The following is a 55728-nucleotide window of genomic DNA, read 5'->3' on the forward strand; positions in this document are numbered from 1 at the left end:
CGGCAGCGGTTCGGGGTCCGTCACGTCGAGGATCGCGCTGTCGAGGCGGCCGCTCGCGAGCGCCGCGAGCAGCGCCGCCGAATCCAGCTGCGGGCCGCGCCCGACCTGCACCAGCGATGCACCGGCCGGCAGCGCGTCGAACACGCGCGCGCCGAGCAGGCCGCGCGTGCTGTCGGTGAGCGGCAGCAGGCAGATCAGGATGTCGGTGCGGGCGAGGAACGCGTCGAGCGCCGCATCGCCCGCGTAGCAGTCGACGCCGTCGAGCGTGCGCGGCGTGCGGCTCCAGCCGGCGCACGGGAAACCGAAGCGCCGCAGCGTGTCGAGCACGGCCTGGCCGAGCGTGCCGAGCCCGAGCACGCCGACGCGCCGCGATGCGGCCGCGCGCACGGGATGCTCGCGCCACACCTGGTCGCGCTGCTGCGCCGCATAGTCGAACAGGTCGCGATGAATCGTCAGCACGGCCTGCGTCACGTATTCGACCATCCCTTCGACGATGCCCGGCTCGATCATCCGCACGACGGGGATGTGCGAAGGCACGCGCGACAGGTCGAACTGGTCGATGCCGGCGCCGACCGAGAACACGACCTCGAGATTCGGCAGCAGCGCGACCGGATCGTCCGGCGGCTGCCATGCGGCGAGATAGCGGACGGCTGCGGCGTCGCCGAGGTCCGGCCAGATCCGGAACGGCAGATCGGGCGCCTGTTGCGCGAAGCGCGCCGCCCACTGCGCGCCCCGCACCGGGTCGGCCTTGTAGAGAAAGCTCATCGTGCGCGCCCCCTCAACCGAGCGCCTGGTTCACGATCGCGAACGGGCGCAGCGCCGGGTCGCGGGCCGGCTGCGTGCCGCGCGCCATCGCGACGACGGTGTCGACGCGCGGCAGCCCGAGCCCCTGCAGCCAGTCGGACAGCCCGCTGTCGCCCGGCACGTCCAGCCGCACGAACATGCCCTCGTGCAGCGCGAGCCAGTGGCTGATCAGCGCCTGAGCGCGCAGCGCATCGGGCGCGACCACCGGGCCGATCACGTGGCCGCGGCCGAAGCGGCGGAACAGCGCGAAGCCGAGCAGCTCGCCGTCGCGATCGAGCGCGATGCCGTTCGCGACGTCGAGCAGCGCGTCGATCACCGCGCCGCGCTCGTAGCCGGCCGCGCGCGATGCGAGCGCGGCGAGGCGCGGCCCGTCGTTGGTGCCGAGCGGGCGCAGCCGCTCGCCGGGCGGCAGCGAGATCAGCGGCGGCTGGAACGCGGCGCCCTGGTGCTGATCGACCGTGCCGATCGCTGCGAAGCCGAACTTCGCGTAGAGCGGTTCGCCGGACGGCGTCGCATGCAAAAACACGGTCCGCTCACCGAGGCTGTCGACCACGCGGGTCATCAGCTCGCGGCCGATGCCGCAGCCCTGGCGCTCGGGCGACACGATCACCATGCCGAGGGACGCATGCGCGTCGTCGAAGCGCCAGCCGAGCGCGGTGCCGACGACGCCGGATTCATCCTCGGCGACGAAGCCGCCGCCGAGCTGGAACGCGAAGCGCCAGTCGTCGATGCGGTGCGGCCACTTGACGGCTTCCGACAGACGATGCGCAGCGGGCAGGTCCGTTTCGGTGAACGGGCGATAGGTAAGCGTGCGGGAAGGATTGAGGTCGGACACGCCGGACTCCGGATGGGTGGAAATGACAGGTCGACTCTGCCAGCGCGGGTGCGGCGCGGATAGGACGATTCGCCTGTTTTCGAGGTGCGGCGGCCGCTCGCGCACGATCGATGCAAACCCGCATGATCGGCGCGCACGAACGCGCGGATCGTGCCGGCGCGGCCGGCCAATCCGGCCACTCCTGCTGTGGGAATGCCTCTACGATGCATGCACGGCGGCGCTGCCGCCTGCCGAAGGGCCGCACCGGCAGGCGCGCCCGCCGCGGTGGCGCGGCGCTCATTGGCCGGCGCCGCGGCGCCACGCCCGATCGCACCGCAGATCGTGCTGCATGCGCCAGGCAACACGCGGCGATTCTGCGTTTTGAGCGGCGCCGAACGATGCGCGAACGACTTTTTGCCCTGATTCAATTTCGTTGAACCCAGCCCATCCCCGGCCCTGCCGGGGCTTCACACCGACAGGACCCGACCATGATCCAGTTTGAACCGAAGTACATCACCTTCGACTGCTACGGCACGCTGACCCATTTCCGGATGGCCGAGACGGCGCGCGAAATCTACGCGGACCGGCTGTCGCCGGCCACGATGGAGGCCTTCGTGCGCGCGTTCGCCGCCTATCGGCTCGACGAGGTGCTCGGCGCGTGGAAGCCGTACCGCGACGTCGTCGTCAACTCGGTCCGCCGCACCTGTGCGCGACTCGGCGTGACGTTCGACGAAGCCGAGGCCGAGCTTTTCTATCATGCGGTGCCGACCTGGGGCCCGCATCCGGACGTGCCGGCCGGGCTGTCGCGGCTGGCGTCGAAGTACAAGCTCGTGATCCTGTCGAACGCGATGGACGAGCAGATCATGAGCAACGTCGACAAGCTCGGCGCGCCGTTCCATGCGGTGTTCACCGCGCAGCAGGCGCAATCGTACAAGCCGCGGATGCAGGGCTTCGAATACATGTTCGACAAGCTCGGCTGCAAGCCCGAGGACGTGCTGCACGTATCGTCGAGCCTGCGCTACGACCTGATGACGGCCGAGGATCTGGGGATCAAGCACAAGGCGTTCGTGAACCGCGGCCACGAGCCGGGCACGCCGTTCTACAACTATTACGAAGTGTCGGACATCGGCCAGCTCGCGACGCAGCTGGGGCTGTAAGCCGGTTCGTCGATCGCCATGACGTGACGGGACGCGGCCGCGAGGCCGCCGGGGCCCGTCGCGTCGCGTCCCGGCGCGCGTTCGATCAGCGCACGGAGCGAGGGTAATTACCGATATTGAATCGTTCAAGGCCGGGCTGCCCAGGCCGATATATGTACCGAACGGTTAATATTGCGAGGCCCCCGCATGAAGTTGTCCACCAAACTGCTGATGCTCGTCGTCGCGGCGCTGCTCGGTATCGTCCTGCTCGCCGCGTTGTCGCTGCACACGCTGCGCGACGCGCTGATCGACAGCCGCCGCGAAGAGATCGTCATTCTGCTGACCAAGGCCGAGCACCTGGTCGATTCGTATCGCGCGATGCAGACGAGCGGCACGCTCACGCAGGAGCAGGCGCAGCAGCAGGCCAAGGCCGCGCTGGCGGCGCTCAACGCGAATTCGAAGAGCTACTTCTGGGTCACGACGTCCGACGGCGTCAACCTCGTCCATCCGAACGCGAAGTTCATCGGCACGCGCGCGAAGGGCAACCGCACGACCAGCGGCATGACCGACAGCGAGGCGTACCGCGCGGGCATGGCGCAGGCGCATTTCGCGCTCGTCGACGTGCTGATCAAGCGCAGCCCCGACGCGGACCTCGAGCCGAAGCTGCAGGGCGTGGTCGCGATTCCGGACTGGGACTGGTGGATCGGCACGGGATTCTTCTACGATGACATCAATGCGGCGTTTACCCGGCTCGCGACGGTGCTGGGCGTCGTCACGCTCGTCATTGCCGCGGCGCTCGCGGCGATTGCATGGGGTGTGCTGCGCAGCGTCAGGCGCACGCTGGGCGGCGAGCCCGCGCAGGCGGCGCAGATCGCGGCCCGCATCGCCGCCGGCGAACTGGACGTGCAGTTCGATACGGCGCATGCCGCGCCCGGCAGCCTGCTCGTCGCGCTGGGCGACATGAAGGCGCGGCTGACCGACACCATCGCCGAAATCCAGACCACGACCCACTCGATCGCCACCGGCACCGGCGAGATCGCGCAAGGCAACCTGGATCTGTCGCAGCGCACGGAGCAGCAGGCCGCGTCGCTGCAGGAGACGGCCGCCAGCATGGAGCAGATGACGTCCACGGTCAAACAGAACGCCGACAACGCACGCCAGGCGAATGCGCTCGTGACCCAGGCGAAGGATGCGACCGAACTGGGCGGCGCCGCCGTGCAGGCGGTCGTCGAAACGATGCGGCAGATCTCGGATGGATCGGTGCGGATCGCCGACATTACCGTCGTCATCGAAAGCATCGCATTCCAGACCAACATCCTGGCGCTCAACGCCGCGGTGGAAGCCGCGCGGGCCGGCGAGGAGGGGCGCGGGTTCGCCGTCGTCGCATCGGAAGTCCGCTCGCTCGCGCAACGCAGCGCCGCGGCCGCGAAGGACATCAAGGGATTGATCGACGCGTCGGTCGAGCGGGCCGGCAGCGGCAGCCGGCTCGTCGAGACGGCCGGTGAGCGCATGACGGAGATCGTCCGGTCGATCGACCGGGTGGCCGACATCATGGGCGAGATTTCGGCGGCATCGGTCGAGCAAAGCACCGGTATCGAACAGATCGGGCTGGCGGTCGCGCAAATGGACGAAGTCACCCAGCAGAACGCCGCGCTCGTCGAGCAGGCGGCCGCCGCCGCATCGTCGCTGGACGAGCAGGCGGCGCGCCTGCGGGCCGCCGTGTCGGTATTCCGGCTCGCTGCGTGACGGCTTCGTGCCGCTCGCTGGCAGCCGGCGCATCATTCAACCTCCTTCACGCCGAGCCGGCGCACGCCCGGCGTGCGCGCCGGGATGCCGGTGACGGACGCGTCGCCGCACGGGGTCACCACGGTTCCTGACGGCTGCACGGCTCGCGTGCGCCCGCTCCCCGGGCAGTCCCGTCCTCTTCCCGCCTTATCGCCAAGCCGCTCCTATCGAGCGGCATTCTTCTGAACTTTCATCCGCGGCGTGCCGTCGCCGACGCCCGTGCATGCGGCGATCTGCCGCAGCGCGCCGCGCGTTTCAGCCGTCGTCGGCATGCAAGCCCCCATTCGATACAAACGTGCGGTTTGCGCGAGCCAAACGCGCGCCGGATGCCGAACGGGCAATTTTGTCGACGCAATCTGCGGCGGCTGCGGCCTTACGATTTCCTGCATCGACACGGGTTCGGCAGCCGCCGCGACACACCGCCGGGCACACGGCGACACGGATGCGCATGCAGCAATTCATGCTGCGCGGGCGGCTCAAAACGGTCGATTCGTATCGTGCGGGCCGCCCGAATCGCGACAAACCGCATTTTGGCGATGCTTAAATGAATTGCATGTGTACGACGTCGCGTCCGCCACCAGCAAGCGGACGCAGCGGGATTGAACAACCACGCTGGACCCTTGGACCCACTTTCCACAGTCAGGAGCAGTTCGGATGAGCGACGATATCGACAACGGCGGCAAGGGCGGCTTCACGCGCCGCGACATGATGAAGGTCATGGCGGCGGGCGGCATGATGGCCGCCGGCGCCGGCGGACTGCTGATGACCCCCGACTCCGCCTTCGCCGCGCCCGCGCCGAAGCGCGGCGGCAAGATCAGGGTCGCGAACGAAGCCGGCTCGACGGCCGATACGCTCGACCCGGCCAAGGGTTCGACGGGCGCGGACTATACCCGCTTCTTCATGTTCTACAGCGGCCTCACGCAGCTCGATGCGAGCCTGACGCCGCAGATGAACCTCGCCGAGTCGCTGCAGACGACCGATGCGAAGACCTGGATCATCAAGCTGCGCAAGGGCGTCACGTTCCACGACGGCAAGCCGGTCGGCCCGGCCGACGTGGTGTATTCGCTGATGCGCCACAAGAACCCGGCCACCGCATCGAAGGTCAAGCCGCTCGCCGAACAGTTCGCGGAGGCGAAGGCGACCGGCCCCGACGAAGTCACGTTGACGCTCGCCAGCGCGAACGCGGACCTGCCGGTGATCCTCGCGACGCCGCAGCTCGTGATCGTCAAGGACGGCACGACCGACTTCAGCACCGGCATCGGCTGCGGCCCGTACAAGCTCAAGTCGTTCAAGCCGGGCGTGTCGACCGTCGGCGTGCGCAACGACAGCTACTTCAAGCCGGGCAAGCCGTATCTCGACGAGATCGAGCTGATCGGCATCAGCGACAGCGCCGCGCGCCTGAACGCGCTGCTGTCGGGCGACGTGCACCTGATCAACGCGATCGATCCGCGCTCGACGCAGCGGGTCTCGTCGACGCCCGGCTACGCGCTGAAGGAAACCAAGTCGGGCCTCTACACCGACCTGATCATGCGCAGCGACAACCCGATCGTCGCGAACCCCGATTTCGTCGAAGGGATGAAGTACCTGTTCGATCGCGAACAGCTTCGCACGGCGGTGTTCCGCGGCTACTCGGTGATCGGCAACGACCAGCCGATTCCGCCGGGGCATCGTTACTTCAACGCGTCGCTGCCGCAGCGTGCGCACGATCCGGACAAGGCGAAGTTCCTGCTCCAGAAGGCCGGGGCGCTCGGCGCCACGCTGCCGCCGATCTATGCGACGTCCGACGCGAACGGGTCGATCGAAATGGCCGTGCTGCTGCAGCAGGCCGGCCAGAAGATCGGGCTGAACCTGCAGGTCAACCGCGCGTCGCCCGACGGCTACTGGTCGAACCACTGGATGAAGCACCCGCTCACGTTCGGCAACATCAACCCGCGCTCGAGCGCCGACGTGCTGTTCACGCAGTTCTTCAAGTCGGATGCACCGTGGAACGAATCGGGCTGGAAGAACGCGAAGTTCGACCAGCTGCTGCTCGCCGCGCGCTCGGAAACCGATGACGCGAAGCGCAAGCAGATGTACGGCGACATGCAGGTGATCGTGTCGCAGCAGGGCCGGGTCGGCATTCCGGCGTTCATCAGCTTCCTCGACGGGTACGACAAGCGGCTCGCGGGCCTCGGTTCGATCCCGACCGGCGGGATGATGGGCTTCATGTTCGCCGAGAACGTGTGGTGGAACGCATGACGTTGTGGTTGGCCGCCGCCGCGCGGCCGGTGCGGACCCCCGCGCCGGCCACGCGCGGTTTTTTCGGGAGTGTCGCTCCATGAACCGAATTCTCATCGGGCTGATCGGCCGGCGCATCGCGGTCACCGCGCTGACGCTGCTGATCGTGTCCGCGATCATCTTCACGATCACGAACCTGCTGCCGGGCGACGCCGCGCAGGCCGCGCTCGGCCAGTCCGCGACGCCGGAGACGGTCGCCGCGCTGCGCCAGCAGTTCGGTCTCGACATGCCGGCGCACGTGCGCTACCTGCACTGGCTCGCCGGGCTGCTGCACGGCGACTTCGGCCGGTCGTTTTCCGGCGACATGCCGGTGTCGGAGCTGATCGGCGGGCGCCTGCCGAAGTCGCTCGCGCTGGCGGCGATCACGACCGCCGTGTCGGTGCCGATCGCGCTGCTGCTCGGCATCCTCGCGGCGGTCAAGCGCGAGTCGGTGGTCGACCGCGTGATCAGCCTCGGCACGCTGTCGCTCGTCGCGACGCCGGAATTCCTGATCGCGACGGTCGCCGTGCTCGTGTTCGCGGTGAAGCTGCACTGGCTGTCCGCGCTGTCGTACAGCGGCCCGATCGAAAGCCTGCACGATTTCCTGCGTGCGTATGCGATGCCGGTGCTGACGCTGTGCGCGGTCGTGATCGCGCAGATGGCGCGGATGACGCGCGCCGCGGTGATCGAGCAATTGAGCGCGTCGTACGTCGAGATGGCCACGTTGAAGGGCGCGAGCCCCGCGCGCGTCGTGCTACGCCATGCGTTGCCCAACGCGATCGGCCCGATCGCCAACGCGATCGCGCTGAGCCTGTCGTATCTGCTCGGCGGCGTGATCGTCGTCGAGACGATCTTCAACTATCCGGGCCTCGCGAGCCTGATGGTCGATGCCGTCAGCAATCGCGATTTCCCGTTGGTCCAGGCGTGCACGCTGATCTTCTGCGTCGCTTACCTGACGCTCGTGCTGTTCGCCGACCTGTGCTCGATCGTGTCGAACCCGCGACTGCGCACCTGAGTGTTTCGTCTTTCTTCCGAGATGCCGCCCATGCAACCGATCGAACCCGTACAACGCAGCAGCGCGCTGCCGCCCTCCGGCGACCCGCCCCTGGGGCGGGGCAGCATGCCGCCTGCCGCCCCGGCCCCCGACCAGCCGCGCAAGCGCCGCGGCGCGCGCATCGCGTTGACGACCGGCGGCCGCGTCGGCCTGTCGATGGTCGGCCTGATGCTGTTCGTCGCGGTGTTCGCACCGCTGATCGCGCCGCATGACGTCGGCGCGATCGTCACGCCGGACGTGTTCGCGCCGTTCAGCGCGAAGCTGCCGTTCGGCTCCGACTTCCTGGGCCGCGACATGCTGAGCCGAATCCTGTACGGCGCGCGGCTGACCGTGCTGCTCGCGCTGGCCGCGGTGCTGCTCGCCGCGGTGACCGGCACGACGCTCGGGCTGCTCGCGACCGTGTCGGGCCGCGCGGTCGACGAGACGATGAGCCGGCTGCTCGATGCGCTCACGTCGATTCCGTCGAAGATGTTCGCGCTGATGCTCGTCGCCGCGTTCGGCTCGTCGCTGCCGCTGCTGGTGCTCACCGCCGCGATCAGCTACATGCCCGGCTCGTACCGGATCGCGCGCGCGCTGGCGGTCAACATCAGCACGCTCGAATTCGTGCAGGTGGCCAGGGCGCGCGGCGAAAGCGCGCTGTACATCGCGTGCGTCGAGATGCTGCCGAACATGATCCACCCAATGCTGGCGGATACCGGGCTGCGCTTCACGTTCGTCGTGCTGCTGCTGAGCGGCCTGAGCTTTCTCGGGCTCGGCGTGCAGCCGCCGTATGCGGACCTCGGTTCGCTCGTGCGCGAGAACATCGCGAGCCTCGGCGACGGCTCGGCCGTCGCGATCATTCCCGCGGTCGCGATCGCGATCCTGACGGTGGGCGTCAACCTGATGATCGACGGCCTGCCGCATCGCGGCCGCCGCAAGGGCGCGGCCGGCGCCGCCGGAGGACACTGATGCGACACGAATCGAACCCGCTCGTCGAGGTGCGCGGGCTGCGCGTGGTCGGCGGCCGGCCGGGCGGCGAGGAAACGACGATCGTCCACGGCGTCGACTTCGACATCGGGCGCGGCGAGGTGCTCGCGCTGATCGGCGAATCGGGCTCCGGCAAGACGACGATCGCGTTGTCGCTGATGGGCCATGCGCGTACCGGATGCCGGATCGCCGGCGGCTCGGTGAAGCTCGACGGCACCGACGTGTGCACGCTTTCGGCTGCGGCGCTGACCGCGCTGCGCGGCCGCAAGGTCGCGTATATCGCGCAGAGCGCCGCCGCCGCGTTCAACCCGTCGCGCACGATTCTCGACCAGGTGATCGAGGCCGCGCTGATCCACAAGACGATGACGAAGCGCGACGCGCAGGCGAAGGCGATCGAGCTGTTTCGCGCGCTCGCGCTGCCGGAGCCGGAGACGATCGGCAAGCGCTATCCGCACCAGGTATCGGGCGGTCAACTGCAGCGGCTGATGGCCGCGATGGCGCTGATCACCGATCCGGAGCTGGTGATTCTCGACGAGCCGACCACCGCGCTCGACGTGACCACGCAGATCGACGTGCTGCAGGCGTTCAAGAGCGTGATCCAGCGCTACGGGATGAGTGCGGTGTACGTGTCGCACGACCTGGCCGTGGTCGCGCAGATGGCCGACCGGATCGTCGTGCTGAGCGACGGCGTGATCCGCGAGGCGGGCGCGACCGAACAGATCCTGCATGCGCCGGCGCACCCGTACACGCAGAGCCTGATCGCGGCGGTCACGCCGAACGATGCCGAACGCGACACGCAAGCGCAGGCACGCGAGCCGGCCGCGCCGGCGCCGCTGCTCGACGTGCGCGGCGCGATCGCCGGCTACGGCGGCCGCGCCGCGAACGGCTGGCCCGCGAAAGTGATCCTGCATGAAGTCGACCTGCGCATCGGGCGCGGGCAGACGGTCGGCGTGATCGGCGAATCGGGCTCCGGCAAGACGACGCTCGCGAAGGTGATCGCGGGCCTCGTGCCGGCGACCGGCGGCGCGATCCTGCTCGACGGCGAGCCGCTCGCGCGCGATATCGGCAAACGGACGAAGGAGCAGCATCGCCGCGTGCAGATCGTGTTCCAGAACGCCGATACCGCGCTCAACCCGGTGCATACCGTCGAGCGCACGCTCGCGCGGCCGCTGGCGTTCTATCACGGGATCAAGGGCGCGCGTGCACGCCAGCGCGTCGCGGAACTGCTCGAGCTCGTGCGGCTGCCGCCGGCGGTGGCGTCGCGGCGTACCGGCGAACTGTCGGGCGGGCAGAAGCAGCGCGTGAACCTCGCGCGCGCGCTCGCGGCCGAGCCCGACCTGATCCTGTGCGACGAGGTCACGTCGGCGCTCGACACCGTCGTCGGCGCCGCGATCATCGAGCTGCTGCGCGACCTGCAGGCGAAGCTCGGCGTGTCGTACGTGTTCATCACGCACGACATCGCGAAGGTGCGCGCGATCAGCGACGACATCGTCGTGCTGTATGCGGGCCGCCGCGTGGAGACGGGCAGTCGCGACGCGCTGTGCGCGCCGCCTTATCACCCGTATTCGCACTTGCTGGTGTCGTCCGCGCCGGAACTGCGCGCGGGCTGGCTCGACGATGCGGCCGAGCGTTGCCACCGGCCGCTGGTGCCGATCGGCGAGCGCGAGCACGAGGACGAGCTGTGTCCGTTCCTGTCGCGCTGCGCGATGCGGGTGGACGGCGTGTGCAACCGGACGGCCCCGTCGCTGCGCACGCTCGGCAACGGCGCGCAGGTGCTGTGCCATCGCAGCGAGGAGGATCTCGCGAGTTTCCAGGCGGAGCCGGTGCCGGCCGGCGTCACGCCGGTGCAACCGTAGTGCGTGGCGCGCGAACCGTTCATCGCGCGGTGCGGTGAACGGGCCGCCGCATAGTCTGCTGCGGCGGTCGCGCAAAACGGCGATTTGTACGCGTGCCGCGCGCGAATACGCGGCAACTGCGGTTTTTGACGGTGATTAAATGATTCTCATTGAACGGTCGCCGATCGTCGTTGCAGGCATGCAAAAGAAGGATCCGATGAAACTGGAATCGTACTGGCTGGATACCCGCCCCGCGTTTCGCGACGGCAGCGTTGGGCCCGTCGAGGGGCGGGCCGATGTGGTCGTGATCGGTGGCGGTTTCACCGGCTTGTCGGCGGCGCTCGCGCTCGCGCAGCGCGGCGTCTCGGTGGTCGTGCTCGAAGCCGCGCAAGTCGCCGGCGAAGCGTCCGGCCGCAACGGCGGCCAGTGCAATACGGGCGTCGCGCAGGACTACGCGTCGCTGGCCGCGCGCATCGGCGCCGAGCCCGCGAAGCAGTTCTATCGCGCCTACGAAAGCGCGGTGAAGAGCGTCGAGACGATCGTGACCGAACAGGCGATCGATTGCGATTTCCGGCGGGCGGGCAAGCTGAAGCTCGCCGCGAAACCGCAGCATTTCGCGGGGCTCGAAAAGACCTTCGACGCGTTGCGGCGCGACGTCGATCCCGATATCGAACTGATCGAGCCGTCGCGAATCCGCGATGAAATCGCGTCCGACGGTTTCTACGGCGGGCTCCTGCAGCGCAACGGCGCGCAGATGCACATGGGCAAGTTCGGCGTCGGCCTCGCGCAAGCGGCCGTGCGGGCCGGCGCACGTGTGTACGAGCACGCGGCCGTCACGCAGCTCGACCGGCTCGACGGCGAGCGCCACCGAATTACCTGCGCCCGCGGCACGATCGTCGCCGACCGCGTGCTGGTCGCGACCGGTGCGTCGCAGCACGGGCCGTTCGCGTGGTTCCGGCGACGCATCGCGCCGGTCGGCAGCTTCATCGTCGTGACCGAGCCGCTGCCCGACGCGCAGTTGAACCGGCTGTTTCCGCATCGCCGTGCGTACGTGACGTCGCGCCAGATCGGCAACTACTTCCGCGTGACGCCCGACAACCGGCTGCTGTTCGGCGGACGCGCGCGTTTCGCGATGTCGAGCCCGCGCTCCGATGCGAAGAGCGGCGACATCCTGCGCGCCGGCATGGCCGGCTATTTCCCCGAGCTGGCCAACGTGCGCCTCGACTACTGCTGGGGCGGGCTGGTCGACATCACCGCCGACCGGCTGCCGCGCGCGGGCCAGCACGACGGACTCTATTACTCGATGGGCTACAGCGGCCACGGCGTGCAGATGTCGGTGCACATGGGCCGCGTGATGGCCGACGTGCTGTATGGCGCGGCCGCGTCGAACCCGTGGCGCGAGCTCGAATGGCCGGCGATACCGGGCCATTTCGGACACGCGTGGTTCCTGCCGCTCGTCGGCGCGTATTACCGGATGCAGGATTTCCTGCATTGAAGCGAGCGCGGGGAGAACTCGATATGACAGTGCAATTCGTTGGTTCGCCGCGTGTCGCGCGGCCCGTCTCGCCGGCGATCGGCGACGTGCTGCGCACGATCGACGCGTCGTTCGCGCAGCCGCTGAACCTCGACACGCTCGCGGCGGTGGCCGGCTTGAGCGTGTCGCGTTTCACCGCGCGCTTTCGCAGCGAAACCGGGCTGTCGCCGCACCGGTATCTGTGTCTCGTGCGGATACGGCGGGCGCAGGACCTGTTGCGCGCCGGTCTCGCGCCGTCGGTCGTCGCGACCGACGTCGGCTTCTTCGATCAGAGCCATCTGTGCCGGCATTTCCGGCGCGTGCTCGGCATCACGCCGCGCGATTACGTGGTTGCCCGAACCGGCGGCGCACCGGTACGAACACCGTCGACGCGCCTGCGCACCGAACGCCGCGAAGCGTCGTGCCACGCGGCGTAAGCGCACGCATGGACGACATGCCCCGCTGACGATTTTCCGGCCGGAGAGCCGGCGAACGACGATTTCCGATATCGCGTGACGGCGTTGAACCAGGCCGCCACGCACTGCACAGGAGCAGAAATGACCGCAGTTTTCGTGTTGCACCGGGCCGACGGCGCACCTTCTTCCACCGCATTCCGCAAGCAGGCGTTCGGCGCGAGCGATCCGTTCGCGTCGCATCGCGAGATCGCGTGGGAAGGCCCCGACGCGATGGCCGCGGGGCGTATCCGCTTCGCCGGCGAGCTGGACGTGTCGAGCTTTCCGCACATCGAAACTCTCGTCGTCGTCGAAGGCGAGCTGACGCTCGAAGCGGCCGGGGCCGCACCGCTGGTGGTCGGCCCGGGGCAAGGCGCCGTGATCGGTTGCGGCACCGCGCTGCGCATCGCGGCGCCATCGCCCGTGCTGCTGACGTTCTGCTCGGCAGCGTGCGCGACCCCGACGAAACAAGGCGTCTTTGCGCTGTACGCCGACGCGGATTTCAAGCCGTCCGCCACGCTGCCGGCCGAGGTGCTGCTCGGCCCCGCGCCGCAATGCCGCAGCGACAACGTGTTCACCGACGACGCAGCCGGATACTGCGCGGGCACGTGGGATTCGACGCCGTATCACCGGATCGTCCGGCCGCATCGCGCCAACGAGTTCATGTTCCTGCTGGACGGCGGCGTCCGCTTCGCGGCGCCCGACGGCAGCGTGCAGTCGGTCGGTGCCGGCGATGCGCTGTTCGTGCCGCGCGGCGCGTCGATCGGGTGGGAAAGCAGCGAACGCGTGGCGAAGTTCTACGTGATGCAGAACGTCAAACCTTCCACCGAACGAGACTGAGCATGTCCCCTCCGCTGCGTCATATCGAAACCTTGTCCACGCCGCCGGCCGCGGCCGACGTCGTCGTGATCGGCGGCGGCATCATCGGCGTCTTCACCGCCTACTATCTGGCCCGGCGCGGGCTGTCGGTCGCGCTCGTCGAGAAGGGGCGCATCGGCGCCGAACAGTCGAGCCGCAACTGGGGCTGGTGCCGGCAGCAGAACCGCGATGCGCGCGAGTTGCCGATGGCGAGCAAGAGCATTGATCTGTGGGAACGATTCGCCGCCGAATCCGGAGAAGACACGGGCTTTCATCGCTGCGGGCTGCTGTATCTCAGCAATGACGAAGCCGAGCTGTCCCGCTGGGCCAGCTGGGGCGAATTCGCGAAGACCGCGGGCGTGACCACGTACATGCTCGACAGCAAGCAGGCCGCCGAGCGCGGACGGGCGACCGGGCGGCAGTGGAAGGGCGGCGTCTTTTCGCCGACCGACGGTACGGCCGACCCCGGCAAGGCCGCGCCGGCCGTGGCCGCCGCGCTGATCAAGCTGGGCGGCAGCGTCCACCAGCACTGCGCGGCGCGCGGTATCGAGCTCGAAGGCGGCCGTGTCGCTGGCGTCGTCACGGAGGCCGGCGTCATCAAGACCCGGACGGCCGTGATGGCCGGCGGCGCATGGGCGTCGTCGTTCTGCCGCCAGCTCGGCATCCGCTTTCCGCAGGCGTCGATCCGTCAGTCGATCCTGAGCGTATCGCCCGTCGACACGCCGCTGCCGGGTGCGATGTACACGTCCGGCGTGTCCATCACGCGCCGCTGCGACGGACGCTATGCATTGGCGATCAGCGGCCGCGCGCGCGTGGACCCGACGCCGCAGTTCCTGCGCTTCGCGCCGCAATTCGTGCCGATGTTCGCGAAGCGCTGGCGCAACCTGCTGCCGGGCGGCCTCGAAGGCGTACGCGGCGGTCATGAAACGTTGAAGCGCTGGCGCCTCGATGCGCCGACGCCGATGGAAGCGGTGCGCATTCTCGATCCGAAGCCCGACATGTCGACGGTCGCCGAAACGTACCGCCGCGCGTCCGAACTGTTGCCTGAGCTGCGCGAGGCGACGATCACGCACGCATGGGCCGGCTTCGTCGACAGCACGCCGGACGGCGTGCCGGGCATTGGCGAAGTGCCGGGCGTGCCGGGGCTGATCCTCGCGGCGGGCTTCTCGGGGCACGGCTTCGGGATCGGCCCGGGCGCCGGGCACCTGATCGCCGATCTCGCGTCCGGTGCGGAGCCGTTCGTGGACCCGACGCCGTACCGGCCCGGCCGGTTCAGCGAGTCCGCCTGGGGCAAGGTCGCGGATTTCTAGCCGGGCGGCTGCGACGCGCTCCGGCCGCTGCCTCGGCCCATCGTGGCTTTCGCCGTGCGTCGGCGCACGGTATCGACTCAAGGACCCCTTGCAATGAATTCCCCTGTTGTTCACCTGATGCAAGCCGGAAGGCTCGATCGCTTCTTCATCGACGGCGAGTGGGTGCTGCCCGAAGGCGGCGAGCGGTTTGCCGTCATCAGCCCGTCCACCGAGGACACGCTGTGCGAGATCCCGCTCGGCAGCGCGCGCGACGCCGACCGCGCGGTGCAGGCCGCGCGCAATGCGTTCGACCGCTGGTCCGCGACGTCGCCGCAGGAACGCGCGGCGCTGCTCGACCGCATCCATGCGTTGATCCTGGAACGTGCCGAGCTGTTCGCCACGGCGCTCGCGCTGGAGATGGGCGCGCCGATCGGCTATGCACGCGGCGCGCACGTGCCGCTCGCGGCCGAACACATTCGCGTTGCACGCGACAACCTCGCGAGCTACCCGTTCGTCGAGCGGCGCGGGACGACCGCGATCGCCCGCGAGCCGATCGGCGTATGCGCGCTGATCACGCCGTGGAATTGGCCGATCTATCAGATCACCGCGAAGGTCGGGCCGGCGCTCGCGGCAGGCTGCACGGTGGTGCTGAAGCCGAGCGAGCTGTCGCCGCTCAGCGCGTTGCTGTTCGCGGAAGTAGTCGCCGACGCGGGCGTGCCCGGCGGCGTATTCAACCTCGTGAGCGGCAGCGGCGAAACGGTGGGGGCCGCGCTGTCGTCGCATCCGGAAGTCGACATGGTGTCGATCACCGGCTCGACGCGCGCCGGCGTGCTCGTCGCGCAGGCGGCGGCGACGACCGTCAAGCGCGTCGCGCAGGAGCTGGGCGGCAAGTCGCCTAACGTCGTGTTGCCGGATGCGGACCTGTCGCGGGCGATCCCGCCGGGCGTGGCCGCCGCGTTCCGCAACATGGGGCAATCGTGCAGCGCGCCGACCCGCATGATCGTGCCGCGCGCCGTGCTCGGTGCGGTCGAGGAACTGGCCGTCGCGGCGATGCAAACGCTCGTCGTCGGCGATCCGTTCGGCGAGGCCACCACGCACGGGCCGCTCGCCAATCGCGCGCAGTTCGGGCGGGTCGCGCAGATGATCGACGTGGGCATCGACGAACGCGCGAAGCTGATCGCCGGCGGCCCCGGCCGGCCGGCGGGCCTCGACAAAGGCTTCTATGCGCGGCCGACGATCTTCTCCGACGTGCGCACCGACATGGCGATCGCGCAGCAGGAGATCTTCGGCCCGGTGCTCGCGATCCTGCCTTACGACACCGTGGAAGAAGCGATCGCGATCGCGAACGACACGGTATACGGGCTCGGCGCGCACGTGCAGGGCACCGACATGGCGCGCGTGCGGGCGGTGGCCGCGCGTATCCAGGCCGGGCAGGTGCATCTGAACTACCCGGCATGGGACCCTCAGGCGCCGTTCGGTGGATACAAGCAGTCGGGCAACGGCCGCGAGTACGGGATCGAAGGAATGGCGGAGTATATGGAGGTCAAGTCTGTCCTGGGCTTTTATGATTGAGGCGGCTGCCGCGCGCGATGCGGCAGTCGTGATTTGAACCGGTTGGCTTTGCAAGGGTGCCGAGATTGGAAAACGCCATCATCCCCGACACGTCGTTGAACGCGCACCGTGCGCACTGGGCGAAGCTGCGCCGCGACCTGCATGCGCATCCCGAGTTGCGATTCGAGGAACACCGGACGGCCGACGTCGTCGCCCGCGAGCTCGAAGCGCTCGGTTACGCGGTGTCGCGCGGGCTGGGTGGCACGGGCGTGGTCGCGAGCCTGCCCGGCGCCGATCCGGGCCGCGGCATCGTGTTGCGCGCCGACCTGGACGCGTTGCCGATCCACGAAGCCAACGACTTCGCGCATGCGTCGTGCTCGCACGGGATCATGCATGCGTGCGGCCACGACGGCCATACCGTGATGTTGCTCGGCGCCGCGCGCGTGCTGAAGGAATTGCCGCAGTTGCCCGGCACCGTCCATTTCGTGTTTCAGCCGGGCGAAGAGGGCGGCGCGGGCGCGCGCAGGATGATCGACGACGGGCTGTTCGAGCAATTCCCGACGGAAGCGGTATTCGGCATGCACAACTGGCCCGGGTTGCCGGCCGGGCATTTCGGGTTGCGCACCGGCGCGATCATGGCCGCGGGCTCGCGCTTCAGGATCACGGTGACGGGCAAGGGTGCGCACGCGGCGCAGCCACATCTGGGCATCGATCCGGTGCCGCTCGCGTGCTCGATGGTGCTGCAGTGTCAGACCATCGCCGCGCGGCACAAGGACCCCGTCGACCCCGCGGTCATTTCCGTGTGCATGTTTCATGCGGGCACGACGGACAACGTGATTCCCGACACCGCCGAGCTGCGCGGCACGATCCGCACGCTGTCGTCGGCCTTGCAGCAGAAGCTGCAGCGCGACGTTCGGCTCGCGTGCGAAGGGCTCGCGGGGGCCTATGGGGCGCAGGTCGACGTGGAGTTTTTCCAGTACTACCCGGCGACGGTCAACACGCCGGCCGAGACGGCGCTGTGCGAAGCGGTGATTCGCGATACGTTCGGCGACGAGCGCCTGTCTCCCGACGTGCCGCCGAACATGACGTCCGAGGACTTCGGCTTCATGCTGGAGGAGCGGCCGGGCGCGTACGTGCTGATCGGCAATGCGCAGGATGGCGCGGCCTCACCGGCGCTGCATCACCCGAAATACGACTTCAACGACGACATCATTCCGGCCGGCGTCCGGTATTGGGTCGCGTTGGCGCAGCATTACTTCACGCGATCGGCGTGATGCTTCGGAGCGGCGTGGAAACCGGCTGATGTCTGGTTGATCGGGCGTCAGGTCCGGGAACGGCGTGCTTCCTGATCGTCGGGCATTCATGCCAGCCGGGGAGCGCCGTGCAATTTTTAGCCGCTTCGATGTGGTCACTGCGCATTTTTCTGACGTGCCGTGTCGCACGAAAACACCATTTAGACGGACTGCTTGATGACCCAGGAACATGAAGTGAAGGAGCGCGGCGCGACGTCCGCGCTTCACTACCGCAGATTCACCGCAGAGGACGTCCCCGCTGCCCATGCGCTTTCCATGGCGCTGCGCTGGCCGTTCCGGGCGGAAGACTGGCAGTTTTCCGCCGACACGTCGATCGCGTTCGCGGCCGAGGAAAACGGCGTGGTCATCGGCACGGCGATGTGCTGGAAGTACGGTGCGGATCGCGCGGCGATCGGGCACGTGATCGTCTCCGACGCGCATCAGGGGCGGGGAATCGGCCGCAAACTGATGGAGACGCTCCTCGATGAGCTGGGGCCGCGCATCACGTTTCTGCATGCGACGCCGGCCGGTCGGCCGCTCTACGAGAAACTGGGATTCAACGTGTGCGGATCGTTGAGCCAGTATCAGGGGAACGTGGATCGGCCCGCCGCGGTAGCCGTGCCCGATGGCGAGCGGCTGCGCGCCGGATCGCCGGCCGACTGGCCGCGTCTCGTCGAACTCGACGCGCGTGCGTCCGGCCTTGAGCGCGAAGCGCTGTTGTCCGCGTTGCAGGCGCGGGGAGAAAGCGTCGTGCTCGAACGCGACGGCGAGGTCGTCGGGTTTTCGGTGCTGCGGCGCTTCGGCCGCGGTTACGTGGTCGGCCCGGTGGTTGCGCCGCGTTCGGGCGACGATGCGCATGCGAAGGCGCTGATCGGCTATTGGCTGACGAAACGGGACGGCGAATTCGTGCGGATCGATGTGCCTGACGGGAGCAGTTTGCCGGCGTGGCTGAGCGAACAGGGACTGAAGCAGGTGGATACCTGTTCGAAGATGGTTCGCAATGCGCCGGCCGCGGCACACGAGGGCGCGGCCGACCCGGTAGTCGGGCTGTACGGGCTGGTCAGTCAGGCGATGTTGTAGCGGGCCCGACCTGGTGTCCGGCTCCCGCCCGATCCGGACGCCAGGGGCGCGGCCGCGTGACCGCTGTCGCCGGCAACAGTATGGCGGTCGCGGCGAACCGGCCGCGCACGCCGCCGGTTCAACCGCTCGGCGACTCCCTGCACTGCCGCGCGGCGCATGAGTGCGTCGCATCCCGCTCAACGCACGAGCGTCGCCACGAAGTCACGATACGTCCGCAGCGGGCGGCCGAGGATCGCGGTCAGCCGCTCGACGTCGCCGGCCTCCGGCACCATCCCGTCGCTGACGAAGCGTTCGGCCATCAGCCGCATTTCGTACGCCATCCATTTCGGCATGAATGTCGCGAAATTGTCTTCGAACGGCGTCGGATCGTCGCCGCCATAGGCAACCGGGCGGCCGAGCGTGTCCGACCAGATCGACGCCAGTTGCGGGCCGGTCAGCGTGTCGGGCCCGACGAGATTGAGGGTCTCGACCGGCAGCTTGCCGGGCGCATCGTGGCGGCGGATCAACTCGAGCGCCGCGACTTCCGCGATGTCGCGCGCGTCGATCATCGCGATGCCCTTGCCGCCGATCGGCATCGGGTACACGCCGTGCCCGACGATCACGTCCTTGACCGTCGCATCGTTGTCCATGAAATACGCGGGCCGCAGGATCGTCGCGCTGAAGCCCATCTGCTCGATCATCCGCTCCGCGCCGAATTTCACCGCGAAGTGCGGCACGTTCACGAAGCGGTCGGCGTGCAGGACCGACAGATAGACGACGCGCTCGATACCCGCTTCGCGGGCCAGGTTCAGCACGATCAGCGCCTGCGTGAATTCGTCGCCCGCCACGCCGTTGAGCAGGAACAGCGTGCGCACGCCGGAGAAGGCCGCCCGCAGCGCGTCGACGTCGAGCATGTCGCCCTGCGCGACGGTCACGGCCGCCGGAAAATCGGCCTTGGCCGGATCGCGCACCAGCACGCGCACGTCGGCGCCGCGATCGACGAGTTGACGGACGAGCTGGCGGCCGATACGGCCGGTGGCGCCGGTAACGAGAATGGTCATGATGTTCACTCCTGAGGTAATGGTCGGGTTGACTGCCTACCTAAGTTAAGTGATCCACACACGATCCGGAAGATGTGATAAATAGACATGTCGTCTCACTGGTGGAACGCATGGACCTGCTCGCTCTCGCCGATTTCAATCTCGTCGCCCGCCATGGCAGCTTCGGGGAAGCCGCGCGGGTCGCGGCTCGCCCGAAGGCGACGCTGTCGCGCCGCGTCGCGGAACTGGAGAACAGTCTGTCGCTGCGCCTGTTCGAGCGCGGATCGCGCGGCGTGAAGCTCACGCAGGAAGGGCGCGCGCTCTACGAGCGCACGGGCGCGCTGCTCGCGGAACTGGCCGACAGCGCGTCGGCGATTGCAGCGGGGAGCGAGCGGCCGCGCGGCCGGCTGCGTATCAGCGCGCCGATGCTGTTTTCCCAGTTCGCGATGGGGAGGCTGGTGGCGACGTTCGCGCTGAGATACCCGGACGTCCGGCTGGAGGTGACGACGGAAGACCGGCCGGTCGACATGATCGAGGAAGGGTACGACCTCGTGATCCGCGTGAACCCGGACCCCGACGAGAGCCTGATCGGGCGCGTGATCCTGCGCGACCGGCTGGTCGTCGTCGCGAAGCCGGGGCTGGCGCGGCCCGGCGGCGACGTGCCCACGCCGGCACCGGCCGTGGTGCGCGGCGCGAACGATACGCGCACTGCATGGGAAGTCACCGGCCCGGCCGGCACGGCGCGCATCCCGGTCGAACCGGTGGCGCGGCTGTCGTCGCTGAGCATGGTGCGCGATACGGTCCGCCTCGGCCTGGGCGCCGCGTGCCTCCCGATCTCGCTCGTGAGCCGCGATCTGGCTGCCGGCACGCTCGTCAGTTGGGGCGACGTACCGGGGTCCGATATCGCCCTGTGGGCGCTGTATCCGTCCAGGCGATTATTGAGCGCACGCGTGTCCGCGTTTCTCGATCACCTGAAGGACGCGTTTCCGTCAGGCGAGCCGGAAGAACTGGCCGCGTATATCGAACCCGGGCAGTGAAACGGCCACGGCGGCGCGCATCGCGATGTCCCGAGCGGGCGGCCGTCGCGATCGGCAAGGGCGCATGCCACGCCACCCGTCCCGATCGAACCGCGGCTTTCACACCGCGTCCGGCTGCGCGCAACACACGCGGTTCCTGCCTTCGCGCTTCGCGCGGTAGAGCGCCATGTCCGCCTGGTGCGACAGCGCGAGCATGGACGCGTGCCGCGCGCGCCGACCGGTCGCACAGCCGATGCTGACGGTGAAAGGCGGCACGGTTTCCGCAAACCCGACGAGCCGGTTGCCTTCGACTTCCCGGCGAATCGCTTCGGCGACCTGCGCGGCGCCGTTTTCGTCCGTATCCGGCAACACCGCGACGAATTCCTCGCCGCCGTAGCGCGCAGCGAGGTCGCCGCGCCGCCGCGTATGCGCGCGGATGCATTCGGCGAGAAAACGCAGCGCGGTGTCGCCCTGCGCGTGCCCGTGCTGGTCGTTGTACTGCTTGAAGTGATCGGCGTCGATGAACAGCACCGACAGGCTGCCGCCGCTGCCGCGCTGCAGCCGCTCCCATTCGTCGGCCAGTGCGGTATCGAGCGCGCGACGATTGCGCAATCCGGTCAACGGATCGGTACGCGTGAGATCGGTGAGCAGCGTCTGCTTGCGGAAGTTGTCGCGCAACGCGAAGGCCAGCAGCCAGACCACCGCGCAGAACGACGCGCCGATCACGGACGCCGACACGCCGACCGTCCACGACAGGCGCCGAATGCCGGCCAGCACGTCGTTTTCGGCCGGCGCGACGACCGCGATCAGCGGGGTGCCCGGTATCCGCTGGTAGGTGTACAGCCGCACGATGCCGTCGATGCTCGAACGCGCGGGATAGAAGCCCGATTCGCTGTTCACCATCCGCTGGAAGGATTTCGAGCGGCGCAGGAGGTTCATCTGGCCGTCGTTCAACGACGGGTTTCTCGCGAGGATCGTGCCGTCCGCGCGCACGATCGCGCTGACGCCGTTCGGCCCGACATCGAGGCGGGACAGCAACTGCTCGAAGTAAGCGAGATCGACGGCGACGACCGCGATCCCGTCGAACGTATGATCCGGCCGCTCGATGCGCCGCGACAGCGCGATGGATTCCTTGCCGCCGCGCGAGCGCGCGCGATAGGGCTGGGAGACGTAGAGCCCGACGTTGTCCGCATCGCGATGGACCTTGAAGTAGTCGCGATCGGCGAAGTCCCAGCGATGGGTCGTGCTGCAGCACCCGTCAATGAGGCGGCCGCGCCGGTCGGTCACGCCCATGCCGGTCATGTATTGCGCCGCGGTGCGCTCGAACAGCAGGTCGTGCCGCAACCCGACGTCCATCCGCTGTACCGCCGGCTTGCCGAGATCGGCGGCCAACGCGACCAGCGCGTTGTTCGACGTTTCGACCGTCCTCGCGATCTGACTCGCCAGGACGGCCGCGACGTTGCGCGACGTCTCATGCGCGTGCTCGATGACTTCGCTGCGCGCGACCCACAGCGTCACCGCGCTGATCCCGAGTGCCGCCAGCGACATCAGCGTGCCCAACGCGCCGACGACGAACGGGTGGCGTCCGGCCCAGTCGGCGATTTTCTCGATCGAAGTGAATGCGGGCATGCTCGCGCTCGTTTTGAGATGCCGGCTGCATTTGCGCCGGCGCGGGTCCAGTCAGGGTTAACGGCACGGTTAACAAAAAATCGAGGCCGACATGACCGCTCATCGACCGCCCGTCGACGGCATCGGCCCGGCGCGGCGACGCAAACGTGTGCGGCCATGCCGCGATACGGCCCGCTCACCGTCCGGACCCGCGCGGGTCGCTTTCGATTGATAACCAGCCTGCATCAATCGTTCCGAAAATCGCACTTATCGTTTGATCGATACCGCGCCAACATGCCGGAAAACGACAATCGATCAGCCCCTCCCGCGTATTCCAGGATTTTCAGGAGACACCCAGATGCACCCCTCGTCCAGCCTTCCGGCCGAACGCTCGAAGGCCGCCGCGATCTTTCGCGTCACGGCCGGCAACTTTCTCGAGCAGTTCGACTTCTTCCTGTTCGGCTTCTACGCCACGCAGATCGCCAACGTCTTCTTCCCCGCGCAAAGCGAATTCGCATCGTTGATGATGACCTTCGCCGTGTTCGGCGCCGGCTTCCTGATGCGGCCGCTCGGCGCGATCGTGCTGGGCGCGTACATCGACGAGGTCGGCCGCCGCAAGGGCCTGATCGTCACGCTGTCCATCATGGCGAGCGGCACCATCCTGATCGCGTTCGTGCCGGGCTACGCGACGATCGGGCTGCTGGCGCCCGTGCTCGTGCTGATCGGCCGGCTGCTGCAGGGCTTCTCCGCGGGCGCCGAGCTGGGCGGCGTGTCGGTCTATCTCGCCGAGCTGGCAACGCCGGGCCGCAAGGGCTTCTTCACGAGCTGGCAATCGGCGAGCCAGCAGGTGGCGATCGTCATCGCGGCGGCCCTCGGCTTCGCGCTCAATCAGTGGCTGAGCGCCTCGCAGATCGCGGCGTGGGGATGGCGCGTGCCGTTCTTCGTCGGCTGCATGATCGTGCCGTTCATCTTCATGCTGCGCCGCAATCTGGAGGAAACCCAGGAGTTCAAGGCGCGCAAGCATCGTCCGGGCATGAAGGAGGTGTTCGGCACGCTGGTCCAGAACTGGGGCGTCGTGGTCGCCGGCATGATGCTGGTCGCGATGACCACCACGAGCTTCTACCTGATCACCGTCTACGCGCCGACCTTCGGCAAGACGGTGCTGCATCTGAGCACCGCCGACAGCCTGCTCGTCACGCTCTGCGTCGGCGTGTCGAACTTCGTGTGGTTGCCGATCGGCGGGGCGCTGTCCGACCGGATCGGCCGCCGGCCGCTGCTGGTCGGCATGACGATGCTCACCGTCGTGACCGCTTACCCGGCGCTGTCGTTCCTCGCGCATGCGCCGTCGTTCGTCAACATGCTGCTCGTGCTGCTCTGGCTGTCGTTCATGTACGGCATGTACAACGGCGCGATGGTCGTCGCGCTCACCGAAGTGATGCCGGTGCAGGTGCGCGTCGCGGGCTTCTCGCTCGCCTACAGCCTCGCGACGGCCGTGTTCGGCGGCTTCACGCCGGCCATCTCGACCGGGCTCATTCACATGACGGGCGACAAGGCCGCACCGGGCTACTGGATGAGCTTCGCCGCGGTGTGCGCGCTGCTCGCGACGTTCGCGCTCTATCGTCGCCGCGCCGCGACGTTGACGCCGGCGCATTGAGGCCCGGCCCGGCCGGAACGTTCATCCCCACCCACGTATTCGCACGACCACGACCATGAGAAATCTGTTCCTGAAATGCTGCGCGACCGCGCTCGTCGCCACCGCGGCGGTGGCGGCCAACGTACAGGCCGCCGAGCTGCACGTGATGAGCTCGGGCGGTTTCACCGCCGCCTACAAGGTGCTCGGCCCGCGGTTCGCGTCCACGACGGGCAATACGCTCGCGACCGCGCTCGGCCCGTCGATGGGCAAGTCGCCCGAAGCGATTCCGAACCGGCTCGCGCGCGGCGAGCCCGCCGACGCCGTGATCATGGTCGGCTACGCGCTGGACGATCTGATCAAGCAGGGCAAGGTCATCCCCGATTCCCGCGTCGATCTGGCCGACTCGCGCATCGGCATGGTCGTGCGCGACGGCGCGGCGAAACCCGACATCAGCACCGCGGAAGGGCTCAAGCAGGTGCTGCTGCACGCGAAATCGATCGCCTACTCGGACAGCGCGAGCGGCGTGTACATCGAACGTGAGCTGTTCAAGAAGCTCGGCGTCGAGGAGCAGGTGAAGTCGAAGGCGAAGATGATTCCGCGGATTCCGGTGGCGTCGGTCGTCGCGAACGGCGACTACGAAATCGGCTTCCAGCAGGTCAGCGAGCTGCTGCCCGTCAAGGGGGCGACTTTCGTCGGCAAGATTCCCGAATCGCTGCAGTCCGTCACGCGCTTCGCCGCCGGCATCCCGGTCGGCGCCCAGCATCCGAAGGAAGCGAAGGCGCTGCTCGACTATCTCGCGTCGCCCGACGTGCAGGCCGACGTGAAATCGACCGGCCTGGATTCCGTTTCCGCGCATTGAGCCCGAGCGACGGGCGGGCGCGTATCAGACCGTCTTCCCGTCGCTGTCACCGCCGCCGTCTGCCGCGGCACCGTTTTCATCGGCCCCGTTCGTCAACGCCGGCCCGGCCGCCGCGAGCCGCTGCGCGAGACGCGCACGATCGCACGCACCTTCCCACGACGACACGAAGATCACCGCGCACGCATTGCTGATCACGCTGGTCAGCGCGCGCGCCTCCGACATGAAGCGATCGATGCCGACCAGCAGCGCGACCCCGGCGACGGGCAGGTCGGGCGTCACGGCGAGCGTCGCGACCAGCGCGACGAGTCCGCTGCCGGACACGCCGGCCGCCCCTTTGGACGTGACCAGCATGATCGCGAGCATCGTCGCGACCTGCGGCGCGGAAAGCGGGACGTCGCAGGCCTGCGCGATGAACAGCGCCGCGAGCGTCAGGTAGATCGCGGTCCCGTCCAGATTGAACGAATAGCCGGCCGGCAGCACGAGCCCGACGACGCCTTTGTCGCAGCCGAGCGCTTCCAGCTTGACGATCAGGCGCGGCAGGACCGGCTCCGTGGACGAGGTCGCGAGCACGATCAGCAACTCTTCGCGCAGGTAGCGCAACAGCCGCCACAGCGCGAAGCCGTGCAGTCGCGCGAGCGGGGCGAGCACCAGCGCGACGAACAGCGCGCAGGCCACGTAGAAGGACACCATCAGCTTCGCCAGCGAGCCGACCGAACCGATGCCGAAGCGGCCCACCGTAAACGCCATCGCGCCGAATGCGCCGAGCGGCGCGAGCCGCATGATCATCGCGAGCACGCGAAAGACGACCTGGGCGATGCCGTCGATTAGCGCGAGCACGGGCCGCGCGGCGCGCGGGTGCGCATTCAGCGAGAAGCCGAACAGCAGCGACAGCAGCAGCACCGGCAGCACTTCGCCCGAGGCGAATGCGCCGAGCATCGTGTCCGGAATCATGCCGAGCGCGAACGTGACCAGGCTGCGCGGCTCTGCATGCTTCGCATACGGTGCGAGGATGCTCGCATCCAGATGATGGACGTCGATGTGCATGCCGGCGCCCGGTCGCAGCACGTAGGCGACGACGAGCCCGAACGCGAGCGCGGCGGCCGTCAACAGATAGAACAGCGCGAGCGAACGCACGATCGTGCGGCCGATCGCCTGCCCGTTCGACAACGACGTGATGCCCGACACGATCGTGCAAAAGACGATCGGTGCGATGGTCATCTTCACGAGCGCGACGAACGCGTCGCTGAGCGGCTTGAGCATCGCGCCCGCCGCCGGCCACACGTGACCGATGCCGATGCCGACGATCATCGCGAGCAGGACCTGCACGTAAAGCGATTTGAACAGCCGGGCCGCCCTCACGATGCGGTGTTCCTTCGTTTCCGTTCCGTCGTCGTCATGCCGATGTGCCGTTGCCGGCGGCGTCGCCGCGCTTCGCGTCGACGATCATCCGGTGAAACGCCTCGGCGGCCGGCGTCAGCGAGCGCCCGCGCCGCTTGACGATGCCCACCCGCCGTTTCACGGCCGGCTCGACGAGCGGCACGCTCGTGAGGACAGGGTGGTCATGGCCCGGCATCGCCATCGACGGCACCGCGGCGACGCCGAGCCCCGCCTCGATCAGCCCGAGCAGTGTCGTGACGTGGCGCGCCTCGCACACGCTCGGCGTGCGCGGCGCGACGGCCGCCAAGGCCTGGTCGAGCAGCAGGCGGTTACCGGACGTCTTGTCCACGGACACGTAGTCGTGCTCGTAAAGCTCGTTCCAGGTGACGCGCTTCTTGCGCGCGAGCGGGTGGTCGCAGCGGCAGGCGGCGACGAACCGCTCCTGGAGCAGCACCTTGAACTCGACCTCCGCCTCCTGGCTGCCGATGAAGCTCACGCCGAAATCCGCTTCGCCGCTGATGACGGCGCCCAGCACCTCGTTGGCGCCGGCGTCGAGCAGCTTCACCCGGATGCGCGGAAAGCGCTGATGATAGCGGGCGATGATGGGCGGCAGGAAGTAGTAGGCGACCGACGGCACGCAGGCGATCGTCACATGGCCCAGGCGGCTCGACGACACGTCCCGGATGCCGAGCAGCGCGGCGTCGAGATCGTCGAGCAGTTGTTCGGCGCTCTGCGCGAACACGCGGCCGACGGTGGTGAGCGCGACGCGGCGCGTGGTGCGCTCGAAGAGCCGCACGCCGAGCGCGTCCTCGAGCTTGTCGATCCGGCGGCTCAACGCAGGCTGCGAGAGGCTGACCGCTTCGGCGGCCTTGCGGAAACTGCCCGTTTCCACGACCGCGCGAAACGCCTGCAAGTCCGTCAAATCGAAATTGATGCCCACCGGTCACTCTCCGCCACTCAGATGCGCAGCATTTTGCATGATTCCGCCGGCGTCATGCGTGTCGCGTCGCCCGTGCGGCGGCGTCGGCGTGGCTCGGCGTGCCTCCGGGCCGCCGGGATAGCGCGGGCCGCGCCGCGAATCGATCGTCCCGGTGCCGCTTCCTGATGTACCGTATCGCTTTTGGGCGGGCAGGGCTCCGGCGCTGCCGCGCTGCCGCCAGTGCCGGCCAGCCGCGCGAGCCCGCTCTCTTCAACGGATTCCAGCATGCGCATTCCGCCGCTCAAGGCCATCATCGCGTTCGAAAGCGTCGCCCGGACCAAAAGCGTCAACCGCGCGGCGGAAGAGCTCGGCCTGACCGCGTCCGCCGTCAGTCACCAGCTCAGCAACCTCGAAGCGCAGATCGGTCAACCGCTGTTTCAGCGCTCGGGGCGCGGCCTCGTCCTCACGCCGACCGGCGAACGCTACCTGGCCGACGTCACCGGCTCGCTGGCCGACCTCAGCCGCGCGACCGAGCGCGCGTCGAGCCGCACCGAAGTCGATATCCTGCGCGTGCATTCGAGCCCGAGCTTCGGGCTGATGTGGCTGCTGCCGCGGCTGTCGTCGTTTCAGGAGGCGAACGGCGATATCCAGCTGAACCTCGCGTGCTCGTACGAAAACGTGTCGTTCTCGAACGGCTTCTACGATATCGACGTCCGGCACGGCTACGGCAACTGGGACAACCTCGAGGTGAAGACGGTGCGCGGCGAGTTCATCGCGCCGCTCGCGTCGCCGCAGTACCTCGAGCGGCATCCGGTGCGCGCGCCGGAAGACCTGCTCGCCCATCGTCTGATCTATTCCGAAACGCCGCTGGTCCAGTGGAAGCAGTGGTTCGGCCGCACCGGCGTGCCGCTGGCGGCGCAGAAAACCTTCGACTTCTCGTTCGACCGCTCGTACATGTCGCTCGAAACCGCCGCGCTCGGCCTCGGCATCGCGCTCGAAAGCCTGATGCTCGCGTCGGTGAAGATCCGTCAAGGGCTGCTGGTGCCGGTGTTCGGCGAGCGCCATGCGGTCGAAGTCGGTGCTCATCATCTCGTTTACCCGCGGCAGAACGCGGAATTGCCGCGCGTGAAGCGCTTCCTGGCGTGGATCGAGCGGGAAGTCGCCGCTCATCAGCAAGCGGGTTGACCGCACCATCCGGCGGCACGCCCCGCGATATTGCGCTGCAGCACCGGCTACTTGCCGTCATCTGAAATTTTCTCAACTATGGCTGAGCGTTTCCGCGTTGATGCGGGTGCCCGGTGAGCCGACACTCCGGACAACACATCAACACAGGAGACAAGCGATGTTGCTCGACAACCGGACCATCATCGTGACCGGCGCCGCGTCGCCGCGCGGGATCGGCAAGGCCACGGCCCGCGCGCTGGCCGCGCACGGCGCACGCGTGGCGATCCTCGACCTGCGCCGCGACGACGCGGAAGCGGCCGCCGCCGAACTCGGCGCCGGCCATCTCGGCCTCGCCTGCGACGTGACCGATCGCGACGCATGCGCGGCGGCCGCCCGCGCGACGCTTGAGCACTTCGGCCGCATCGACGGCCTCGTGAACAACGCCGGCATCACGCAGCCGGTGCGCACGCTGGAGATCTCGGCGCGCGACTTCGATGCGATCGTCGACGTGAACCTGCGCGGCACGCTGTACATGTCGCAAGCGGTGCTGCCCGCGATGCAGGCGCAGCGCGGCGGCAGCATCGTCTGCATGTCGTCGGTCTCCGCGCAACGCGGCGGCGGCATTTTCGGCGGCCCCCACTACAGCGCCGCCAAGGCCGGCGTGCTCGGCCTCGCGAAGGCGATGGCGCGCGAATTCGGCGCCGACCGGGTCCGCGTCAATTCGATCACGCCGGGCCTGATCCAGACCGACATCACCGGCGACAAGCTGACGCCCGACATGCGCGAGGACATCATCAAGGGCATTCCGCTCGGCCGGCTCGGCGAGGCTGCCGACGTCGCGCATGCGTGCCTGTTCCTGCTGAGCGACCTGTCGAGCTACCTGACGGGCATCACGCTCGACGTCAACGGCGGGATGCTGATTCACTGAGAACGGCGCCGCCCGATGCGCGGCGCCGACCATCATGCACCCGGGACAACCCGGGGCCATGGCAGGAGACAAGGATGAGAGCAAAGTACCCCGCACCGCCCGTCGAGGGCGAGATGCTGCAACGGGACGACGCGCGGACGTTCGAAGCGGCCACCTACGCGAAGGTCGCGCGACGGCTGATCCCGTTCCTGATGTTGTGCTACCTCGGCGCGTATCTCGACCGCGTCAACGTCGGCTTCGCGAAACTGCAGATGCTCAACGACCTGCGTTTCAGCGAGACGGTCTACGGGATGGGCGCCGGCATCTTCTTCCTCGGTTATTTCCTGTTCGAGGTGCCGAGCAACCTGATCCTGCATCGCGTCGGCGCGCGTCGCTGGCTCGCGCGCATCATGCTGACCTGGGCGGTGATCTCGGCGAGCTTCGTGTTCGTCAAGTCGCCCACCGCGTTCTACGTGCTGCGATTTCTGCTCGGCGTCGCCGAAGCCGGCTTCGCGCCGGGCGTGATCCTGTACCTCACGTACTGGTTCCCGTCGGCGCGGCGCGCGAAGGCGCTGTCGCTGTTCTTCATGGCGATTCCGCTCGCCGGGATCATCGGCGGGCCGCTGTCGGGCGCGATCATGCATTCGCTGCACGGCGCGATGTCGATGGCCGGCTGGAAGTGGCTGTTCCTGCTCGAGGCGCTGCCGTCGTTCGTGCTGGGTTTCGCGATCCTGCTGTATCTCGACGACGGCATCGCCGGCGCGAAATGGCTGACCGACGCCGAAAAAGCCTTGCTCGCGCGCAACGTGTCGGCCGACGCCGCGCACACCACCGCCCACCTGTCGATTCGGACCTTCGTCGCGGACCGCCGGCTGTGGCTGATGGCCGCGATCTACTTCTGCGTGGTGCTCGGGCAGTACGGCCTCACGTTCTGGCTGCCGACGATCATTCGCAAGGCGGGCGTGGCCGATCCGCTGTGGGTCGGTCTGTTCACCGCGATCCCGTATGCGTGCGCGATCGTTGCGCTGCCGCTGATCGGCATCAGCGCGGATCGTCGCCGCGAGCGACGCTTCCATCTCGCGGTGCCGATGCTGGTCGCGGCGGCGGGCTTCGCCACGTTGCCGATGCTCGGCAGCGTCGGCGCATCGATCGTGTGCCTGAGCATCGCGTCCGCCGGCATCCTCGCGTCGTCGTCGCAGTTCTGGTCGCTGCCGACCGCGTTGCTGGGCGGGATGTCGGCGGCGGCGGGCATCGCCGCGGTCAACTGCTTCGCGAACCTGGCGGGCTTCTTCTCGCCGGCGATCGTCGGCTGGCTGAACGACCTGACCGGCAAGTCCACCGCGGGGCTCGTGTTCATCTCCGTCGCGATCACGGCCGGCGCGCTGCTGGTGTTCCTCGTGCCCCGATCCGTGAACCGCTGATCACCGCCGATTCATTTGCATTCCTTCCGACCCGATACTGGAGTGATCGATGGAAACCGAAACCATCCATGAAGCGGTCACGCTCGCCGAGCGCGCGTACCGCATCCGAAGAAACGCCGTGCTGATGGGCGAAGTGCAGGGGCAGGGCTATGTCGGCCAGGCGCTCGACATCGCCGACGTGCTGGCCGTCGCCTATTTCGGCGCGATGCGCTATCGCGCCGACGATCCCGACTGGGAAGGGCGCGACCGCTTCCTGCTGTCGAACGGGCACTATGCGATCGCGCTGTACGCGGCGCTGTTCGAAGCCGGCATCCTGCCGGCCGCGGAACTCGAAACCTATGGCAGCGACGACAGCCGCTTGCCGATGTCCGGCATGGCGAGCTACACGCCCGGAATGGAAATGTCCGGCGGCTCGCTCGGGCAGGGGCTGACGATCGCGGTCGGCCGGTGTCTCGGCCTGAAGCGCAAGGGCTCCGATGCGTTCGTCTACACGCTGTTCTCGGATGGCGAGCTGGACGAAGGCGCGATCTGGGAAGGGCTGATGTCGGCCGCGCACTGGAAGCTCGACAACCTGATCGCGATCGTCGACGTGAACAACCAGCAGGCCGACGGCCCGTCGACCCAGGTCATGGCGTTCGAGCCGCTGGTCGACAAGCTCCAGGCGTTCGGCTGGTACGTGCAACGGGTGGACGGCAACGACATCGACGCGGTGAAACGCGCGTTCGACGATGCGCGCCGGCACGACGCGCCGCAGCCGCGCATCATCGTCTGCGACACGAAGATGGGGTGCGGCGTGCCGTTCCTCGAAGCACGCGAGAAGAGCCATTTCATCCGGGTCGATGCGCACGAGTGGCAACTCGCGCTCGACGCACTCGAAGCAGGGAGACACGCATGAGCACCGCCGACAACAAGCCGCGCCTGAAGACGTCGGCGATGATCGCCTCCATCGCCGCGGAAGGGCAGGCGACCCGCTCCGCGCCGTTCGGCCATGCGCTGACCGAACTCGCCCGCACGAACGCCAACGTGATCGGCATGACGGCCGATCTCGGTAAGTACACCGACCTGCACATCTTCGCGAAGGCGTTCCCGGAGCGGTACTACCAGATGGGCATGGCCGAGCAACTGCTGATGGGGGCCGCCGCCGGGTTCGCGCACGAAGGCGCGCAGCCGTTCGTCACGACCTATGCGGTGTTTGCGACGCGCCGCGCGTACGACTTCATTCACCAGGCGATCGCCGAGGACAACCTCGACGTGAAGCTGATCTGCGCATTGCCGGGGCTCACGACCGGCTACGGGCCGAGCCACCAGGCCGCCGAGGATCTCGCGCTGATGCGTGCGATGCCGAACATGACGGTGATCGACCCGTGCGACGCGCTCGACATCGAACAGATGGTGCCGGCCATCGCCGCGCACAAGGGGCCGGTGTACGCGCGTCTGCTGCGCGGCAACGTGCCGGCCGTGCTCGACGAATACGATTACCGTTTCGAGCTCGGCAAGGCCAAGCTGCTGCGCGACGGCAACGACGTGCTGCTGATCTCGTCCGGGATCATGACGATGCGTGCGCTCGAGGTGGCGAAGGCGCTCGAAGCCGATCGCGTCGATGTCGCCGTGCTGCACGTACCGACGATCAAGCCGCTCGATACGGCGACCCTCGTCCGCGAGGCCGCACGGAAAGGGCGCATGGTCGTCGTCGCGGAGAACCATACGGTGATCGGCGGGCTCGGCGAAGCGGTCGCGACCGCGTTGCTCGGGGCCGGGGTGACGGTGCCGTTCCGGCAGATCGCGCTGCCGGACGCGTACCTCGCCGCGGGCGCGCTGCCGACGTTGCATGAGCGCTACGGGATCTCGGCTGGCGCGATGCGCGCGAATATCCGGTCGTGGCTCGGGTGACGATCACCGGGCCGTCACATACCGGTGCGTGGCGGATTGCGCGTCGGTGATCGACCCGGCTGCCTGCGCACGGCGAACCCATTCGCCTGGCGTGGCCGCCGGGCCGTCACTGGTCGCAAGCGCGATCTAGATCACGCTTGCCGTCGTGCACGCGGTACGCTGTCTGAATCGCGGCGCGGCCCGGTGCGATTTCGTCTGACGTACCGGTCCGACACGACGGCCCGTCGCTGAATCCACGCAAGCGCGAGTTCGAGCGCCTGGTCGCTGGCTTCGCGGGTATCGGCGAAGTCGCCGTCGACGCCGAGCGTCCGGGTTTCACCGTCGCGATCCGTGAGGATCGCCGCCGCCGAATAGCGGCCCGTCTCCGTGTCGGTCACCACGGCCCGGACCGTATATCCACCATGTTCGATCGTCCTGTTGGTATGCATCGGATGCCTCCTGCAGGGAAATGCGACAGGTGTGTCGACGCGCTGGCGCCGCCGCGCAAGCGGGGCGCCAGCCCTTCACGCCGCGAGCGTGAGCGCGGGATGCCCACATCCGGCGTACGAAGCGTTGCGGATCGCGCCGGGGCGATCACACGCACCCGGCGCGTCCACTCACCCCGCCACCACCTGAATCCGCCGCGGCTTCGCTTCTTCACGCCGCGGGATACTCAGTTTCAGCACGCCGTCGCGCAGTTGCGCGTCGATGCGCGACACGTCGAAATCCGGGCTGAGCGTGAAGGCGCGCGAGAAGTGCGGATGCTGCACTTCGCCGTGCTGCAGACGCAAACCCGGTGGCGTCGGAATGACGGCCTCCGCTTCGATGGCGAGGCTGCCGTCGTGCACGCGGACGTCGAGCTTGTCGCGCGGTACGCCCGGCAGGTCCGCGTACAACGTGATGCCGTGCGCATCCTCGACGATGTCGACGGCGGGCGCAATCCGCGTGCGCGGCGTGTCGCGCTGAGCCGCTTCGCGGTTCGTCACGGCCGTTCGCGTCTCGGCCGGACGGGTGGTCAGTTCGGTCGTGTTCGTGTCACTCATGATGTCCTCCGTCATGCGTTCGTGACGTCGTACTGTTTACTGGACGGTAATCGCCCGCGGCTTCGAGGCTTCCGACTTGCCGACGCTGATCGTCAGGCAGCCGTTCGCATAGCGGGCCTCGATCTTGTCGGGGTCCGCATGCTGCGGTAGCTCGACCACGCGGCGGAACGTGCCCATGAAACGCTCGTTCGCGTAGATGCGCCGCTCGTCGTCGGTCGCGCCGTCGTCCGGGGGTGTGCGCTCGCCGCTGATCGTCAGCAGCCGGCGATCGACGGAGATGTCGATCTTCGCGGGGTCGAGACCCGGCGCGAACGCGACGATCTCGATCGTGTCGTCGGTGCTGCCGATATTGAGCGGTGGGAACGTACCGGGCCGCGGTGCGCGCAGGCTGGCCGGAAAGCCCGTGAACGCGCTGGCCATCTGCCGTTGCAGGCGGTCGAATTCCGCCAGCAGATCAGTGGGGAAGAAGATATCGCTCATGATTGGCTCCTGTTGCCCTGTGCGAAGGGACGAACCGGACCACGCGCTCCAGTTCGTCCATCCGCGACAGGGTCGCTGACTAACAAATCGAAACACGCAGCGCGTCAACCGCGACTGCCTTGAGCGATACCTAAAATAGGATACGTCGAGTGAATTTCAAGGGGGAGGGCGACGGCATTCTGTCGATACGTGCGGGTGCCCTGGAGGAGACTCATCGTCGGGGCGACGGCATGATCGGCGTCGCGATGGCGGGGGCCGACATGTCCGGCGCTGCGCGGATCAAAGCACGGCGATAGAAGGCGGAATTTGCAACGGCACGCTGGAAAAGACGCGGCGGCGTACCTGCGCCGTCGCGTCGCGTCCATCGGTTCAGCGCGACGGCCCGGACGGCGGCTTCACTTCGGACAAGTCGTCCTCGCGAACCTCGGCCTGACGCACCGTGGTGCCGTCGTCGCCGGTTTCCGAAATATCGGTTTCGAAGGTCTGCTGCCCATCGTCGCGTTTCTCCGCGGGCTTCTCGTTACCTGTCTGCTTGTCTGCCTGTGGCTGTTGACGTGTCATCTTGCTCTCCTTGGTCGCAACCTGGGATGTTGCGCACGTTGCAGGTGAGCAAGGCGCGGGCCGCGTGAAACTTTCAAATAGAAAGGTTCACGCGACACCGTCAGCGACCACGGCTTGCCGATTGACCTCGGCCCTCGGCACGGCGCAACGTACACCGGATGAGCGCGGCCGCCTATAGATACCAATCCAGCGTCTTCACGATCCCCGTTTCGAAGCTCTCCGCCGGCCGCCATTGCAGTTCGCGAGCGAGCTTCCCCGCATCGATCGCATACCGCCGGTCGTGACCGGCGCGATCGGTGACGAACCGGACGAGCCGCGCATGCGGCGCGTGTTCGGGCCGTCGCGCGTCGAGCAGCGTACAGATCAGCGCGACGATGTCGACATTGCGCCATTCGTTGCAGCCGCCGACGGTGTAGGTCTCGCCGATCGTCCCGCGCCGGATGACCGCGTCGATCGCGCGGCAATGGTCGTCGACGTACAGCCAGTCGCGCACGTTCGCTCCGTCGCCGTACACGGGGATGTCGGTGCCTTCGACGCAATGACGGATCACGGTCGGAATGAACTTTTCGCCGTGCTGGCGCGGCCCGTAATTGTTCGAGCAGTTCGTCGTGGTGACGGGCAGGCCGTACGTATGGAAATACGCTCGCACGAGGTGATCCGAGCTTGCCTTGGTGGCCGAGTACGGAGAATTCGGCGCATACGGCGTCGTTTCGCAAAACGGCGGGTCGTCGGGGCCCAGCGAACCGTACACCTCGTCGGTGCCGATATGGTGAAAGCGCCGTCGCGCGTGGGCGTCGGCCCGGCCGAGTTTCTGATCGTTCAGCCAGATCTGGCGGCACGCATCGAGCAGCGTCCACGTGCCGAGCACGTTCGTGCGGACGAACTCGCCGGGACCGTCGATCGAGCGGTCGACGTGGCTTTCGGCCGCGAAGTGGACGACGGTGTCGATCGCATGGTCGCGCAGCAGCGACTCGACGAGCGGTCGGTCGCAGATGTCGCCGAGGACGAAGCGATGCCGATCGGCACCCGGCAGGTCGTCGCCGAGATTGTCGAGGCTGCCCGCATAGGTCAGCAGATCCAGCGTGGTGACGCTGACCTGCGGGTCGCTTTCGAGCAGATGACGCACAAAATTGGCGCCGATGAAACCGGCACCGCCCGTCACGAGAACATGTTTCGGTCGATAGCTCATGGGTTTCGCTTCCAGGTGGCAAACACGTCGGTTAGACCCGCGATCCACGAAGGCGATTCGACCCCGAAGTGTTCTCGCAGGAGGCTGCAGTCGAGCGCGGAATTCGCCGGTCTCGGCGCAGGCAACGGATAGGCGTCGGTCCGGATCGGCCGGACCAGCGGCACGCGGTCGATGAGGCCGGTGCGCCGCGCCTCGGTGAAGATCGTTTCGGCGAAGCCGTGCCACGTGGTCACGGGCGTGCCGCACAGGTGATAGGTGCCCCAGCGCAGCGCTTCACCGGCCCGGTAGCGCGCCGCGATCGTCAGCAGCGCGTCGGCGATCGCGCCGGCATGCGTCGGGCCGCCGTACTGATCGGCGACGACGCCGACGACCTCGCGCTCGCGCGCCAGGCGCAGCATGGTGCGCACGAAATTGCTGCCGTGCGCGCCGAATACCCAGGCGACGCGCAGAATCAGGTGACGGTCGGGCAACCGCTCGCGCACCGCTTCCTCGCCCGCGAGCTTGCTGCGGCCGTATACGCCGAGCGGCCCGACGGCGGCGGCTTCCGCGTACGGGCCAGGCAGGCGGCCGTCGAACACATAGTCGGTCGACAGATGGAGCAACGGAATGCCGCGCGCGGCGCATGCGTCGGCCAGCACGGCGGGGCCGTCGCGGTTCGCCCGCCACGCGGCATCGGGCTCGGCCTCCGCGCGGTCGACGGCGGTCCATCCGGCGGCATTGATCACGAGCGTGGCGCGCTGTTCGTCGAGCGCGTGGCGCACCGCGTCTGCGTCGTCGATGTCGAGCGCGGCGCGCGACAGCCCGACGAGCGGCTGCTCGCCCGCGCGCAACACCAGTTCGCGGCCGACCTGGCCGAGTGCGCCGGTCACGACGATCGTCATCGCGCGCTCCCGTAGGCCGGCAGCATCCCCGGCGCGCCGGCGGCGAGTTCGGCGAGCGGCGGCTGCCGACGATCCTTGTCCGACAACTGATACGGTGCGCCGGAATCCGGCCAGTCGATGCCGATCGCCGGATCGTCCCAGCGCACACCCGCATCCGAATCGGGATCGTAATACTGCGTGCACTTGTACGCGAAGTCGGCCTCGTCGGACAACACGCAGAAGCCATGCGCGAAGCCGGGCGGAATCCATAGCATCCGGTGCGATACGTCGTCGAGCAGCGCGCCGAACCAGCGGCCGAAGGACGGCGAGCCGCGCCGGATGTCGACGGCGACGTCGTAGACCGCGCCGCGCGACGCGTGCACCAACTTGCCTTGCGGATTCACCCGCTGGTAGTGCAGCCCGCGCAGCACGCCGCGCCGCGAGCGCGACTGGTTGTCCTGCACGAAGGTGGCGTCAACGCCCGCATCGCGCAGCCAGCTTGCCCGGAAGCTTTCGACGAAAAAGCCGCGTGCATCGCCGAACACGCCGGGCTCGATCAGCAGCACGCCCGGCAACGGTGTCTCGATCACCCGTGTCATGCCGCGACCTCCTTGCTCAGCAGATCGAGCAGATAGCGGCCGTAACCGCTTTTCGCGAGCTTGTGCGCGAGCGTTTCGAGCTGCTCCGCATCGATCCAGCCGAGCCGGTACGCAATTTCCTCGGGACACGCGATTTGCAGACCCTGTCGCGCCTGCATCACCTGGATGAAATTGGCCGCGTCGAGCAGCGATTCGTGCGTGCCGGTGTCGAGCCATGCGTAGCCGCGCCCGAGTAGCTCGACGTTCAGCGTGCCGCGCGCGAGATACGCGAGGTTCAGGTCGGTGATTTCCAGCTCGCCGCGCGCGGACGGTCGCACGGCCTTCGCCAGTTCGACGACGTCGTTGTCGTAGAAATAGAGGCCGGTGACCGCGTAGTTCGACTTCGGCTCGCGCGGTTTCTCCTCGAGGTCGATCGCGCGGCCATCCGCATCGAACGACACGACGCCGTAGCGCTCCGGATCGCGCACGTAATAGCCGAACACGGTCGCGCCGGCGGTCCGTGCGGCGGCTTGCTGCAGCAGCGACGACAGCGCGGGCCCGTGATAGATGTTGTCGCCGAGCACGAGCGTCGCCGCGTCGCGACCGATGAACGGCGCGCCGATCACGAACGCCTGCGCAAGCCCGTCGGGGCTCGGCTGCACCGCATACGAAAAGCTCATGCCCCACTGGCTGCCGTCGCCGAGCAGTTGCTGGAACGCGTCGAGATCGCGCGGCGTCGAGATGATCAGCACGTCGCGGATGCCCGACAGCATGATCGTGCTGAGCGGGTAATAGATCATCGGTTTGTCGTACACCGGCATCAATTGCTTCGATACCGAATGCGTGAGCGGATGGAGCCGGGTGCCCGAGCCGCCCGCCAGAATCAGTCCTTTACGGCCAATCGCTGTTTGCATGAGGTCCCTCGCTGCAAGAGGAAAAATGCGTGCGTGATACGCGGAATACACCGAATGCGCCGATCGCGCCCGATTGCCGGCGATACCCGTGCGCGCCCGGCTACGACTGCTCGGCAGGCCCGGCGTGAATCGCACGAAACACGATCGCGAAGCCGAGCGCGTACAGCGCGGCGATCACCGCGAAGCCGACGGCCGTCGCGCGGTCCGGATCGTCGACCACGTGCAGGATCACCGACGCGATCGCGATGCCGACGAGCGAGCCGATCTGCCGGCTCGCGTTCAGCGACGCGGCGGCGAGATTCGCGTCCGCCGCATCGGCCGACTGCATCACGACGAGATTCATCGCCGGAATGGCCTGGCCGGCACCGAAGTTGGCGAGGCCGACCGCCAGCGCCAGCACCGGATACGGCATCGCCGCGACGCCGACGAGCGCCACGCTGCCGAGCGCGGCGAGCGCGAGCCCGGTGAGCAGCGTGCGGCGCGCGCCGAGCCGGGCGCTGACCTTCGCGGACGCGAGATTGCCGATGCCGAACATCGCCATCAGCGGAAACAGCTCGAATCCGGCGACGAGTGCGCTCGCGCCGCGGACGTTCTGCAAATAGAGGCTCAACAAGAAGATCTCGGCGAGAATGCCGAAGTTGATCGCGAGGCCCAGCGTGCTGCCCGCGACGAAGCGCCGGTTCGCGAGCAGCGCCGGCGACAGGATGCGCGAGGTCGCGTAGCGCTCGCGCAATGCGAATGCCGCGGTGGCGGCCAACGTCGCGGCCACGCCGGCGAGGATCGACGGCGAACGCCAGCCGGCGCTGGGCCCTTCGATCAGCGTGAAGCTCAGCGCGGCGAGCGCGAGTGCGCCGAACAGATGGCCGAGCGCGTTCAACGGGCCCGGATGACGCGGCGCCCGCGCGATATGCCGGTACGTGAGCCACAGGCCGGCCGCCCCGACCGGCAGGTTCACCCAGAAGATGCCGCGCCAGCCGATCGCGTCGACCAGCACGCCGCCGACGCAGGGCCCGAGCGCCATCGCGGCCGACACCAGTGCGCCCCAGATGCCGATCATCCGCGTGCGCGTCGGTCCCGGCGGGAACGCGAGCGTGAGCAGGCTCAGCGAACTCGGCATGAAGAGCGCCGCGCCGACACCCTGGGCGAGGCGCGCCGCGACCAGTGCGCCGCTGGACTGCGCGGCCGCGCACAGCACCGACGCGCCGACGAACAGCGCGAGCCCCGCGACGTAGACGGCTTTCGACCCGTAGCGGTTCGCGAGCGCGCCGCCGAGCAGCAGCAGCGCCGCGAAGCTGAGCGTGTACGCATCGACGACCCACACCAGCGCGGTCAACGACATCGACAGGCTGGTTTCCATCGCCTTCAGCGCGACGTTGACGATCGTCACGTCGAGCATGGCCATCACGAAGCCGCACGCGAGCGCGACCATCACGAGCACGGGGCGCGCCGCCGCGGATGCGTATGCGCCGGCGGCCGGCGCGGCACGCCCGCCGTTCATGCGGCCCTCCCGCCGAGGTACAGGCGCCGCATCTCGTCGCTGTCGAGCAACTCGGCAGCGGAGCCTTCGAGCGCGACGCGCCCCATCGTCAGCACGATGCCGCGATCCGCGATGCGCAGCGCCTCGATCGCATTCTGCTCGACCATCAGCACGGCGATATGCTCGGTGTCGCGCATCCGGACGATCGCGTCGAACACCTCGTCGACCATCTTCGGCGACAGGCCCGCCGACGGCTCGTCGAGCAGCAGCAACACGGGCCGCGGCATCAGCGCGCGGGCGAGCGACACGATTTGCCGCTCGCCGCCAGACAACGCGCCAGCCAGCGACCGGTGGCGACGCCGCAGCACCGGGTACTGCTCGCACAGCTCGTCGATGCGGGCCTCGCGCGGGAACGCCGACATCGACTGGCCGCCGAGCATCAGGTTCTCCCGCACGGTCAGCGACGCGAACACGTTGTCGGTCTGCGGCACGAAGCCGATCCCGTACTCGCGGATCTTGCGATGGACCGGCACGCGCGCCACGTCCGTGCCCTGGATCGTCACGCTGCCGGCGCGCGGCAGCACGAAGCCCGCGATCGCCTTCAGCAGCGTCGATTTTCCGCAGCCGTTCGGGCCGAGGATCGTCACGATGTCGATCGCGCCAACCGTGAGCGACACACCGTGCAGGATGTCGACTTCGGGTGTGTAGCCGGCGACGAGTTCGCGCACGTCGATCATGACGCCTCCAGCGGGCGAGGGGCGGCATGGGCGCGCCCGAGATACGCATCGAGTACGCGACGGTTGCGCTCCAGCTCGGCCGGGCGGCAGTTCGCGATCGTCACGCCGCGGTCCAGCACGACACAGCGGTCGCACAGCTCGCGGATGAAATGCATGTCGTGCTCGATGACGACCAGCGTGACGCCCTGTTCGCGAATCCGTTGCAGCGCGTCGATCAATTCGCCGCGCAGGTTCGGGTGCACGCCGGCGGTCGGCTCGTCGAGCAGCAGCAGCTTGGGCTCGGTCATCATCGCGCACGCGATGCCCAGCAGCTTCTTCTGGCCGCCGGAGATCGACGCGGCGGAAAGGTGCGCGACGCCCGACAGTTTCAGCTCGTCCAGCAGCGCGGCGGCGCGCGTACGGGTATCGGCATCGAGCGCGCGCGTCGCCCGGCCGCGCCAGAGGGCGGCGGCGATGCCGTGGTGCGCGGACGAAGCCGCCATCGCGAGTTCGAGCACCGACATGCGCGCGGGCATCGACGGCAACTGGAACGTGCGGCGCACCCCCAGCCGGGCGATCTTGTGCGGCGACAGCGCGTCGATACGCTGGCCGTCGAAGCGGATCGCGCCCGCCGCGAGCGGCGCGAAGCCGGTGATCGCGTTGAGCGCGGTGCTCTTGCCGGAGCCGTTCGGGCCGAGCAGTCCGACGATCTCGCCGCCGTCGACCGACAGCGTGATCCCGGACAAGACGACGTTCTCGCCGTAGCGGATCGTCACGCCGTCTAGATCGAGCAGCGCGCTCATGGCCGCACCTCCAGGCGTTCCGGCACGAGCCCGTGCGGGCGCCAGAGCACGCACGCGAGCAGCATCAGGCCGACCAGGCCCAGCCGCACCGCGCCGGTCAGGTCGCTGCCGACCCCGAGCCAGTCCTTGAGAAACGGCGCCAGCGCGTAGACGGCCTGCACGATCAGCGTGCCGACCAGCACGCCCACGTGGCTGCCGAGGCCGCCGACCATCACGACGGTCCAGAGCGCGAAGGTCTCGGACGCGATCATCGCGTCCGGCCCGACGTAGCCGATGTACCACGCGGCGAGCGCCCCGGCGAGCGCGGCGGGAAGCGCCCCCGCGATGCTCGCGCGCGTCTTCAGCGCGAGCGGATCGTAGCCGAAGCAGACGGCGAGCGCGGGTTCTTCGCGCATCACCTTCAGCGCCCGGCCGAAGCGGCTCGCGGTCAGGCGCCGGTAGGTCGCGTAGGTGAGCGCGAGGCAGCCGGCCGTGACCGCGAGAAACGCGAGATCGGCCCACGGCGCCCGCAGCCCGGGGAACAGCGGCGCGATGCCGCCGATGCCTTGCGCGCCGCCGGTCAGCCAGCTTTCGTTGAGCGCGATCGTGCGCAGGATCTCGGCGATCGCGAGCGTCGCGATCCCCCAGTAGTCGGCGGAGAGCTGTCGCCCGAGCCGTGCGACGACGATCGCCAGCGCCCCCGCGGCGGCCAGCGCGAGCGCCAGCGCCGAAGGCAACGGCCAGCCGAGCTGCGACGCGATGCCGGCCGCGTACGCGCCGAGCCCGCTGAACGCAATGAAGCCGAAATTGACGAGCCCCGCATAGCCGGCCTGCAGGTTCAGCCCGAGCGCCATCGTCGCGTACAGGCAGCCGACGGTCAGCAGATGGATGACGAAACTAGACACGCCGTACCTCCCGATCGAAGATGCCGTAGGGCCGGAAGATGAGGGCGACGAGCAGGATCGCGAACGACACCGCGCCGACGTACTCGACCGGAAAGAACTGCATCGGCCGGTCGACGAGCCCGCCGAAATCGACGTTCAACGCGACGGTTTCGGCCACCGCGATCAGCAGCGCACCGGCTGCCGCCCCGAGCGGATTGCCGAGGCCGCCCAGGATCGCCGCGGAAAACACCGGGATCAACAGCCCGTAGCCGAGATTCACGTGCACGCTCTCGGTGGCGCCGAGCATCGTGCCGCCGAGCGCCGCCAGCACGCCGCTCGCGAACGTGATCACGTTGGTCACGCGGGTCGCGTCGATGCCGGTCGCGAGCGCCAGTGCGCGATTCGACGCGAGCGCGCGCATCGCCCGGCCGAGGCCGGTGCGGTACAGCAGTGCCGCGAATATCGCGAGCGCGCCGGCGCCGCATGCGATCGAGCCCAACTGCGGCACGGACAGCGCGACGCCGGCGATCACCATCGGCGGGTGCACGTCCTGCGCATACTGCTGCGGCCGCGAACCGGCGACGCCGAGCACCAGCGCGACCGCGAGCATCGAGATCGCGAGCGAGCCGATCATCGCCACCGCGCTGCCGGAGCGCAGCAGTCTCGCGAACACGAACAGGTTCAGCAGCGTCGCGGCCGTGCCGACCAGCACGCAGGACACGACCGTCGCGAGTGCGAACGGCATCCCCGCGCGCTCCAGCCAGAGCGTCGCGAATGCGCCGAGCATCGCGTACTGGACATGCGCGATGTTGGGAAAGCGGATCAGCGAATAGAGCGTCGACAAGCCGACCGACACCAGCAGCAGATCGGCGGTGCGGATCAATACGTCGACAATGAATGACAGCATGGCGAGGTCCTCGGGTTCATCCAGGCGGGCGGTCGCTCACTGCTGCGCGACGACCGATTGGCGGTAGATCACCTTCTCGTAGGGCTGGACTTCGCGCTGGCCGTCGGCATCGAACGCGATCGCGCCGGTCACGCCGGTATACGACTTGCCCAATGCCGCGAGCGCCGTGCGAATCTTCGCCGGTTCGATGGATTGCGCGCGGCCGATCGCGGCGGCGGACAACAGCGTCGCGTCGTACGCATAGCTGCCGAACGCCGAGCGCGGGGCCTCGTTGTACGCGGCCTGATAGGCGCTCGCATACGCTTTCGCGCCCGCGCCGAGCGCGGCGACCTCGAGGCCGATCTGGCCTTGCGCGATCTGCGCGGGCGTGTCGCTCGTGCACATCGTCAGATAGATGCCGTACCACGGATGCTGGTTGAGCCGCATCTCGAACGCCTGGCGGTTCAGCGTCGCGGCTTCCTGGCCATAGGCGCTGTAGACGTACGCGTCGGGCTGCGCGCGCGACGCCTGCTCCAGCTCGCGGCGATAGGTCGACTGCCCTTCCGTGTAGAGCACCGTCGACACCACCGTGCCGCCGAGCGCCTCGAAACGCTTCCTGAATTCGCCCGCGATGCCCTGGCCATAGCCGTTGTTCGGCGCGATCAGTGCGATGCGGCGCAGCTTGCGGGCATACACGTCCTGCGCGGCGAAGCGCGCGGACAGGTCGTCCAGCCCGATCACGCTGAACGAGCCCGCGCCGATCTTGCGCACTTGCTGACTCGACGAGCCGATGTTGATGTGCACGTCGCCCTGACGCACCAGGAACTGCCCGACCGGAATCGTCACCGACGACGAGAACTCGCCGAGCACGACCGGCACGTGCTCGACGGTCGCGAGCTTGCGTGCGGCGTCGAGCGCGGTATTGGCCGAGCCGCCCGAATCCTCGATGCGCACGGCGAGCTTCTGGCCCAGCACGCCGCCTTTCGCATTGATCTGCGCGACGGCGAGCTCGATGCCGCGGCGCTGGTCTTCGCCGATCGACGCACTCGCGCCGGTCAGCGGCAGCACCGCGCCCACGCTCACGTCGGCCTGTGCAGCGCCCGACGCAACCGCACCGAGCGCGATCCAGATACCGACACTCCACTGACTTGCCTTCATCTTCGTTCTCCTGTCGCATGGTCGGCCGCACGGCTGGCGGCATGGTTTGATATACAAAAGTGTCGACAGAATCACAGATCAAAAATCGTTTGCAAATAAATTTTCGAATGGCTGTGAAGAATCGTAAAAGCCCTGTGAATTATAGAAAAATCGCCCTGTTTTCATGCATTTATGCACGCATATAAAGATCGCGAATAGCCGTGGTGCACGCGCGCTCCAATGTGGAGCAATCGAGAATATTTCTGAAAAAAGTGTATACAGAGGTGAATTGCAGTGCTTAAATCTGCCCAACTCGACACGGCCTCGGAGGGCAGTCAGATGGTGGAGATCAAGCGATACGGCGTGGGTGAACGGATGAGCCAACTGGTGGTCGCGGGCGGGCTGGCTTTCGTCGCGGGTCAGGTGGCGGACGACACGTCGCTCGACGTGGCCGGACAGACCCGTCAGATTCTCGACAAGATCGACCGGCTGCTCGAAGGCGTGGGGCTCGACAAGCGCCGGATCGTATCCGCGAGCATCTGGCTGGCCGACTATCGCAGCTTCGCCGAGATGAACAGTGTGTGGGACGCGTGGGTGCCGCAGGGCGACGCACCGGCACGCGCGTGCGTCGAATCGAAGCTCGCGTTTCCCCAGTACACGGTCGAGATCGCGGCGATTGCCGCGAGCTAGTACAGGAGAACCGGACGATGAAGACGATCGTGCTCGGCGGCGGCATCGTCGGCGTGACCACTGCATATTTTCTCGCGAAGGCCGGCGACGAGGTGACGGTGATCGAGCGTCGCGACGGCGTCGCGCTCGAAACCAGCTTCGCGAATGCGGGGTTGATCGCGCCTGGCCATTCGTATACCTGGGCGTCGCCGCGTGCGCCGAAGATCCTCTTCAAGTCGCTGTTCGCCGATGGCCAGGCGCTGCGGCTCAAATGGACGCCCGACTGGCGCATGTGGGCCTGGTGCGCGCTGTTCCTGCAGAACTGCACGGCCGAGCGCTCGCGCCGCAACACGTCGATCAAGGTGCGGCTGTGCCGTTATGCGCAGCAGCGACTTCAGCAGGCGACGCGCGACGAACGGCTCGAGTACGACCGCACGAGCGGCGGGCTGTTGTACCTGTATCGCGATCCGGCGTCGTTCGAGCGCGGCGTCGCGAACATGCGGATCCTGACCGACAACGGCCTGCCGCTCGATATCCTGGATGCGCGGGCCACCGTCGAACGCGAGCCGGCGCTGCGCCACGCGGCGGCCGGGATCGCGGGTGCGATCCATTGCCCGAGCGACGAGAGCGGCGACGCGCATCTGTTCACGCGCGCGCTCGCCGAGCGCTGCCGTGCGCTCGGCGTCGAATTTCGCTTCGGCACGTCGATCGACGGCGTGCGCGCGAGCGCCGACGCGATCGACTACGTCGAGACGTCGCAGGGCCGCGTGAGCGGCGATCGTTACGTGCTCGCGCTCGGCGCGTATTCGCCGGGCGTCGCGCGCGCGCTCGGCTACCGGTTGCCGATCTATCCGGTCAAGGGGTACTCGGTCACGCTGCCGATCGGCGATACGCACGAGCCGCCGGCGCTCGGCGGCGTCGAGGAGAACCAGCTCGTCGCCTGGGCGCGCTTCGGCGACCGGCTGCGGCTGACCGCGACCGCCGAGTTCAGCGGCTACGACACCACGCATTCGCCGGGCGATTTCGCGCACATGCTCGCGACCGCGCAGGCACTGTTCCCGAACGGCGCCGACTACGCGAAGCCGTCGTACTGGGCCGGGCTGCGGCCGATGACGCCGGAGGGCACGCCGATCATCGGCGCATCCCGGCACCGCAACCTGTTTTTCAACACCGGCCACGGCCATATGGGCTGGACCATGTCGTGCGGCACCGCGAAGATCGTGGCGGATCTGATTCACGGCAAGCGGCCCGACATCGACATCACCGGGATGACCCTGCAATGAGCGAACTTCTCTCTACCCCCCAGACGTCCGATCCGGGTGTCGGCGCCGGCCCGGCGCGCGATGCGTACGCCCGCTTCGATTTCTCGCTCGACGCCGGCATCGCGCGGCGCGCGGCGATCGGCCTCGTCGTGCTGGCGACCGATCATACGATCGAATACGAGTGGCGACGTCTGCTCGCCATCGATGGCGTCGCGTTCTACGAAAGCCGGATCGCGAATTCGGCCGAGATCACGGCCGAAACGCTCGCGCGGATGGACGGCGGCATCTGCGCGGCGGTCGAGTTGATCCGGCCGGGCGAGCGCCTCGACGTCGTGGCGTTCGGCTGCACGTCGGCGTCGATGGTGCTCGGCGAGGAACGCGTCTTCGAGCGCATTCGCGAGGCGCGGCCCGGCGTCGCGTGCACCACGCCGATTACCGCGGCACGCGTCGCGCTGACGGCGCTCGGCGCGCGCGGCGTCGCACTGCTGACGCCATACGAGCGCGCGATCAACGATGCGATGGCCGCGTACCTGCGTGCACGCGGCGTCGATATCGTGCGGGTGGGCTCGTTCGAGCACCGCGACGACAACGAGGTCGCCCGGATCGAGCGCTCGTCGATCGAGCACGCGGTGCTGACGCTCGCCGCCGATCCGGCCGTCGATGCGGTATTCGTGTCGTGCACGAGCCTGCGCATCGTCGATGCGCTGGCCGACATCGAGGCGCGGGCGGGCAAACCCGTGCTGTCGAGCAATCACGCGCTCGCATGGCACGCGCTGCGGCTCGCGGGCATCGACGATCCCGTGCCGGGCTTCGGCAGCCTGCTGATGCGCTGACCCATGGCTCGTACAGGTAAAAAGACGCGCGCGGGCAAATTGCCGATGGATAATGACGCGCGGTGACAACAGGTGGAACCAGGAGACGAGATGTCGACTTCCGTTATGGCTGGCCGGGAGACCGCGGCGCCCACGCGCACGGGCCTCACGGTCAACGAGATTTACGAGCAGTTGAAACAGATGGCCGTGCTGTACGAGATCCGGCCGGGCGAACGGTTCAACGAGCTGGAGCTTGCCGAGCGCTTCAACGTGAGTCGTACGCCGATTCGCGAGGCGCTGAACCGGCTCGTTGCCGAAAATTTGCTGGTGTTCGTGCCGAACCGCGGTTTCTTCATTCGGGAACTGGAGGGGAAGGATGTGTTCGATCTGTTCGAATTGCGTCGCTCGATCGAGACGACCGCGGTGATGCTCGCGTGCGAGCGTGCGTCGGACAACGACATCAAGGCGCTGCGTCGCTTCTGGAAGCAGGTGATGAAGAATGCCGCGCGAATGTCGTCGGCCGAGCTGGTTGTCAAGGATGAGCAGTTTCACCTGGAGCTCGCCGCGTTGTCGGGCAATGCCGAGATCGGCCGGGTGCTGCAAGGGATCAATGCGCGGATTCACTACGTGCGCTGGGTCGACGTCGATCAGCGACGCAACGAGGCGTTTACCGAGCATCTCGAGATTCTCGACGCGCTCGCCGAACGCGATGCGGCGCGCTGCACGACGCTGACCGACACGCATATCCGCTGGCGGATGGAAGAGATCACGCGCGTCGTCCAGGCGAGCGTCGTCAAGCTGTACGCAAAATAAGGAAAGACCGGCCGCGGCGCGTGCGACGTTCGCGTGCCGCACGCGAACGGGCAGGACCGGCCGGTCGACGAGACAAGCAGTCGTGCAAAGGAGGACGGGCCGCCCGGATCGACCGGCGCGGCGCATCGCTACTTGATCGTCACGAGGTGCCGTCATGCCACACGGTACGTTGGTCACGCTGTATAAACCCTCCGCCGCGCAGATCGAGCATTTGCTGACCTTGCCCGCGAAAAGCCCCGCCGTCGTCGCGGTCGACAATTCGCCCGCCGCCGATCCCGCGCTGTACGCACGGCTCGCCGCAGGCGGCGTCGACGTGATCCCGAATCACAATCGCGGCGGTATCGCCGGTGCGTTCAACGCCGGCGTCGAATTCCTGATCGGCCGCGGCTGCGACGTCTTCTTCATCTTCGACCAGGATTCACACGTTCCGGACGACTATTTCGATCGCATGCTGGCCGGCTGCGCGCGGGTGGGCGACAGCCGCTTCCTGGTCGGCCCGCGGATCTTCAACCGCAATTTTCAGCGCGACCTGCCGTTGTTCACGGTGCGCCGCTGGTCCGCGCAGATCACACCAATCCACGGCGGCGCGCACGGCCTGCTGTCGTGCTCGGTCATCATCTCGTCGGGCACCGCGATCTCGCTCGACGCGTATCGTGCGCTCGGCCGCTTCCGCGAGGACTTCTTCATCGACCACGTCGACGCGGAATACTGCATGCGCGCGCAGGCGCACGGCGTGCCGGTGTGCGTCAACGCCGACGTGTCGCTGCCCCACGAACTCGGCAGCCCGTCCGCGCAGCAGCACTGGCCGCGCGTCGAGATCTTCGATCAGAGCGCGCTGCGCCACTACTATGCGGCGCGCAACTGCATCCTCGTCGCGCGCGACTACTGGCGGCGCTATCCGGCGATGCTGCTAATCAATCTCATCACGCTCAAGCACGTCGCGTTCGTGTTGCTGCATGCGCGTAACAAGCGCCTGAAGCTGAAGGCGATCTATTGCGGCGTGACGGACGGGCTGCGAGGGCGGTACGGGCGCGTGTGACGCGTGATTTATCGCGGTATCGGCGCATGACGAACGCGCCATACAATTCGGATCACTGATTATAAGAGAGGGTTCCAGATGAGCTTGCCTACGCCGATTCACCGCCGCTATACAGGCGCGTTCTCCGTCGCGCCGACGATCTTCACCGAGTCGGGCGAGATCGACATGCCGGGCCAGAAGCGCTGTGTCGACTTCATCATCGACGCGGGAGCGGATGGCCTGTGCATCCTGGCGAACTACTCGGAGCAGTTTTCGTTGACCGACGACGAGCGCGAGCGGCTCATCGCGGCGATCCTCGAGCACGTAGCGGGGCGCGTGCCGGTGATCGTGACGACCACGCATTTCAGTCCGGCGATCTGCGCGGCGCGCAGCCGCGCCGCGCAGGCGGCCGGTGCGTCGATGGTGATGGTGATGCCGCCGTACCACGGCGCGACGATTCGTTGCGGCGAGGCTGCGATCGAGCAGTTCTATGCGGAGCTTTCCGACGCGATCGCGATTCCGATCATGTACCAGGATGCGCCGATGAGCGGCACGCAAGTATCGGCCGCGTTTCTGGCGCGCATCGCGCACACGATTCCGAATCTGCGCTATTTCAAGATCGAGGTGCCGCAATCGGCAGCGAAGCTGCGCGAGCTGATCGCGCTCGGCGGCGACGCGATCGAGGGGCCGTTCGACGGCGAGGAAGCGATCACGCTGCTCGCCGATCTCGATGCGGGCGCGACCGGCAGCATCCTCGGCGGCGGTTATCCGGACGGGCTGCGGCCGATTCTCGCCGCGTATCTCGCCGGGCGGCGCGACGAGGCGGTCGCCCAGTACGAGCAATGGCTGCCGTTGATCAATTACGAAAATCGTCAGGCCGGCCTGCTGGCGGCGAAGGCGCTGATGAAGGAGGGCGGCGTGATCGCATCGGACGCGCCGCGCCGTCCGCTCGCGCCGCTGCATCCGGCCACGCGCGCGGGCCTGATCGAGATCGCGCGACGGCTCGACGCGCGGGTGCTGCGCTGGGCACGCTGACGCGGCCGCCTCGCAGCACGACCTTGCGATTTCCGCCGCGGTCCGTGCGCACGACGCGTACGCGCGGCCGCCGTACTCGATGACCCAACCAAGGAACCCGAAGAATGAGCATGCCGACGATACGCGCGGTCCGCGCGCTGACGGTGCGTGGTGGCGGTGCCGACTACCACGATCAGGATGCCGGTCACTGGATCGACGACCACATCGCGACGCCGATGTCGCGCTACCCCGAATACCGGCAAAGCCGCCAGTCGTTCGGCATCAACGTGCTCGGCACGCTCGTGATCGAGGTCGAGGCCAGTGACGGCACGGTCGGTTTCGCCGTGACGACCGGCGGCGAGATCGGCGCGTTCATCGTCGAGCGGCATCTTGCGCGCTTCATCGAAGGGCAGCGCGTGACCGACATCGAGAAGATGTGGGATCAGATGTTCCACGCGACGCTGTACTACGGGCGCAAGGGTGTCGTGCTCAATGCGATCTCCGGCGTCGATCTCGCGCTGTGGGATCTGCTTGCCAAGGTTCGGCGGGAGCCCGTGCACCAGTTGCTCGGCGGCAAGGTGCGCGACGAGCTCGAGTTCTACGCGACCGGCGCCCGGCCCGATCTCGCGAAGGAGATGGGCTTCATCGGCGGCAAGCTGCCGTTGCATCACGGCCCGGCCGAGGGAGAGGCCGGCCTGCGCCGCAATCTCGACGCGCTTGCCGACATGCGTTCGCGTGTCGGCGCCGATTTCTGGCTGATGCTCGACTGCTGGATGAGCCTCGACGTGCCGTATGCGACGCGGCTCGCGCACGAAGCGCACGCGCTCGGCCTGAAATGGATCGAGGAATGCCTGCCGCCCGACGACTATTGGGGCTATGCGAAGCTGCGCCGCGACGTGCCGCGCGGCATGCTCGTCACGACCGGCGAGCACGAGGCGACCCGCTGGGGCTTCCGCATGCTGCTGGAGATGGAGTGCTGCGACATCATTCAGCCGGACGTGGGCTGGTGCGGCGGGCTCACCGAGCTGATGCGGATCTCGGCGCTCGCCGATGCGCGCGGCGTGCTGGTGATTCCGCACGGCTCGTCGGTTTACAGCTATCACTTCGTCACGACGCGCCACAACAGCCCGTTCGCCGAATTCCTGATGATGGCGCCGCAGGCGGATCGTGTCGTACCGATGTTCGATCCGCTGCTGCTCGACGAACCGGTGCCGGTCGGCGGGCGGATGAAGGTGCCCGACACCCCCGGGTTCGGCGTGCGTCTGAATCCGGACGTGCGCATGCAGCGCCCGTACGAACACTGAGCGCGCGGATGCGTGCATCCGCATCGTGATGCGGCCGGCTCGAACGGCGCGGCAGCCGCTGCGGCGCGCGCGATGGTCGAGGCAGAGGAGAGCGCAATGACGAAGTTGCTCGAAGACAGGATCGTCGTCGTGACGGGCGGATCGCGCGGGATCGGCCGTGCGATCGCGCTGGCGTGTGCGCGGCATGGCGCCGACATCGTCGTCAACTACTGGACGAACCCGCTGCTGCCCGCGCAGGCCGAGCACGAGATCGACGCGCTCGTCGACGCGATCCGCGCGACGGGGCGCGACGCGCTGGCCGTGCCGGGCGACGTCGCGCAGCCCGACACGGCGCGCGCGCTGGTCGCGGCCGCAGTCGAGCGATTCGGCCGGATCGACGTGCTGGCGAGCAATGCCGGAATCTGCCCGTTCCACGGCTTCCTGGACTTGCCGCCCGAGCTGCTGCAACGAACGATGGAAGTGAACCTGCACGGCGCGTTCTACATGACCCAGGCCGTCGCCCGGCAAATGGCCGCGCAAGGGCACGGCGGCGCGATCGTCGCGACCAGCTCGATCAGCGCGCTGGTCGGCGGCGGCATGCAGACGCACTACACGCCGACCAAGGCTGGCGTCCATGCGCTGATGCAGTCGTGCGCGGTCGCGCTCGCGCCGCACCGGATTCGCTGCAATTCGGTGCTGCCCGGCACGATCCGGACCGAAATCAACGACGACGATCTCGCCGCGCCCGGCAAGACCGAGTACTTCGAGCGCAGGATTCCGCTCGGTCGCCTCGGCGAGCCGGACGACGTCGCCGACTGCGTCGTATTTCTCGCGTCCGACATGGCGCGCTACGTGAACGGCGCCGCGCTGCTCGTCGACGGCGGCATGTACGTGAACCTTCAGTGAAACCGCGAGGCATGGCCATGGAAACGATCGCCTTCAGGATGCACCTGCACCCCGGCAAGCGGGACGAATACCGGCGCCGGCACGATGCGATCTGGCCGGAACTCGCCGACGCGCTTCGCGCGGCGGGTATCTCGGACTACTGGATCTTTCTCGACGACGACACCCATCACCTGTTCGCCGTGCTCAAACGGCCGGCCGATCACCGGATCGCGCAACTCGCCGAAACGGACGTGATGCGTCGCTGGTGGGCGTACATGGCCGACCTGATGGCGACCGGGCCGGACGGGCGCCCGGTCGAGAAAGCGCTGGAGCCGATGTTTCATCTGGAATGAGGCCGGCCGCTCAACGGGCGGCCACGTTCGACGTGTGCCGACCCGTGGCAGCGGATCATCGTGGCGCATCAACTCATGGAGCCCACATGCAGGTTGTCGATCCCCATGTCCATTTCTGGGACGCCGACGCGCTGAGCTACGGCTGGCTCGATCGCGCCCGACCGGCGTTCTCGGGTGCGGTGGCGGAATTGCCGCGCCGGTACCTGCCCGCGGACCTGCGCGCGGACGCCGGCGCGGATATCGACGTGCTGAAGGTCGTGCATGTCGAGGCAATCCACGATGCGTGGACGACGCCGAGCGAAGTCGACTGGCTGCAGGCGCTTGCCGATGCGCCGGCGAGCGACGGGATGCCGGACGGCATCGTCGCGGGCGTCGACCTGTTCGCGCCGGACGCACGCATCCGGCTCGCCGGCGCGGCGGCGCATCCGAACGTGCGCGGCATCCGGCAGGTGTTGAACCGGCATCCGGACCCTTGGTACAACTACGTCGACGTGGATTATCTGGCCGAGCCGCGCTGGCGAGAGAACTTCGGGATGCTGAGCGAGTTCGGTTTGTCGTTCGACCTGCAGCTGTACCCCGCCCAGGTCGGCGCCGCGCTCGCCGTCATCGACGCGCACCCCGACACGCCCGTGATCGTCAATCACACGGGCATGTTCGTCGACCGAAGCAGCGTGCACGGCTGGCGCGAATGGCGCGACGGACTGCGCGGGCTCGCGCGGCGGGCGAACGTGACGATGAAGCTGTCCGGGCTCGCGATGTTCGACCATCGCTGGACGGTCGAAAGTTTCCGCCCGTACGTGCTCGAGGCCATCGACGTGTTCGGCGTGGCGCGCTGCATGTTCGCGTCGAACTTCCCGGTCGATCGACTCCATGCCGGCTATCGGGCGCTCTGGCACGCTTACGCGGCGATCGTCGCGGGCGCCGGCGACGAGGAGCGCGAGGCGCTGTTCGTCCACAATGCGCTGCGAACGTACCGATTGTGAGCCGCGTGTCACCGTGGACGCCAACGGACGTGCACTCCGCGCGTCGCCGGTCGGCGTGATTCGCACCGCGCCGCAACGTACGCTTGCGCCGGCTCCGACGGGCCAGGCGCAGCAGGGCGGCCGGCTGGATCGGCGCCGGCCACACTGCGCGCCGTCGAGCGGCGCGGGCCGCCGCCCAGGAACCTGCTCGCTTTAACCGCGCAGCGCGGTCGCGACGACGCTCGCCAACGGCGTCGTGGGTCGACCGATCAGTCGCGCGAGGGCGCCGCCCTCGTCGAACAGCGCACCGCGCGACGCGGCCACGTCGGCATCGGCCAGGACGCTGGCAAACTCGGGCGGCAGCCCGGCGCTCGTCAGCGCGTCTGCATAAGCATCCTGCGCGAGATCGTTGTAGACAACGGTCTTGCCGGACTGCCGCGAAACCTCGGCAGCCAGTTGCGCGAGCGTGAACGCATCGTCCGCCGCCAGCTCATACGTTTTTCCTGCATGGCCGTCCGTCGCCAGTGCCACGGCCGCGGCCGCCGCATAGTCCTTGCGCGCGGCGGAAGAGAAGCGCCCGTCCTTCGCGGCCCCGATGAACGCGCCGTGCTCGAGGGCCGCGGGGAGGGCCATCAGATGGTTCTCGGTGTACCAGCCATTGCGAAGAATGACGGCGGGAAGGCCGGCGGCCGCGATGATTTCTTCCGTCTGCCGGTGCTCGATCGCGAGTCGGGCGGGCGAGGTGTCGGCGTGCAGCATGCTCGTATAGGCGAGCAACGAGACTTCCGCCCGCCGGGCCGCGTCGATCACCGCGCGATGCAGCGGCAGGCGCCCGGCGACTTCGGTCGACGAGATCAGCAGGAGTTTGTCGACCCCGACGAACGCGCTGGCGAGCGTTTCAGGCCGCTTGTAGTCGGCCTCGCGCACCACCACGCCGCGCGCCTCGAGGTCGCGTGCCTTCGCGGGATTCCTGACCGCCGCGACGATCCGGTCGGCCGGAACGGTTTCAAGCAATGCATCGATCACAAGGCGCCCGAGTTGCCCGGATGCTCCCGTTATTGCATACATGTTCATTCTCTCCGTGAATCGGTGGGTGAGGCTCCCAGTGTAGGGATGAAGGTTTCCATTGGAAACCACCTATCCATCGGTTACCATCATTTTCAAGTAACCAAATGGAAACCATCCCGGGACGACGATGGGCTTGAGAATGCGAAAGAAGGTGGAGCCGCTTCCCGGCTGCCCGATGTCGAAATGCATGGCGTTGATCGGCGGCCTGTGGACGCCCGAACTGATCTGGTGCCTGAGCAATGGCCCGCGTCGGTTTTCGGAGTTGCGGCGCGACAACCCGACCATCACCGCGAAGGTGCTGACCGGCAGGCTGCGTGATCTCGAGGAGCGGGGCGTGATCCGGCGAAGCGTGTTGCCGACGTCGCCGCCGTCGGTGGAATACGAGTTGACGTCGCTGGGCCAGGAACTGCTGCCGGCGATTACGTCGATCGTGGAGGTCGGGTCGCGCCTGCTGCTTCGCGATCGGCCCCGCTAGCCATTTCCGCCTGGCCGGCCTACCGCGCCGCCGCCGAACGCTTCCGCTTCGTATTCGGCAACGGCTCGTGCTGCATCGGCCCCTTGACGAGTTCGCTCATCGCGTCGCGAATCCAGCGGTTGGCCGGCTCGTGATGAAAGCGCGGATGCCAGTGCAGATAAAGCTCGTACGTGGGGGCGGGGAAGGGCAGCGGCAGCAGCTTGACGTTCACGAACTCCGCGAAGCGCCGCCCGACGGCCTGCGGCACCGCCGCGATCATGTCCGACCCGGCGACGACGAACGGCACGCCGATGAAGCGCGGCGTACTGAAGCGGACGTTGACGCGAATCCCGAGGCGCTCGTGCGTGCGGGCGAGCACGTCCTGCTCGCGGCCTTCGGGATGCACCATCACATGCGCGGCGGCGCGGTACTGATCGAGCGACAGCGTGTCCCCGATTTCCGGATGATCGTCGCGGGCGATACACACATACGAATGCCGGTACAGCGCCTTGCGCTTCAGCGATTCGCTGTTCAACCCCGGAAAGTAGCCGATCGCGAGGTCGACGTCGCCGCTCGCCAGCCCCTCCTCCAGCTCCGGCATGCTGAGCGCGACCGTCTTGATGCTCACGTGCGGCGCGGCCTTGTCGAGAAAGCTCTCCAGGCGGGGCAGGAACACCATTTCGCCGATGTCCGACATGCACAGCACGAAGTTGCGCGACGACTCGGCCGGGCGAAACTCGGGCATCGGCAGGATTTCGGTCTGCACCAGATCCAGTAGCCGCGCGACCGGCTCGCCGAGCGCCTGCGCGCGCGGCGTCGGCTCCATGCCGCGGCCCGTGCGCACGAACAGCGGGTCCTCGAACAGCTCGCGCAGCTTCGACAACGCATAGCTCATCGCCGGCTGGCTGAGCCCGATGCTGACGCCCGCCTGCGTCACATGGCGCTTTTTCAGCAGCGCATCGAACACTTTCAGCAGATTCAGATCGACCTGACGAATATCCATGGTTTGGATGATACCTATCGATTTCACATAATTGACGGATTTTATCGGGCTTCCTACCATCGTTTCCACAACAAAGGAGTGAGACACCATGTCCGATGGACGCAAGCCGCAACGCCCGTTGCGCAGCAATTTTCCGCGCGGTTCCTAC

Annotated in this window: 57 protein-coding genes (1 of these 57 only partly in view); 33 read left to right on the plus strand and 24 right to left on the minus strand. The window is 67.9% G+C overall.

From position 1 onward, the window contains the following. On the minus strand, window positions 1-765 hold a 765-nt coding region (locus tag JMF86_RS31880), incomplete at its 3' end, for a glyoxylate/hydroxypyruvate reductase A (protein WP_201317273.1). Between the two features lie 13 nt (window positions 766-778). Further along, window positions 779-1639, minus strand: coding sequence for a GNAT family N-acetyltransferase (locus tag JMF86_RS31885; protein ID WP_011549843.1), 861 nt, complete (start codon window positions 1637-1639; stop codon window positions 779-781). A 467-nt stretch (window positions 1640-2106) separates the two neighbouring features. Here JMF86_RS31885 and JMF86_RS31890 point away from each other — a divergent pair, with 467 nt between their 5' ends. Both JMF86_RS31890 and JMF86_RS31895 read left to right on the plus strand, forming a co-directional pair. Beyond that, entirely contained in the window at window positions 2107-2775 is a 669-nt protein-coding gene (locus JMF86_RS31890) for a haloacid dehalogenase type II (protein ID WP_011549842.1), read from the plus strand. 186 nt (window positions 2776-2961) lie between these two features. Further along, window positions 2962-4500, plus strand: coding sequence for a methyl-accepting chemotaxis protein (locus tag JMF86_RS31895; protein WP_011549841.1), 1539 nt, complete (start codon window positions 2962-2964; stop codon window positions 4498-4500). Between the two features lie 203 nt (window positions 4501-4703). On the opposite strand, the gene JMF86_RS31900 is transcribed toward JMF86_RS31895, so the two are convergent. Beyond that, window positions 4704-4928: a hypothetical protein gene (locus JMF86_RS31900; protein ID WP_127479536.1), complete on the minus strand. Its 225-nt coding sequence runs from the start codon at window positions 4926-4928 to the stop codon at window positions 4704-4706. Between the two features lie 265 nt (window positions 4929-5193). On the opposite strand from JMF86_RS31900, the gene JMF86_RS31905 reads away from it, so the two are divergent. From JMF86_RS31905 to JMF86_RS31955, 11 genes are all read left to right on the plus strand, one after another. Further along, window positions 5194-6777 carry an ABC transporter substrate-binding protein gene (locus tag JMF86_RS31905; RefSeq protein WP_011549839.1) on the plus strand — a complete coding sequence of 528 codons (1584 nt, stop codon included), beginning with the start codon at window positions 5194-5196 and terminating at the stop codon, window positions 6775-6777. Between the two features lie 79 nt (window positions 6778-6856). Next, complete coding sequence (locus JMF86_RS31910; RefSeq protein WP_011549838.1) at window positions 6857-7810, plus strand: ABC transporter permease; 954 nt, start codon at window positions 6857-6859, stop codon at window positions 7808-7810. 30 nt (window positions 7811-7840) lie between these two features. Beyond that, entirely contained in the window at window positions 7841-8797 is a 957-nt protein-coding gene (locus JMF86_RS31915) for an ABC transporter permease (RefSeq protein ID WP_027806332.1), read from the plus strand. Further along, window positions 8797-10671 (plus strand): ABC transporter ATP-binding protein, encoded by a 1875-nt coding sequence (locus tag JMF86_RS31920; protein WP_011695039.1) that lies wholly within the window; start codon window positions 8797-8799, stop codon window positions 10669-10671. Before JMF86_RS31915 ends, JMF86_RS31920 begins: the two co-directional genes overlap by 1 nt. 139 nt (window positions 10672-10810) lie before the next feature. Next, the gene (locus JMF86_RS31925; RefSeq protein WP_011695038.1) at window positions 10811-12145 is read left to right on the plus strand and encodes an FAD-binding oxidoreductase; all 1335 of its coding nucleotides are present in this window, start codon (window positions 10811-10813) and stop codon (window positions 12143-12145) included. A 23-nt stretch (window positions 12146-12168) separates the two neighbouring features. Continuing rightward, on the plus strand, window positions 12169-12600 hold the full coding sequence (locus JMF86_RS31930) for a helix-turn-helix domain-containing protein (protein WP_011549834.1): 432 nt from the start codon (window positions 12169-12171) through the stop codon (window positions 12598-12600). Between the two features lie 120 nt (window positions 12601-12720). Further along, on the plus strand, window positions 12721-13455 hold the full coding sequence (locus JMF86_RS31935; protein WP_054928663.1) for a cupin domain-containing protein: 735 nt from the start codon (window positions 12721-12723) through the stop codon (window positions 13453-13455). A 2-nt stretch (window positions 13456-13457) separates the two neighbouring features. Further along, window positions 13458-14783, plus strand: coding sequence for an FAD-binding oxidoreductase (locus JMF86_RS31940; RefSeq protein WP_011549832.1), 1326 nt, complete (start codon window positions 13458-13460; stop codon window positions 14781-14783). A 93-nt stretch (window positions 14784-14876) separates the two neighbouring features. Continuing rightward, window positions 14877-16334 (plus strand): aldehyde dehydrogenase family protein, encoded by a 1458-nt coding sequence (locus tag JMF86_RS31945; RefSeq protein ID WP_054928664.1) that lies wholly within the window; start codon window positions 14877-14879, stop codon window positions 16332-16334. 65 nt (window positions 16335-16399) lie between these two features. After that, window positions 16400-17587: a M20 aminoacylase family protein gene (locus JMF86_RS31950; protein WP_027806326.1), complete on the plus strand. Its 1188-nt coding sequence runs from the start codon at window positions 16400-16402 to the stop codon at window positions 17585-17587. A gap of 195 nt (window positions 17588-17782) precedes the next feature. After that, window positions 17783-18685: a GNAT family N-acetyltransferase gene (locus JMF86_RS31955; RefSeq protein ID WP_054928666.1), complete on the plus strand. Its 903-nt coding sequence runs from the start codon at window positions 17783-17785 to the stop codon at window positions 18683-18685. 176 nt (window positions 18686-18861) lie between these two features. Here the strand turns inward: JMF86_RS31955 and JMF86_RS31960 are convergent, their stop codons facing one another. Further along, a complete protein-coding gene (locus tag JMF86_RS31960) occupies window positions 18862-19725 on the minus strand; it encodes an SDR family oxidoreductase (RefSeq protein ID WP_011549828.1) in 864 nt (287 codons plus the stop codon). Between the two features lie 110 nt (window positions 19726-19835). Here JMF86_RS31960 and JMF86_RS31965 point away from each other — a divergent pair, with 110 nt between their 5' ends. Continuing rightward, entirely contained in the window at window positions 19836-20741 is a 906-nt protein-coding gene (locus tag JMF86_RS31965) for a LysR family transcriptional regulator (protein WP_011549827.1), read from the plus strand. Between the two features lie 99 nt (window positions 20742-20840). On the opposite strand, the gene JMF86_RS31970 is transcribed toward JMF86_RS31965, so the two are convergent. After that, window positions 20841-22349, minus strand: a complete 1509-nt coding sequence (locus JMF86_RS31970) for a diguanylate cyclase (RefSeq protein ID WP_011549826.1) — start codon at window positions 22347-22349, stop codon at window positions 20841-20843. 337 nt (window positions 22350-22686) lie between these two features. Between JMF86_RS31970 and JMF86_RS31975 the strand changes: the two genes are divergently transcribed. Beyond that, on the plus strand, window positions 22687-23982 hold the full coding sequence (locus JMF86_RS31975) for an MFS transporter (protein WP_011549825.1): 1296 nt from the start codon (window positions 22687-22689) through the stop codon (window positions 23980-23982). Between the two features lie 55 nt (window positions 23983-24037). Then, window positions 24038-24820, plus strand: a complete 783-nt coding sequence (locus JMF86_RS31980) for a substrate-binding domain-containing protein (protein WP_011549824.1) — start codon at window positions 24038-24040, stop codon at window positions 24818-24820. 24 nt (window positions 24821-24844) lie between these two features. On the opposite strand, the gene dctA is transcribed toward JMF86_RS31980, so the two are convergent. Genes dctA through JMF86_RS31995 form a run of 3 tightly spaced genes read right to left on the minus strand, consistent with a single transcriptional unit; the run spans window position 24845 to window position 27403 of the window. Beyond that, the gene (gene dctA / locus JMF86_RS31985) at window positions 24845-26179 is read right to left on the minus strand and encodes a C4-dicarboxylate transporter DctA (RefSeq protein ID WP_011549823.1); all 1335 of its coding nucleotides are present in this window, start codon (window positions 26177-26179) and stop codon (window positions 24845-24847) included. 34 nt (window positions 26180-26213) lie between these two features. Further along, on the minus strand, window positions 26214-27137 hold the full coding sequence (locus JMF86_RS31990) for a LysR family transcriptional regulator (protein ID WP_011549822.1): 924 nt from the start codon (window positions 27135-27137) through the stop codon (window positions 26214-26216). 17 nt (window positions 27138-27154) lie between these two features. Beyond that, window positions 27155-27403, minus strand: coding sequence for a hypothetical protein (locus JMF86_RS31995; protein ID WP_127479534.1), 249 nt, complete (start codon window positions 27401-27403; stop codon window positions 27155-27157). Here JMF86_RS31995 and JMF86_RS32000 point away from each other — a divergent pair. The 5 genes from JMF86_RS32000 (at window position 27402) to JMF86_RS32020 (ending at window position 32498) form a co-directional block, all read left to right on the plus strand. Beyond that, window positions 27402-28301: a LysR substrate-binding domain-containing protein gene (locus tag JMF86_RS32000; protein ID WP_054928667.1), complete on the plus strand. Its 900-nt coding sequence runs from the start codon at window positions 27402-27404 to the stop codon at window positions 28299-28301. The genes JMF86_RS31995 and JMF86_RS32000 overlap by 2 nt on opposite strands. A 157-nt stretch (window positions 28302-28458) precedes the next feature. After that, window positions 28459-29208, plus strand: a complete 750-nt coding sequence (locus tag JMF86_RS32005; RefSeq protein WP_011549820.1) for an SDR family NAD(P)-dependent oxidoreductase — start codon at window positions 28459-28461, stop codon at window positions 29206-29208. Window positions 29209-29282: 74 nt separating this feature from the next. Continuing rightward, window positions 29283-30608, plus strand: coding sequence for an MFS transporter (locus JMF86_RS32010; RefSeq protein ID WP_011549819.1), 1326 nt, complete (start codon window positions 29283-29285; stop codon window positions 30606-30608). A 49-nt stretch (window positions 30609-30657) separates the two neighbouring features. Beyond that, entirely contained in the window at window positions 30658-31503 is an 846-nt protein-coding gene (locus tag JMF86_RS32015) for a transketolase (RefSeq protein WP_011549818.1), read from the plus strand. Further along, window positions 31500-32498, plus strand: a complete 999-nt coding sequence (locus tag JMF86_RS32020) for a transketolase family protein (protein ID WP_011549817.1) — start codon at window positions 31500-31502, stop codon at window positions 32496-32498. The genes JMF86_RS32015 and JMF86_RS32020 overlap by 4 nt, the downstream gene beginning before the upstream one ends. 131 nt (window positions 32499-32629) lie before the next feature. On the opposite strand, the gene JMF86_RS32025 is transcribed toward JMF86_RS32020, so the two are convergent. From JMF86_RS32025 to JMF86_RS32090, 14 genes are all read right to left on the minus strand, one after another. Beyond that, the gene (locus JMF86_RS32025) at window positions 32630-32926 is read right to left on the minus strand and encodes a hypothetical protein (protein ID WP_011549816.1); all 297 of its coding nucleotides are present in this window, start codon (window positions 32924-32926) and stop codon (window positions 32630-32632) included. A gap of 168 nt (window positions 32927-33094) precedes the next feature. Continuing rightward, window positions 33095-33520 carry an Hsp20/alpha crystallin family protein gene (locus tag JMF86_RS32030; protein ID WP_041489578.1) on the minus strand — a complete coding sequence of 142 codons (426 nt, stop codon included), beginning with the start codon at window positions 33518-33520 and terminating at the stop codon, window positions 33095-33097. 36 nt (window positions 33521-33556) lie between these two features. Further along, window positions 33557-34000: an Hsp20/alpha crystallin family protein gene (locus JMF86_RS32035; protein WP_011549814.1), complete on the minus strand. Its 444-nt coding sequence runs from the start codon at window positions 33998-34000 to the stop codon at window positions 33557-33559. 369 nt (window positions 34001-34369) lie between these two features. Continuing rightward, window positions 34370-34561: a hypothetical protein gene (locus tag JMF86_RS32040; RefSeq protein ID WP_027810892.1), complete on the minus strand. Its 192-nt coding sequence runs from the start codon at window positions 34559-34561 to the stop codon at window positions 34370-34372. Between the two features lie 172 nt (window positions 34562-34733). Beyond that, window positions 34734-35750, minus strand: coding sequence for a dTDP-glucose 4,6-dehydratase (gene rfbB, locus JMF86_RS32045; protein WP_011695037.1), 1017 nt, complete (start codon window positions 35748-35750; stop codon window positions 34734-34736). Then, complete coding sequence (gene rfbD / locus JMF86_RS32050; RefSeq protein WP_011549811.1) at window positions 35747-36631, minus strand: dTDP-4-dehydrorhamnose reductase; 885 nt, start codon at window positions 36629-36631, stop codon at window positions 35747-35749. The genes rfbB and rfbD overlap by 4 nt, the downstream gene beginning before the upstream one ends. Beyond that, window positions 36628-37209 carry a dTDP-4-dehydrorhamnose 3,5-epimerase gene (gene rfbC / locus JMF86_RS32055; RefSeq protein ID WP_011695036.1) on the minus strand — a complete coding sequence of 194 codons (582 nt, stop codon included), beginning with the start codon at window positions 37207-37209 and terminating at the stop codon, window positions 36628-36630. The genes rfbD and rfbC overlap by 4 nt, the downstream gene beginning before the upstream one ends. After that, window positions 37206-38102, minus strand: coding sequence for a glucose-1-phosphate thymidylyltransferase RfbA (rfbA, locus tag JMF86_RS32060; protein ID WP_011695035.1), 897 nt, complete (start codon window positions 38100-38102; stop codon window positions 37206-37208). Before rfbA ends, rfbC begins: the two co-directional genes overlap by 4 nt. Window positions 38103-38202: 100 nt before the next feature. Beyond that, on the minus strand, window positions 38203-39600 hold the full coding sequence (locus JMF86_RS32065; protein WP_011695034.1) for an MFS transporter: 1398 nt from the start codon (window positions 39598-39600) through the stop codon (window positions 38203-38205). Next, window positions 39597-40316, minus strand: coding sequence for an ABC transporter ATP-binding protein (locus JMF86_RS32070; RefSeq protein ID WP_011549810.1), 720 nt, complete (start codon window positions 40314-40316; stop codon window positions 39597-39599). The genes JMF86_RS32065 and JMF86_RS32070 overlap by 4 nt, the downstream gene beginning before the upstream one ends. Then, complete coding sequence (locus tag JMF86_RS32075) at window positions 40313-41098, minus strand: ABC transporter ATP-binding protein (protein WP_011549809.1); 786 nt, start codon at window positions 41096-41098, stop codon at window positions 40313-40315. The genes JMF86_RS32070 and JMF86_RS32075 overlap by 4 nt, the downstream gene beginning before the upstream one ends. After that, the gene (locus JMF86_RS32080) at window positions 41095-41982 is read right to left on the minus strand and encodes a branched-chain amino acid ABC transporter permease (RefSeq protein ID WP_011549808.1); all 888 of its coding nucleotides are present in this window, start codon (window positions 41980-41982) and stop codon (window positions 41095-41097) included. The genes JMF86_RS32075 and JMF86_RS32080 overlap by 4 nt, the downstream gene beginning before the upstream one ends. After that, window positions 41975-42868 (minus strand): branched-chain amino acid ABC transporter permease, encoded by an 894-nt coding sequence (locus tag JMF86_RS32085; protein WP_006481231.1) that lies wholly within the window; start codon window positions 42866-42868, stop codon window positions 41975-41977. The genes JMF86_RS32080 and JMF86_RS32085 overlap by 8 nt, the downstream gene beginning before the upstream one ends. Before the next feature lie 36 nt (window positions 42869-42904). Then, window positions 42905-44005 (minus strand): ABC transporter substrate-binding protein, encoded by a 1101-nt coding sequence (locus JMF86_RS32090; RefSeq protein WP_011549807.1) that lies wholly within the window; start codon window positions 44003-44005, stop codon window positions 42905-42907. Between the two features lie 318 nt (window positions 44006-44323). Between JMF86_RS32090 and JMF86_RS32095 the strand changes: the two genes are divergently transcribed. The 10 genes from JMF86_RS32095 to JMF86_RS32140 all read left to right on the plus strand — a co-directional run bounded on the left by JMF86_RS32095 (window position 44324) and on the right by JMF86_RS32140 (window position 53076). Continuing rightward, window positions 44324-44674 carry a RidA family protein gene (locus tag JMF86_RS32095; protein ID WP_012336771.1) on the plus strand — a complete coding sequence of 117 codons (351 nt, stop codon included), beginning with the start codon at window positions 44324-44326 and terminating at the stop codon, window positions 44672-44674. 17 nt (window positions 44675-44691) lie between these two features. Continuing rightward, complete coding sequence (locus JMF86_RS32100; protein WP_011549805.1) at window positions 44692-45936, plus strand: D-amino acid dehydrogenase; 1245 nt, start codon at window positions 44692-44694, stop codon at window positions 45934-45936. After that, window positions 45933-46748 (plus strand): aspartate/glutamate racemase family protein, encoded by an 816-nt coding sequence (locus tag JMF86_RS32105; RefSeq protein ID WP_011695033.1) that lies wholly within the window; start codon window positions 45933-45935, stop codon window positions 46746-46748. The genes JMF86_RS32100 and JMF86_RS32105 overlap by 4 nt, the downstream gene beginning before the upstream one ends. A 90-nt stretch (window positions 46749-46838) precedes the next feature. After that, on the plus strand, window positions 46839-47540 hold the full coding sequence (locus JMF86_RS32110) for a GntR family transcriptional regulator (protein WP_011549803.1): 702 nt from the start codon (window positions 46839-46841) through the stop codon (window positions 47538-47540). 154 nt (window positions 47541-47694) lie between these two features. After that, entirely contained in the window at window positions 47695-48579 is an 885-nt protein-coding gene (locus tag JMF86_RS32115; RefSeq protein ID WP_011549802.1) for a glycosyltransferase family 2 protein, read from the plus strand. A 78-nt stretch (window positions 48580-48657) separates the two neighbouring features. Continuing rightward, on the plus strand, window positions 48658-49593 hold the full coding sequence (locus JMF86_RS32120) for a dihydrodipicolinate synthase family protein (protein ID WP_011549801.1): 936 nt from the start codon (window positions 48658-48660) through the stop codon (window positions 49591-49593). A 104-nt stretch (window positions 49594-49697) separates the two neighbouring features. After that, entirely contained in the window at window positions 49698-50876 is a 1179-nt protein-coding gene (gene rhmD, locus JMF86_RS32125; protein WP_011549800.1) for an L-rhamnonate dehydratase, read from the plus strand. 96 nt (window positions 50877-50972) lie between these two features. Next, window positions 50973-51761 carry an SDR family NAD(P)-dependent oxidoreductase gene (locus JMF86_RS32130; protein ID WP_011549799.1) on the plus strand — a complete coding sequence of 263 codons (789 nt, stop codon included), beginning with the start codon at window positions 50973-50975 and terminating at the stop codon, window positions 51759-51761. 17 nt (window positions 51762-51778) lie between these two features. Then, entirely contained in the window at window positions 51779-52093 is a 315-nt protein-coding gene (gene rhaM, locus JMF86_RS32135) for an L-rhamnose mutarotase (protein WP_011549798.1), read from the plus strand. 86 nt (window positions 52094-52179) lie between these two features. Then, on the plus strand, window positions 52180-53076 hold the full coding sequence (locus JMF86_RS32140) for an amidohydrolase (RefSeq protein ID WP_011549797.1): 897 nt from the start codon (window positions 52180-52182) through the stop codon (window positions 53074-53076). A 192-nt stretch (window positions 53077-53268) separates the two neighbouring features. Here the strand turns inward: JMF86_RS32140 and JMF86_RS32145 are convergent, their stop codons facing one another. After that, entirely contained in the window at window positions 53269-54123 is an 855-nt protein-coding gene (locus JMF86_RS32145; RefSeq protein ID WP_011549796.1) for an SDR family oxidoreductase, read from the minus strand. Window positions 54124-54262: 139 nt separating this feature from the next. Between JMF86_RS32145 and JMF86_RS32150 the strand changes: the two genes are divergently transcribed. Further along, complete coding sequence (locus tag JMF86_RS32150) at window positions 54263-54598, plus strand: helix-turn-helix domain-containing protein (protein ID WP_023474530.1); 336 nt, start codon at window positions 54263-54265, stop codon at window positions 54596-54598. A 19-nt stretch (window positions 54599-54617) separates the two neighbouring features. Here JMF86_RS32150 and JMF86_RS32155 read toward each other — a convergent pair whose 3' ends face one another. Then, a complete protein-coding gene (locus JMF86_RS32155; RefSeq protein WP_011549795.1) occupies window positions 54618-55580 on the minus strand; it encodes a LysR family transcriptional regulator in 963 nt (320 codons plus the stop codon). 88 nt (window positions 55581-55668) lie between these two features. Here JMF86_RS32155 and JMF86_RS32160 point away from each other — a divergent pair, with 88 nt between their 5' ends. Beyond that, a protein-coding gene (locus JMF86_RS32160) for a dihydroxy-acid dehydratase (protein ID WP_011549794.1) crosses the window boundary here: on the plus strand, window positions 55669-55728 show its start. The gene runs 1656 nt beyond the window's last position; the window shows 60 of its 1716 coding nt (coding positions 1-60); the start codon lies at window positions 55669-55671; its stop codon lies off the right edge, out of view.

Origin of the sequence: Burkholderia sp. E168m15 (assembly GCF_016586105.1) — a bacterium.
GTDB lineage: Bacteria > Pseudomonadota > Gammaproteobacteria > Burkholderiales > Burkholderiaceae > Burkholderia > Burkholderia orbicola.

What these genes read in the sequence shown, in the direction of transcription:
- JMF86_RS32005 (WP_011549820.1), top strand. Translation starts at nt 28,459, where the DNA reads ATGTTGCTCGACAACCGGACCATCATCGTGACCGGCGCCGCGTCGCCG.
- JMF86_RS31895 (WP_011549841.1), top strand. Translation starts at nt 2,962, where the DNA reads ATGAAGTTGTCCACCAAACTGCTGATGCTCGTCGTCGCGGCGCTGCTC.
- JMF86_RS32020 (WP_011549817.1), top strand. Translation starts at nt 31,500, where the DNA reads ATGAGCACCGCCGACAACAAGCCGCGCCTGAAGACGTCGGCGATGATC.
- JMF86_RS31915 (WP_027806332.1), top strand. Translation starts at nt 7,841, where the DNA reads ATGCAACCGATCGAACCCGTACAACGCAGCAGCGCGCTGCCGCCCTCC.
- JMF86_RS32105 (WP_011695033.1), top strand. Translation starts at nt 45,933, where the DNA reads ATGAGCGAACTTCTCTCTACCCCCCAGACGTCCGATCCGGGTGTCGGC.
- rhmD (WP_011549800.1), top strand. Translation starts at nt 49,698, where the DNA reads ATGAGCATGCCGACGATACGCGCGGTCCGCGCGCTGACGGTGCGTGGT.
- JMF86_RS31970 (WP_011549826.1), bottom strand. Translation starts at nt 22,349, where the DNA reads ATGCCCGCATTCACTTCGATCGAGAAAATCGCCGACTGGGCCGGACGC.
- JMF86_RS32075 (WP_011549809.1), bottom strand. Translation starts at nt 41,098, where the DNA reads ATGAGCGCGCTGCTCGATCTAGACGGCGTGACGATCCGCTACGGCGAG.
- JMF86_RS31920 (WP_011695039.1), top strand. Translation starts at nt 8,797, where the DNA reads ATGCGACACGAATCGAACCCGCTCGTCGAGGTGCGCGGGCTGCGCGTG.
- JMF86_RS31955 (WP_054928666.1), top strand. Translation starts at nt 17,783, where the DNA reads ATGACCCAGGAACATGAAGTGAAGGAGCGCGGCGCGACGTCCGCGCTT.
- JMF86_RS31925 (WP_011695038.1), top strand. Translation starts at nt 10,811, where the DNA reads ATGATTCTCATTGAACGGTCGCCGATCGTCGTTGCAGGCATGCAAAAG.
- JMF86_RS32115 (WP_011549802.1), top strand. Translation starts at nt 47,695, where the DNA reads ATGCCACACGGTACGTTGGTCACGCTGTATAAACCCTCCGCCGCGCAG.
- JMF86_RS31965 (WP_011549827.1), top strand. Translation starts at nt 19,836, where the DNA reads ATGGACCTGCTCGCTCTCGCCGATTTCAATCTCGTCGCCCGCCATGGC.
- JMF86_RS32090 (WP_011549807.1), bottom strand. Translation starts at nt 44,005, where the DNA reads ATGAAGGCAAGTCAGTGGAGTGTCGGTATCTGGATCGCGCTCGGTGCG.
- rfbC (WP_011695036.1), bottom strand. Translation starts at nt 37,209, where the DNA reads ATGACACGGGTGATCGAGACACCGTTGCCGGGCGTGCTGCTGATCGAG.
- JMF86_RS32035 (WP_011549814.1), bottom strand. Translation starts at nt 34,000, where the DNA reads ATGAGCGATATCTTCTTCCCCACTGATCTGCTGGCGGAATTCGACCGC.
- rfbA (WP_011695035.1), bottom strand. Translation starts at nt 38,102, where the DNA reads ATGCAAACAGCGATTGGCCGTAAAGGACTGATTCTGGCGGGCGGCTCG.
- JMF86_RS31960 (WP_011549828.1), bottom strand. Translation starts at nt 19,725, where the DNA reads ATGACCATTCTCGTTACCGGCGCCACCGGCCGTATCGGCCGCCAGCTC.
- JMF86_RS31975 (WP_011549825.1), top strand. Translation starts at nt 22,687, where the DNA reads ATGCACCCCTCGTCCAGCCTTCCGGCCGAACGCTCGAAGGCCGCCGCG.
- JMF86_RS32130 (WP_011549799.1), top strand. Translation starts at nt 50,973, where the DNA reads ATGACGAAGTTGCTCGAAGACAGGATCGTCGTCGTGACGGGCGGATCG.
- JMF86_RS32040 (WP_027810892.1), bottom strand. Translation starts at nt 34,561, where the DNA reads ATGACACGTCAACAGCCACAGGCAGACAAGCAGACAGGTAACGAGAAG.
- JMF86_RS31980 (WP_011549824.1), top strand. Translation starts at nt 24,038, where the DNA reads ATGAGAAATCTGTTCCTGAAATGCTGCGCGACCGCGCTCGTCGCCACC.
- JMF86_RS32120 (WP_011549801.1), top strand. Translation starts at nt 48,658, where the DNA reads ATGAGCTTGCCTACGCCGATTCACCGCCGCTATACAGGCGCGTTCTCC.
- JMF86_RS32155 (WP_011549795.1), bottom strand. Translation starts at nt 55,580, where the DNA reads ATGGATATTCGTCAGGTCGATCTGAATCTGCTGAAAGTGTTCGATGCG.
- JMF86_RS32085 (WP_006481231.1), bottom strand. Translation starts at nt 42,868, where the DNA reads ATGCTGTCATTCATTGTCGACGTATTGATCCGCACCGCCGATCTGCTG.
- JMF86_RS32095 (WP_012336771.1), top strand. Translation starts at nt 44,324, where the DNA reads ATGGTGGAGATCAAGCGATACGGCGTGGGTGAACGGATGAGCCAACTG.
- JMF86_RS32030 (WP_041489578.1), bottom strand. Translation starts at nt 33,520, where the DNA reads ATGAGTGACACGAACACGACCGAACTGACCACCCGTCCGGCCGAGACG.
- JMF86_RS31910 (WP_011549838.1), top strand. Translation starts at nt 6,857, where the DNA reads ATGAACCGAATTCTCATCGGGCTGATCGGCCGGCGCATCGCGGTCACC.
- JMF86_RS32000 (WP_054928667.1), top strand. Translation starts at nt 27,402, where the DNA reads ATGCGCATTCCGCCGCTCAAGGCCATCATCGCGTTCGAAAGCGTCGCC.
- JMF86_RS32065 (WP_011695034.1), bottom strand. Translation starts at nt 39,600, where the DNA reads ATGAACGGCGGGCGTGCCGCGCCGGCCGCCGGCGCATACGCATCCGCG.
- JMF86_RS31900 (WP_127479536.1), bottom strand. Translation starts at nt 4,928, where the DNA reads ATGCAGGAAATCGTAAGGCCGCAGCCGCCGCAGATTGCGTCGACAAAA.
- JMF86_RS32150 (WP_023474530.1), top strand. Translation starts at nt 54,263, where the DNA reads ATGCGAAAGAAGGTGGAGCCGCTTCCCGGCTGCCCGATGTCGAAATGC.
- JMF86_RS31945 (WP_054928664.1), top strand. Translation starts at nt 14,877, where the DNA reads ATGAATTCCCCTGTTGTTCACCTGATGCAAGCCGGAAGGCTCGATCGC.
- JMF86_RS32140 (WP_011549797.1), top strand. Translation starts at nt 52,180, where the DNA reads ATGCAGGTTGTCGATCCCCATGTCCATTTCTGGGACGCCGACGCGCTG.
- JMF86_RS32015 (WP_011549818.1), top strand. Translation starts at nt 30,658, where the DNA reads ATGGAAACCGAAACCATCCATGAAGCGGTCACGCTCGCCGAGCGCGCG.
- JMF86_RS32025 (WP_011549816.1), bottom strand. Translation starts at nt 32,926, where the DNA reads ATGCATACCAACAGGACGATCGAACATGGTGGATATACGGTCCGGGCC.
- rhaM (WP_011549798.1), top strand. Translation starts at nt 51,779, where the DNA reads ATGGAAACGATCGCCTTCAGGATGCACCTGCACCCCGGCAAGCGGGAC.
- JMF86_RS31940 (WP_011549832.1), top strand. Translation starts at nt 13,458, where the DNA reads ATGTCCCCTCCGCTGCGTCATATCGAAACCTTGTCCACGCCGCCGGCC.
- JMF86_RS32010 (WP_011549819.1), top strand. Translation starts at nt 29,283, where the DNA reads ATGAGAGCAAAGTACCCCGCACCGCCCGTCGAGGGCGAGATGCTGCAA.
- JMF86_RS31935 (WP_054928663.1), top strand. Translation starts at nt 12,721, where the DNA reads ATGACCGCAGTTTTCGTGTTGCACCGGGCCGACGGCGCACCTTCTTCC.
- rfbD (WP_011549811.1), bottom strand. Translation starts at nt 36,631, where the DNA reads ATGACGATCGTCGTGACCGGCGCACTCGGCCAGGTCGGCCGCGAACTG.
- JMF86_RS31890 (WP_011549842.1), top strand. Translation starts at nt 2,107, where the DNA reads ATGATCCAGTTTGAACCGAAGTACATCACCTTCGACTGCTACGGCACG.
- JMF86_RS31930 (WP_011549834.1), top strand. Translation starts at nt 12,169, where the DNA reads ATGACAGTGCAATTCGTTGGTTCGCCGCGTGTCGCGCGGCCCGTCTCG.
- JMF86_RS32145 (WP_011549796.1), bottom strand. Translation starts at nt 54,123, where the DNA reads ATGTATGCAATAACGGGAGCATCCGGGCAACTCGGGCGCCTTGTGATC.
- rfbB (WP_011695037.1), bottom strand. Translation starts at nt 35,750, where the DNA reads ATGAGCTATCGACCGAAACATGTTCTCGTGACGGGCGGTGCCGGTTTC.
- JMF86_RS32110 (WP_011549803.1), top strand. Translation starts at nt 46,839, where the DNA reads ATGTCGACTTCCGTTATGGCTGGCCGGGAGACCGCGGCGCCCACGCGC.
- JMF86_RS32100 (WP_011549805.1), top strand. Translation starts at nt 44,692, where the DNA reads ATGAAGACGATCGTGCTCGGCGGCGGCATCGTCGGCGTGACCACTGCA.
- JMF86_RS31905 (WP_011549839.1), top strand. Translation starts at nt 5,194, where the DNA reads ATGAGCGACGATATCGACAACGGCGGCAAGGGCGGCTTCACGCGCCGC.
- JMF86_RS31995 (WP_127479534.1), bottom strand. Translation starts at nt 27,403, where the DNA reads ATGCTGGAATCCGTTGAAGAGAGCGGGCTCGCGCGGCTGGCCGGCACT.
- JMF86_RS32070 (WP_011549810.1), bottom strand. Translation starts at nt 40,316, where the DNA reads ATGATCGACGTGCGCGAACTCGTCGCCGGCTACACACCCGAAGTCGAC.